Origin of the sequence: Dactylosporangium salmoneum, from assembly GCF_039532525.1 — a bacterium.
GTDB classification, from domain to species: Bacteria; Actinomycetota; Actinomycetes; order Mycobacteriales; family Micromonosporaceae; genus Dactylosporangium; species Dactylosporangium salmoneum.
Genome location: NZ_BAAARV010000124.1, coordinates 1 through 56,631 on the forward strand (window position 1 = coordinate 1; position 56,631 = coordinate 56,631).

Below are 56,631 nucleotides of genomic sequence, written 5' to 3' on the forward strand. Positions count from 1 at the left end.
CCGCGCCCGCGCTGCCCGCGCCCGCGCTGCCCGCTGCACCGCCCGCGCCGTGCCGCGCCTGGGTCGTGTGCGCTGGGTGTCAGGTGACGCTCAGGTACAGCTGCGTGGCCTTCTCCTCCCTCGTGGCGATGACGGCGTGCTGGCCCGCGGCGGCGACGGTGATCTCCGGGCAGCGGGTGGTGCAGGCGACGGCGCGTTCCTCGGTCGTCGTGCCGTCGCTGGTCGAGACGGTCAGCAGGCGCAGGGCGCCCGAGGGGGCGCGCCACAGCACGTACGCGTGGCCGTCGGCCTCCGTGCCGGCCACGGGCTGGTAGCCGCTGAGGCCCGCCAGGTCCTTGTTCCACGTCGTCGCGCCCGTGCGCGGGTCGACGGCGGTCAGGTGGGCCTGGGCGCCGCCCTGGTCGGCGTAGATGAGGCTCGGCCCGGCGGGCACGGCCAGCGTGCCGGCGGCGTCGTGGCGGGCGCCGACCGTGCCGGTGGTGGCGTCCATGTACGTGACCCGCTGCGGCGTCGCGCCGGTCAGCGTGACGAAGCCGGCGCCCGCGGAGTACACCCGCAGCTCCGTGCCGCCCCGCTGGACCGCGTGCCACGACCACCGCTCCGACCCGGTCGCCGCGGCCAGCCCGACGGCCACGTCGTCGACGCCCTGCGCGCGGCAGCGCAGCGCCACCGCCAGGGTCTCGGCGGTGCCCGCCAGGTCGGTCACGTCGCACGCCGCGCCGTTGCGCACCGGCGCCCAGCGCCACCGTTGCTCGCCGGTGCGTGCGTCGATGCCGAGCAGCTCCCCGGCGCCGACGCCCGATCCGGACAGCACCGCCGTGCGACCCGCGGCGTGCACCGTCGCCATTTTGCCCGACTTGTACCGCTGCGAGAACCTCGCCGCCCCCGTGCCCGCGTCGAGGGCCGTCACCAGTACCCCGTCGTCGGTCCCGAACGCGACCACGACCGCGTCGTCGACCAGCCCCGCGGCCTGACTGGCCAGGTCGGTGCGCAGGTATTGCCAGGCCGGCGTGCCGCTGCCGAGCCACACGGCCCGGATGCCGTCGCCCGCGCGGAGAATCGCCAGGTCACCGTGCACGGCCACGAGCTCGACGCCGGCGAAGGGCAACGGCCACGCCTGGGCCTGCGCCGGGGGAGCCGCGCCGGCCGTGGTCGCGTTGACGAACCGGCCCTCGCGGGCCCAGTCCACCCCGACCGCGCCGGCTAGCAGGAGTACCACTGCCAATCCGCCGACCGCGGACCACGGCCGCCAGTCCGGCCCCGGCAACCGGCCCGCGCCGGTGACCGCGAGCACCACCCAGCCCAGGGTTAGCGTCACCGACCCCGCGACCGTGACCGGGCCGCCGAGGCCGATGCCCGCGCTCGGCTCGACCAGGCGCGCCAGCGCCGTCGCGATCACCGCCGCGGCCACGCCCGCGACCGCCGCCACGGCGGCGATGAGCCGGGCCCGGCGGGGCTCCGTGCGCGCATAGGCCAGGCAGAGCGCGCTCAGCAGCGGCCCCAGGAACGCGATCCCCGCAATGGTGACCAGGTCCGGGTGCCGTCCGTCGGCCAGCGTCCAGGGCAGCGCGAGCCCGGCGATGGTGGCGACCAGCCCGAGCCCGATGACGACGAACCCGGCGGCGCGTGCGAGGAGATTCACGAGGACAGAATGACGGGTGGGTGTGACAGTTTCACTCGGGCCGGGCGGGTTGCCGCTGTCGGTGAGCGGCCGGCGACGAGGAGGCGCCAAAACAGCGCCGGCCCCGAGCTCCTTGCGGAGTGGGGCCGGCGGCGGTGGTGCTGGGTGCGACTCAGGCGCTGAGGCGCTTCGCGAGGTTCTGGTCGAGCGCGTTCATGAACTCGTCCGTCGTCAGCCACGGGGCGTCGCGGGAGATCAGGAGGGCCAGGTCCTTGGTCATCTGGCCGCCCTCGACGGTGTCGATGCAGACCTGCTCCAGGGTGTTGGCGAAGCTGGTCACCTCGGGGGTGCCGTCAACCTTGCCGCGGTGGGCGAGGCCCCGGGTCCAGGCGAAGATGGACGCGATCGGGTTGGTCGACGTCTTCTCGCCCTTCTGCCACTGGCGGTAGTGCCGGGTCACCGTGCCGTGGGCGGCCTCGGCCTCGACCGTCTTGCCGTCCGGGGTCATCAGCACGCTGGTCATCAGGCCGAGCGAGCCGAAGCCCTGGGCCACGGTGTCCGACTGCACGTCGCCGTCGTAGTTCTTGGCGGCCCAGACGAAGCCACCCTCCCACTTCAGGGCGGCGGCGACCATGTCGTCGATGAGGCGGTGCTCGTAGGTGATGCCGGCCTGCGCGAACTCGTCCTTGAACTCGGCCTCGAAGACCTCGGCGAAGAGGTCCTTGAAGCGGCCGTCGTACGCCTTCAGGATCGTGTTCTTGGTCGACAGGTACACCGGGTAGCCCCGGTCCAGGCCGTAGCGGAACGACGCCCGGGCGAAGTCGCGGATCGAGTCGTCGTAGTTGTACATGCCCATGGCCACGCCGCCGCCGGGGAAGTTGGCGACCTCGAACTCCATGGGGGCGCCGCCGTCGGCGGGCGTGTAGGTCACGGTGACCTTGCCCGGGCCCGGGACGACGAAGTCGGTGGCCTTGTACTGGTCGCCGTGGGCGTGACGGCCGATGATGATCGGCTTGGTCCAGCCGGGGACGAGCCGCGGCACGTTCGACATGATGATCGGCTCGCGGAAGACCACGCCGCCGAGGATGTTGCGGATCGTGCCGTTCGGGGAGCGCCACATCTTCTTGAGCGAGAACTCCTCGACGCGGGCCTCGTCGGGGGTGATCGTGGCGCACTTGACCCCGACGCCGTACTGCTTGATGGCGTTCGCGGCGTCCACGGTGACCTGGTCGTCGGTCTGGTCGCGGTACTCGATCGACAGGTCGTAGTACTTGAGGTCGACGTCGAGGTACGGCAGGATCAGCTGCTCGCGGATCTGCTTCCAGATGATCCGGGTCATCTCGTCGCCGTCGAGCTCGACGACAGGGTTGTTTACCTTGATCTTCGCCATCGGCCGGGCGCTCCTCTCGCGCTGCCTCCCGCGGTCTCCGCCGCCGTGGGCAGTCCTCGCTGATTCCAGCACTCTTCGCCACGCGTCGCCGGCAGGGTTCCGGTTCCGCTAGCAGTACGAGCGTACTGCATGGTTTGGGCGCCTCACCCCGCGGCCCTCACCCCGACCAAAAATCGTGATATGTCCGACACGCCGCGACCTACGCCGTCCACTCGGCCCCGGCGGGGGTGTCGCGGACAGTCACCCCCGCCGAGGCCAGCACATCCCGCAGCGCGTCACTCAGGGCCCAGTCCTTCGCGGAGCGGGCCGACGTGCGCAGGCCGACCAGCGCGGCGACCAGCGGCGTGAAGCGGTCCGGCCCCGCGAAGGAGCCCAGCCGCACGAGCATCCGGCGCAGCGACGCCCGCGCCTGCTCCCGCTCGTCCGACACGTCCGTGTCCGCGACCCAGTCCTGCAGCGCCTGCTCCAGGTCGAGCGCCGCGGCCACGCACCCGTCCGCCTCCCGCGCCTCGTAACAGGCGTCGAACCGGGCTATGACGGACAGCGTCAGTGCGGAAAGCGAGGTGGGTGGGAGAGCCTCGGCCGCCGCGGTGACCTCGGGGGCGGCGGCGACGGCGTCGAAGGAGCCCGCGGCGAGGGCCGAGAACGGCAGCGTCGTGCCGGCCGGCCACCACTGCGACCGGCCGCCCCGGCGCAGGGTCAGGCCGCCGTTGCCGACCACCCGGACCGAGCGGGTGGCGAGGTCGAAGAGGCCGGCCGTGTGCTCGTCGATGCCGATGATGAACGCCTCGGCCGGCAGTGCGGGCTCCAGGGCCGACAGGCGCCGCTCGCCGAGGTAGCAGAAGCGAGTGTCGTGGTGGCCGCCCTCGGCGTTGTCGTAGTGCGGCACGAGCACCGCCGGCAGCCCGGTCGCCCGGTGGAAGAGGTCGAGGCCGGGCACCCAGTGCGGCTCGATGCCGGCCTTGTAGATCTCGTACACCGGGATCGTGTGCGACCCGAGCGTCAGCGCCGCGGCACTGGCGAAGCAGACCACCCTTCCGGCGCCGAGGACTTCGGTCAGTACCGCCGGGAATTCCGTGTCCGTCCACTGCCGCAGCGCATAGGTCGGGCTGCCCGGGCCCGCGAACAGCCAGCCCGCCTCGCGCAGGGCGGCCAGCGCGCGCTCCCTCGGCAGGCCGGGCTCGGGGACGGTGCGCCAGCCGACCACGGAGAGCCGGCGGCCGGTGCTGTCGGCGAAGTACTTGACGGCCTTGGCCGAGATGTCGTCCGCGTTCTCCTGGAACCCGTAGGGCGTGTCCAGCAGTACCGCCGGAAGATCCCCGCAGCGCTGGAGGATCTCGCGGTGCGGCTTGACCATCGTGGGGGCGGTCTCCCCGGAGCCCATGATCACCAGGAGGCCGGTCATGCGAGGCTCAGCAGATCGGCCGCGATGGACGCGGGGTGCTGGGCGTGCAGGTCGTGGTCGCCGTCGGGGTACGGACGGATCTTGACGTCCCGCAGGCCGGCGAGGTTGGGCGTCCTGGTCCCGGCAGGAATGGCCAGCACGGGGACGTCGATCTGGCCGAAGTACCGCTGCGGCGGATCGTCCCACATGCTGCGCACGATCCGCATGTGCTGCGGGATGGGCAGCCGGCGGGAGAGGGAGTCGTCCGGCCCGACGGCCAGGTTGAAGATCGTCGCCTCAACGGCCCAGGGCTCCCAGTCGGGGTGGGCCGAGCGCAGCCGCTCCCGCAGGCGGGCCGCGCTCATGCCGGTCACGTCCGGCGGGCGGAGCATCGCCGCGCAGGTCTCCCAGTCGGGGAACTGCGCGGCGAGGTCGATCCACCCGCCGTCGACCAGGCCCAGCGCGCGCACCCGCTCGGGGTGCCGGGCGGCCAGCTGGACCACGACGTTGCCGCCCCACGACTGACCGGCCACGATCGCCGGCGGGAGGCCCAGCCCGGCGAGGTCGTCGGCGGCGGTCGCGGTGTCGTGGCCGTCGGCGGCGCCGGGCGACTCGCCGTGCGAGCGCAGGTCGACGGCGTACGCCGGATGGCCCGCCGCGACCAGGTGCCCGGCGACGCCGTCCCACAGCCGCGCGTTCGACGACAACCCGTGCACGAGCAGGAAGGGCACTCCCGCGAGGCCGTCCCCGTGCACGCGAACGTGAAGCCTCATGGAGACGAGCCTAGATCCCGCGGCCCCTCCGGTGGAGGGCCCCGAGCACGCTTTCGACCCTGACCACGCCGGTCACGGCGGCCAGCGCGATCGCGGCGCGCGGCTCGCGCCAGTTGGAGCGCATGGCGGCCTTGGTCCAGCGCCAGGCGTCGCGGCGGTTGCCGGTCGCCGCCGACCAGCACGCGAGCTGGCCGTAGACGCGGCCGGCGCCCGTGGTGGAGGCGGCGATCTCCGGGTGCCGGGCCATCATCCAGCGCAGGGAGGCCATCTTGGTGGCGTACTCGTACGCGAACAGCGACGAACGCCCCCACAGCACCCGCACGAGCGGCTCGTCGACGTGCACGATCTCGCCCCGCTTGGCCGCCCGCAGCAGCAGGTCCCAGTCCTCGTTCTGGCTGCCCGGGGCGTCCTCGGCGACCAGGCCCATCGCGTCGCGGGCGAAGGCGGCCCGGCGCATCAGGAACGTCGAGGAGTGCAGCATCGACATCCGCGAACGGACCAGGTCGTCGAGGCCCACCAGCGACGCCCCGGCCAGCCGCGGGGTGAGCCGGTCGCCGAACTCGACCTCGATCGCCGACGTGCAGAACTCCGCCTGCGGGCGCTGCTGCAGCGCGTGCACCTGGCGGCGCAGCTTGGTCGGCAGCCACACGTCGTCGTCGTCGCAGAAGGCGACCAGGTCGGTGTCCAGCGCCACGATGCCGGTGTTGCGCGCCCCGGCGAGGCCCGGCTTGCGCAGGTTGGGCAGCACGTCCAGCGGGCGGTCGCCGCCCCGGCACAGGCCCGCGTCGGTCTCGTGCTGGTCGAAGACCACGATGGTGCGCACCGGGCCGGGATAGTCCTGGGCGACGATCCCGGCCACCGCGCGGCGCAGCAACTCGGGCCGGTTGCGGGTCGGCACGATCACGCCGACGCTCGGCCAGTGTCCGGCCGTGCTCATCGGGCGCCCCGATATCCGTAGGCGCCGAGCAGGGGCGCGGTTAGCGCGCTCACGACCCGCCGCTGCCCTCCGGGCAGGGCCGTGCGCCAGGCGTCGTCGCGGCGCAGGGGTACCGGCCCGACGGTGAAGCGCATGGGGTTGCCGGCGGCGCTGTGGCACGGGCCCAGCTCGGCCACGCCGTCGCGGATGAAGCCCATGTCGCCGGGGTCGATGCCGACGAACTCGGATAGCTCGCGCAGAACGGCGGACGGGTCCTCCAGCAGCGACTCGTATCGCACCCGAGTGACCGGCACGCCGCACTTGTGCAGCGCCGAGAACGCGACGTTGTGGGCGTTCCACAGCAGGGCCGAGTGCCCGGGGGAGTACCGCGTCATCTCCTCCGCGTTGTCCGTCTCCGGCCGCGTGACCTTCTTCGTCCACGAGTACGCCACCCCGCGGCTGTCCCGCACCACGTGCGCCACCCGCAGGTCGAGCCCCGGCGCGAAGCGCAGGCAGTAGGCCAGCGCCGCGTGCTTGGAGGAGTCGACCAGCACCTCGGCGCCGGAGACGACCGCGGCGGCCTCGTAGAGCCGGGCGTACCAGTCGGCGTACTCCTCGACCAGCAGCCGATGGGCCGGGCTCATCCGCACGCTGGCCAGCCGCGGGATGTGCCGGGTCCGCTCGACCGCGTGGCGCAGCGCGAGCACCCGCCACACGTCGACGTGGTGCCAGCCGCCGAACGCCTTCTCGCCGACCTCCCGCCAGAAGCCGCACTCGGAGAAGTGCTCGCCGCAGGCGCAGCGCTCGTCACCGGCCACGTCGCGCTCCCACAGGTGCACGACCTCCCCGAGCGGGCACACGCCGGGCAGCTCCCCCAACAGGCGTTCGAGCAGCGTGGTGCCGCTGCGCCCGAGCCCACCGAGGAACAGAACGCGTACCAAAGCGTCCTCCTTGGTCGTTTTGGTAGATATGCCAGTTTCGCTGGCATCTGGTGGGTCTAACGAGGAATTGCGGACGAACGATGCTGCGCAGCTACACGCACACCCGGCGGGTCCCCGTCGGCGACCTTGCCGTCGACCCGCTCACCGAGGGCGAGGTCGTCGCCCGGGTCCTCGCCGCCCTCGACGAGGGCCGCGGCGGCTGGATCGTCACGCCGAACGTCGACATCCTTCGGCAGGTGGCCCGCGACGCCGCCCTGCGCGCGACGCTCGGCGGCGCCGACCTGGTCGTCGCCGACGGCGCCCCGCTGATCTGGGCCGCCCGGCTGGCCGGCCGCGCGCTACCGGCCCGGGTCCCCGGCTCCGACCTGATCTGGTCGCTCTCCCGTGGCCTGGCGCACCGGCGCGGCCGCGTCTTCGTGCTCGGCGGCGCCCCGTCCACCGACGGCGAGCCGGATGGCGCCCACCGCGCCGCCGCGCGCCTGGCCGACGCCTTTCCCGGGCTGCGCATCGCCGGCGCGCACTGCCCACCGTTCGGCTTCGACCGCAGCCCCCGGGCGCTTCGCTCCGTCTGCGCGAGGGTCATCAAGGCTCAACCGCAGATGGTGTACGTCGGGATCGGCTTCCCCCGCCAAGAGCACCTGATCGCGCGACTGCGCGACCACCTGCCCGGCACCTGGTTCCTCGGCTGCGGCGCCGCGGTGAACTTCGTGGCCGGCGACATCCGCCGCGCCCGGCCGGCGCTGCAGAGGGCCGGCCTGGAGTGGCTGGACCGCCTGGCCCGCGAGCCGCGCCGCCTGGCCCGGCGCTACCTGCGCGAGGACGCCCCCTTCGCCGCCGCCCTGCTCGCCCGCTCCCTGCACCACCGCCTGACCCACCGCCCGGCCCACCGCGCCTGATCCGCCGCTCGCGGACCGTCCGCTCAAGGCCGTGTGGCCCATCAAGCGGCGCGGCTGGCCGGGTCGAGCGGCGATGGCGGATCATCGAGCGCGCCAAGCCGCTCAAGGCCGTGTCGCCCCAGCTGGCGGCACGCTCGAGCCCGTGCGGCGCCCCAGCCCAGCGGCCTGCGGCGGCCAGGCTTCCCGCGCTCGGCCCGGCGGCCCGCGGCGGCCAGGCTTCCCGCGCTCGGCCCGGCGGCCTGCGGCGGCCAGGCTTCCCGCGCTCGGCCCGGCGGCCCGCGGCGGCCAGGCTTCCCGCGCTCGGCCCGGCGGCCCGCGGCGGCCGGGCTACCTGCGCTCGGCCCGGTGCACGGCCTCGATGTAGTCCAGCGCCGCCGTACGCAGCGCGTCCTCCGCGTCCAACCCTTCCGCCCGCCCCCGCGCGACCAGCGCAAAGAGCTCCCCGCCGAGCGTTTCAGGCCCCGGATTCGGTACCTCGAGACCCGCCCGCTCCACCCGCTCCACCCGCTGCAGCAGCTTGGCGGCCAGCGCCAGCGCGGGCTGCGACAGCGCGACCCCGTCCACCGCCGAGCCGCGCGCCTTCTCCGCTTTCTTGATCTGCTCCCAGTTGGCGATGATCTCCTCGATCCCACCCACCTCGGCGTCGGCGAACACGTGCGGATTGCGCCGGATCAGCTTCGCCACCAGGTCGCCGGCCACGTCGTCGACGCTGAAGCCGGAGGTCTCCTCGGCGAGCCGGGCGTGCAGCACCACCTGGAGCAGCACGTCCCCGAGTTCCTCCCGCACCGCCTCGGCGTCATCGTCCCGGATGGCGTCGTAGAGCTCGTACGCCTCCTCGAGCAGGAAGTGCGCCAGGGTCGCGTGCGTCTGCGCCCGCTTCCAGGGGTCCCCGGCCTCGGGGTGCATGAGCCGGTCCATGACGGTCACGACGTCGAGCAGCCGCGCCCCCGCCGGGTCCCACGACCCGTAGAGCAGCTCCAGCTCGGCCAGTCCCGGCTCGCGGGCCAGGCGCAGCCCCAGCTCCCGGGCCAGCTGCTCGTCGCCGTCGGGCCCGGCCAGCCAGACCACCGTCCCGTGCGCCGCGATCGCCGCGACGAGCGCGTCGACGTCGTGCGCACCGACCGTGACCGAGGCCCCCGCCGCCCGCAGCGCCGCCACCTGCTCGGACTCGTCCGCGGTGAGCACCGGGTGCGCCCGCACGAGATCCCAGGCCTGCGCCGTGAGCACCCCGGCGGGCAGCCGGGGCGAGGTCACCAACAACACAACCCGCCCGCTCACGCCGTCACCTCCGCTGCGCTGCGGTGCCGACGTGCCTGGCTGTGCCCATGGTGAGCGGCCACTCCGCTGCGCTCCGTACCGCTCACGCCGCCACCTCCGCTGCGCTGCGGTGCCGACGTGCCTGGCTGTGCCCATGGTGAGCGGCCACTCCGCTGCGCTCCGTACCGCTCACGCCGCCACCTCCGGAAACGCGAGGTCGACCTCAACGCCCTGGCCGATGAAGACCGGGAACACTGGCTCGTACCGCGGATTGACCACCACATCGCCGCCGTGGATCGCCTCGGCGAAGTGCTTCTGCGCCTCGAACACCGGCCCGATCTCGATGTGCCGCCGCGCCTCGGCGACCGTGACGTCGACGTCGGCCGCCGTCAGCGCGTCGACCAGCCGCTGCGCCTCCTCGTTGGTGAGCGGCCGGGCCATCTCGACGTTGGCCGCCGCGCTCACGAGCGAGAAGCACTGGGCCCACAGCCGCACGTATTCGCTGTTCTCCGGCAGCCTGAAGTACACCGCGAACATCGCCGGATCGGGCGGCGCGACCTCCAGCTTGCGCTGGGCGGCCAAGCGCCTGCCGGCATCACCGCAGATGAACAGCGACACGACCTGGCTGGGGCTGCTGCCGGGGGCCGAGCGCACGATCCGATCGACCTGGTCCACGGTGACCTTCCGGTCCCCGAGGTAGACCGCGACGCTCGGCTCGGCCCGGCAACCCGCGAGCCCGGCCGCCGCCAGGACCGCGACCACGGCCGCGACCACGCGCCTCACGGCTTGGCCGCCACGGTCTTCGGGGCCGGGTCGCCGAGGACCGTGCTCAGCAGCTCCGCGGCCCACTCGAGCAGCTGGGTGTCGCGCATCGGCTCGCCGCCCACCCGCCGGGTCGAGGGGCGCGGCAGGGAGACGGTGTCGGCGGCGGACTTGTACACGGACTCGGGGTAGAGGCGCTTGAGGCGCATCTGCTTGGAGTCCGGCAGCTGCAGCGGCCCGAAGCGGACGTGCTTGCCCTGCAGGGAGACGTCGGTCAGGCCGTGGGTGCGGGCCAGGAACCGGAAGCGGGCCACCGCCACCAGGTTGGCCACCGGGAGCGGGGGCTCGCCGTAGCGGTCGCGCATCTCGGCGACGATCTCGTCCAGCGCCGCGCTGTCCTTGGCGCCGGCGATCTTGCGGTAGATCTCCAGGCGGAGGCGCTCGGCGGAGATGTACTCCAGCGGGAGGTGGGCGTCGACGGGCAGGTCGATCTTGACGTCCTGCTCCTCTTCCTCGGGGCGCTCGCCTTTGAACTGCGCGACGGCCTCGCCGACCATGCGCACGTAGAGGTCGAAGCCCACGCCCTCGATGTGCCCGGACTGCTCGCCGCCCAGCAGGTTGCCGGCGCCGCGGATCTCCAGGTCCTTCATCGCCACGTACATGCCGGCGCCGAGCTCCGTGTGCTGGGCGATGGTGGCCAGCCGCTCGTGGGCGTGCTCGGTCAGCGGCTTGTCCGGCGGGTAGAGGAAGTAGGCGTAGGCGCGCTCGCGGCCGCGGCCCACCCGGCCCCGGATCTGGTGCAGCTGGGCCAGGCCGAGCAGGTCGGCGCGCTCGACGATCAGGGTGTTGGCGTTGGGAATGTCGATGCCGCTCTCCACGATCGTGGTGCAGACCAGGACGTCGTACTCCTTCTCCCAGAACCCCACCATGATCTTCTCGAGGGCGTCTTCGGTCATCTGACCGTGCGCGACCGCGATGCGCGCCTCGGGCACCAGCTCGCGCAGCCGGCGGGCCGCCCGCTCGATCGACTCGACCCGGTTGTGCAGGTAGAAGACCTGACCGTCGCGCAGCAGCTCGCGGTGGATGGCCGCGGCCACCTGCCTGTCGTCCTGGGCGCCGACGAAGGTGAGCACCGGGTGGCGCTCCTCCGGCGGGGTGGCGATGGTCGACATCTCGCGGATGCCGGTGATGGCCATCTCCAGGGTGCGGGGGATCGGCGTGGCCGACATGGTCAGCACGTCGACCGAGGCTCGCAGCTGCTTGAGGAACTCCTTGTGCTCGACGCCGAAGCGCTGCTCCTCGTCGACGATGACCAGGCCCAGCTGTTTGAACCGGGTCGACTGCTGTAGCAGCCGGTGGGTGCCGATGACGATGTCGACGGTGCCTTCGGTGGCCTTCTCGAGGGTCAGCTTCGTCTCCGTCGGGGTCTGGAAGCGCGAGAGCTGGCGCACCTCGACCGGGAACTGCGAGACCCGCTCGGAGAAGGTGTTGAAGTGCTGCTGGGCCAGCAGCGTGGTCGGCACCAGCACGGCCACCTGCTTGCCGTCCTGCACCGCCTTGAAGGCGGCCCGCACCGCGATCTCGGTCTTGCCGTAGCCGACGTCGCCGCAGATCAGCCGGTCCATCGGGACCGACTTCTCCATGTCGATCTTGACCTCCTCGATCGCGGCCAGCTGGTCGGGGGTCTCCTGGTAGGGGAAGGCGTCCTCCAGCTCACGCTGCCACGGGGTGTCGGGGCCGAAGGCGTGGCCCTGGGAGTTCTGCCGCACGGCGTAGAGCTGGATGAGCTGCGCGGCGATCTCGCGGACCGCCTTGCGGGCCCGGGACTTCGCCTTCTGCCACTCGGAGCCGCCCATCTTGTGCAGCGTCGGGGCCTCGCCGCCGACGTAGCGGGAGAGCTGGTCGAGCTGGTCGGTCGGCACGAACAACCGGTCGCCGGGCTGGCCGCGCTTGGACGCCGCGTATTCGATCACCAGGTATTCGCGGTCGGCGCCGTTGACGGTGCGCTGCACCATCTCGACGTAGCGGCCGATGCCGTGCTGCTCGTGCACCACGAAGTCCCCGGTGCGCAGCTCCAGCGGGTCGATCTGGTTGCGCCGCCGGCTCGGCATCTTGCGCATGTCCTTGGTCGACGCGCCGCGACCGCCGGAGATGTCGGTGTTGGTGACGACCGCGAGCCGGGCCGCTTCGTCGAGGAAGCCCAGCTCCAGCGAGCCGGTGGTGATGACGATGACGCCGGGCGCCGGCGGCTGCTCCAGCGACTCGCTCAGGGCCACCCCGAGGTCGGCCCCGCGCAGCACCTCGGCCGCCCGCTGGGCCGGCCCGGTGCCCTCGAAGACCAGCGCGACCCGCCAGCCCTCGCCGGTGAGCCGCTTGAGGTCGTCGACGACCCGGGCAGTCTCCCCGTGATAAAGCGGGGCGGCCTGCGCCGCCAGCGCGATCGTGACGGCATCATCGGATACCGGCGTAACAAGATCCTCGCCGAGGCGCCAAGGCTCATCAAGAACGGGAGAAGTCTCCGCGGCCGCGAACGGGCTCAGCGACCACCACGGCTGGCCGAGCGAGGCGGCCGCCGCCCGGACGTCGCCCAGGTGGCGGAAGGCCGCCGCGCCGAGGTCGATGGGGGCCTTGCCGCCGACCGCGGCCGCCGCCCAGCTCGCCTCCAGGAACTCCTCGCTGGTGCGGACCAGGTCGTGGGCCCGGGTGCGGATCCGCTCCGGGTCGCACAGCAGCACGTGGGTGCCCGCCGGCATGGTGTGCAGCACCAGCTCCAGGGCCTCGGAGCCGCCCAGCAGCGCCGGGGCGAGCGACTCCATGCCCTCCACCGGGATGCCGCCGGCCAGCTTGTCGAGCATTTCGGCCAGCTGCGGGTGGTCGGTGGACAGTGCCGCCGCCCGGGCCTTCACCTCGTCGGTGAGCAGCAGCTCGCGGCAGGGCGGGGCCCAGAGCCGCTCGACCTTCTCGATCGTGCGCTGGTCGGCCACCGCGAACGAGCGGATCTCCTCGACCTCGTCGCCCCAGAACTCCACCCGCAGCGGGTGCTCCTCGGTCGGCGGGAACACGTCGAGGATGCCGCCGCGGACCGCGAACTCGCCGCGCTTGGTGACCAGGTCGACCCGGGCGTAGGCGAGCTCGCCCAGGCGGGTGGTCAGCGCGTCGAGGTCGGCCGCGCCGCCTGGCCGCAGCTCGATCGGCTCCAGGTCACCCAGGCCCTTGAGCTGCGGCTGCAGGACCGAGCGGACCGGCGCGACGACCACCCGGGGCCGGGGCGCCGCCTCGGTCGGGTGGGCCAGCCGGCGAAGCACCGCCAGGCGCCGCCCGACGGTGTCGGAGCGGGGGGAGAGGCGCTCGTGCGGCAGCGTCTCCCACGACGGGTAGACCGCCACCAGGTCCGGATCGAGCAGGCAGCCCAGGGCCGCGGCCAGGTCCTCGGCCTCGCGGCCGGTGGCGGTCACGGCGAGCACCGGGCGCTCGGCGGCCACGACGGCGGTCACCACCGCGCGCAGGGAGGGCGGCCCGGTCAGGTCGACCTGGTCGGAGTGCCCGGCGCGGGCGAGGTCACGCACGCGGGCGAGGGCGGGATCGTCGAGAGCGGCGGCAGTGATACCGGCGAGCTTCATGGTGAAATGCACCCATCTGCACGGCAAACAGCCCCGGCACCCAGACGGGCGGGGGGTGGTCGATGCGCATCCAGACTATCGGGCGGGTATGACGAAACCTCGGGGGGCAATGCCGGGTGAGATCCTGAGACCTGACTCACCGCAAGGTCACGGAGCGCACCCGCAGCGGATACGATGCCCTGAATTGGACAGCGCTGTCCCCCCAGGCCGAGCCGAGCCAACTTGGAGGGGACACAACATGTCCGCTGGGACCTCGGAAGAGTCGACCGCCGACGCCGCCCTGCGTGCCGACATCCGCAGGCTAGGGTCGCTGCTCGGCCAGAGCCTCGTGCGCCAGGACGGCCAGCAGCTGCTGGACCTCGTGGAGGAGGTCCGCGCGCTGGTCCGCACCGACCCGGAGGCCGCCGCCGAGCGCCTGCACGGCCTCGACGTGGTCACGGGCACGCAGCTGGCCCGGGCCTTCTCGACGTACTTCCACCTCGCCAACATCACCGAGCAGGTGCACCGCGCCCGGGAGCTGCGCCGCATCCGCGTGCGCGAGGGCGGCTGGCTCGAGCGGGCGGCCAAGCTGATCGCCGACCGCGGCGTCGGGGTCCGCGAGATCGGCTCCATCGCCTCCAAGCTCGCCGTCCGCCCGGTCTTCACGGCCCACCCCACCGAGGCCGCGCGCCGCTCGATCCTGACCAAGCTGCGGGCCGTCGGCGACGAGCTGGACGCCGAGGCCGTGGCCACCGCGCTGGACGGCTCGGCCGAGCCGGACAAGAGCCGCACCGCGCGCACCGACCGCCGCCTGGCCGAGCTGCTCGACCTGCTCTGGCAGACCGACGAGCTGCGCCTGGAGCGGCCGGAGCCCAGCGACGAGGCGCGCAACGCCGTGTACTACCTCGCCGACCTGGCCGACGGCGCCGCCCCGCAGGTGCTGGACGACCTCTACGAGACGCTGCGCGACCTGGGCGTACAGCTGGCCCCCACCGCCCGCCCGCTGACCTTCGGCTCGTGGATCGGTGGCGACCGCGACGGCAACCCGTTCGTGACGCCGGCGGTGACCCGGGACGTGCTGCTCATCCAGCACGAGTACGGCATCCGCATGGCCGAGGGCGTGATCGACGCCCTGATCGACGAGATCTCGGTCTCCAAGCGCCTGCGCGGCGTCTCGCTGGACCTCTCCGCGAGCCTCGCCGCCGACCTGGACAACCTGCCGGAACTGCCGCCCCGCTACCGCCGGGTCAACATGGAGGAGTCCTACCGGCTCAAGCTGCGCTGCATCCGGCTCAAGCTCGGCCACACCCGGACCCGCCTGGCCACCGGCACGCCGCACAAGCCCGGCCGCGACTACCTCGGCACCGGCGAGCTGATCGCCGACCTCGAGCTGATGCGCGCCTCGCTGGCCCGCAACGGCGGCCAGCTGGCCGCGACCGGCAAGCTGGCCTCGGCGATCCGCACGCTGTCCGCCTTCGGCCTGCAGCTGGCCACGCTGGACGTGCGCGAGCACGCCGACGCCCACCACGAGGTGCTCTCCCAGCTGTACCGCCGGGTCGGCGAGGTCGACTACGCCCAGCTGGACCGCGACGGGCGCCGCCAGCTGCTCGTCGACGAGCTCAACGGCCGCCGGCCGCTGGCCACCCGCGACACCGGGCTGAGCGACAGCGCGCGCAAGACGTTCGACGTGTTCGCGGCCATCCGCGAGGTGCAGGAGCGCTTCGGTCCCGAGGTCATCGAGACGTACATCATCTCGATGACCCAGGGCATCGACGACGTCCTGGCCGCGGTCGTGCTCGCCCGCGAGTGGGGCCTGGTCGAGGTCAGCGCCGGGGCCGGCTTCGGCGGGGCCTCGATGGAGTCCGCGCGCGCCCGGGTCGGCTTCGCCCCGCTGCTGGAGCAGGCCCGCGAGCTGGAGATGGCCGGCGAGATCCTGGACGAGCTGCTGTCGATCCCGGTGTACCGGGCCATCGTGCGCGCCCGCGGCGACGTGCAGGAGGTCATGCTCGGCTACTCCGACTCCAACAAGGACGCCGGCATCACCACCTCCCAGTGGATGATCCACAAGGCCCAGCGCCAGCTGCGCGACGTCGCGGCCCGCCACGGCGTGCGGCTGCGGCTGTTCCACGGCCGCGGCGGCACCGTCGGGCGCGGCGGCGGCCCCACCCACGAGGCGATCCTGGCCCAGCCGTGGGGCACGCTGGACGGCGCGATCAAGGTGACCGAGCAGGGCGAGGTCATCTCCGACAAGTACACGCTGCCGGCCCTGGCCCGGGAGAACCTCGAGCTGACCCTGGCCGCCGTGTTGCAGAGCGCGCTGCTGCACACCGAGCCGCGGCAGCCCGCCGAGGCCCTGGCCCGCTGGGACTCGGCCATGGAGACGGTGTCCTCGGCGGCGTTCGCCACCTACCGGTCGCTGGTCGAGAACCCCGATCTTCCGGCGTACTTCTGGGCCGCCACCCCCACCGAGCTGCTCGGCGCCCTCAACATCGGCTCGCGCCCGGCCAAGCGGCCGAACGCCGACGCCGGCCTGTCCGGGCTGCGGGCCATCCCGTGGGTGTTCGGCTGGACCCAGTCGCGCCAGATCGTGCCCGGCTGGTTCGGCGTGGGCAGCGGCCTCAAGGCGGCCCGCGAGGCCGGCCTCGGCGACGTGCTGCGCGAGATGCACAAGAAGTGGCACTTCTTCGCCACGTTCCTGTCCAACGTCGAGATGATGCTGCAGAAGACCGACCTGGAGATCGCGTCGCGGTACGTCGAGACGCTGGTCCCCGAGCCGCTGCAGCCGATCTTCGACGTGATCAGCGAGGAGTACCGCCAGACGCTGGCCGAGGTGCTCGCGATCACCGGCGAGGACCGGCCGCTGGACCACCAGCCGGTGCTGCAGCGCACGCTGGAGGTGCGCGACACCTACCTGCAGCCGCTGCACCACCTGCAGGTGACGCTGCTGGACCAGTACCGCGCCAGCAAGAGCGCCGACAACGGCGCCTGGCCCGGCGGACGGCGATCCTCGCCCGACCCGGCCCTGGAGCGGGCTCTGCTGACGACCATCAATGGCATCGCGGCGGGCATGCGCAACACCGGATGAGCGCTGTGGCAGGCTTGCGGGCGTGTCATTGAACGGCTGGGCAGTCGATGGATGGGCGTTGCCGGACGACGTGCTGCGGGACGCGCCCACGTATACGCCGAAACCCTCCGAGCTCGCGGACCTGGAGCTGCTGTTATCGGGGGCGTACGCGCCCCTGACCGGCTTCCTGGGCTCGGCGGACCTCATCGCGCTGCGCCGCACCGGCCGGCTGGCCGACGGCACGGCCTGGCCGGTGCCGGTCACGCTCGAGGTGCCCCGGTCGCTGGCCGAGCAGCTCGACGTGACCTACCCGATACGCCGGGTGCTCATCCTGGCCGACCTGGAGGGCGCGCCGGTGGCGGCCCTGGAGGTCACCGAGCTGTACCCGGCCCGCAAGACCACGCTCGGCGTGGCGGGCCGGGTCCGCCGGCTCGGCGATGGCGGGCACGGGGCCTTCCGGCGCATGCGCCGGACCCCGGCGGAGGTGCGCGGCGCGTTGCCGTCCGGGCGCGTCCTCGGCGTGATCGCCGACCGCCCGCTGCACCGCCCGCAGCTCGCCCAGATCGCCCGGGCCGCCCGCACGCTGGCCGCGCACCTGGTCGTGCTCGTGCCGGTGGACGGGCCGGGCCCCGACGGGCTCGCCCCGGAGGCGCTGGTGCGCTGCGTGCTGGCCGCCCGCGACCGCATGCCGGCCTCGACGATCGTCGCCCTGCCGCTGCCCAAGCACGACGGCGACGACATCCGCGACGCGATGCTGCGCACCCGGGTGGCCGCCTCCTACGGGGTCACGCACCTGCTGGCCTCCAGCGAGTCCATGCTCTCCGGCGGCGGGCTGCGCGTGCTGGTGCCGCGGGAGCTGGCCTACGACGGCCGCGACGGCCAGTGGCGGTCGCTGGACGACATCCCGCCCCGGCACCGGCGCCTGCCGCTGACCGTGGCGGAGATCGAGGACCACCTCGACCGCGGCACGATCCTGCCCGAGTGGCACACGCCGCCGGCCGTCGCCCGCGAGCTGACCCGGGCCCGGCCGCCCCGCCGCCAGCGCGGCCTCGTGGTCTTCTTCACCGGCCTGTCCGGCTCCGGCAAGTCGACCATGGCCACCGGCCTGGCCGACGCGCTGCAGGAGACCGGCGAGCGCACCGTGACCCTCCTCGACGGCGACATCGTGCGCCGCCACCTCTCGGCCGGCCTGGGCTTCTCGGCCGAGGACCGGGACACCAACATCCGCCGCATCGGCTGGGTGGCGGCCGAGGTGGGCCGGCACGGCGGGGTGGCCATCTGCTGCCCCATCGCCCCCTACCGCGACGCCCGCGCCGCGGCCCGCCAGTTCGCCCACAACGCCGGCGCCGGCTTCGTGCTCGTGCACGTGGCCACCCCGCTGGAGGAGTGCGAGCGGCGCGACCGCAAGGGCCTCTACGCGAAGGCCCGCGCCGGGCTCATCAAGGGCATGACCGGCATCGACGACCCCTACGAGGAGCCGCAGGACGCCGAGTTGACCATCAACACGACCGACCTGTCGCAGGGCGAGGCCGTGACGCGGGTCCTTCGGTATCTCGGCAGCAACGGCTGGCTGGATCCGCGCCCCATACCCTGACACGGGTGAACGGGGGCCTATGTCCCATTACGTCCGCGCGACCCTCGGCGTTAGAGGCTGGAGAACCTGACGCCGAAGGGGCCGCCGCTTCATGGACGCCAATCGCCTGCACTCCGCCGAACCCGACTCCCCAGGTGTCGATCTGCTCGGCATGGCCCGGCGCCACTGGTGGCTGGTGCTCGCGCTCGTGCTGGCCGGGCTGGCCGGCGCCGTGCAGTTCACGACCACGCAGACGAAGGTGTACGAGTCGTCGACCTCGGTCCTCGTCTCGCCGATCGGCAACGGCCAGGACGCCAACTCCACCAACGGGCGCACCAAGGGCGACATCAACCTCGACAACGAGGCCCAGCTGGTCACCTCGACCACCGTCGCCACCGACGCCGCCGCGCTCATGCGCTCGACCACGCCGCCGGACACGCTCGCGGCCCAGGTGCGGGTGGAGGTACCGCCGAACACCACCTTCCTGCTGATCACGTTCTCCGCCGACACGGCCCAGCAGGCCCAGGCCGGCTCGCACGCGTTCGCCGAGGCCTACCTGCGCAACCGCGAGGAGTCGGCCAAGGCGGACGTGGCCGGCCGGATCGCGATCCTCAACGACAAGATCAACCAGCTCAACGCCGGGCTCACCCAGATCAACAACAAGCTGGCCTCGCTCAAGCAGAACGACCCCAACCGGCCCAACCTGGAGAGCCAGCGCAGCACCTCCACGGCGCAGATCAACACCCTGGCCGGCCAGCTCAACCAGCTGCTCACCGCGACCGTCAGCGCCGGCAAGATCACCCGCGACGCCGACCTGCCCCGGTCCCCGGTCAAGCCCAACCGGCTGCTGAACCTGGCCAGCGGCGCGATGGCCGGGCTGCTGCTCGGCGTCGGCGCGGCCATGCTGCGCGAGCGGCTCGACCAGCGCGTGCGCCGCCCGTCCGACCTGCCCCGCCGGGTCGACGTGGCCGTGCTCGCCGGCGTGCCGGGGCGGGTCAAGCCGCGCCTCGACGACGTCTTCGCCCCCTTCGGCGCCGGCGGGCGGATCTTCAACCGGCTCCGCAACGAGGTGCTCGCGAGCATCCCGGCCCCGGCCGGCGGCGACGCCCGCGTGGCGCTGGCCGGCCAGGTCGTGGTCGTCGCCGGGGCCAGCCGCGGCGCCGCCTCGACCGTCGTCGCGGCCAACCTGGCCGCCGCCTTCGCCCGCACCGGCGCCGAGACCGTGCTCGTCTGCGCCCACCTCCCCGACAGCCTGGTCGACACCGCCTCGGTGCACCGCATGCTCGGCGTGCGGGCCGTGCCGGGCCTGTCCGACGTGCTGGCCGGCCGGTTCTCGCTCAGCAGCGCCACCCAGCGCGCGCCCCGGCACCCCAACCTCAGCGTCGTCACCACCGGCGGCACCGCCAGCGCCGGCGGGCTGCTGCAGTCGCAGGCGCTGCGCGACACCCTGGCCACCCTGCGGGAGCGGGCCGCCTACGTGGTGGTCGAGGCGCCCTCCACGGCCACCAGCGCCGACGCGCAGAGCCTGGCCGCGCTGGCCGACGCGGCGATCGTCGCGGTCGAGCTGCGCCGCACCCGCAACACCGAGATCGCCGACGCCGCCGACCAGCTGCGCCGGGTCGGCACCCCGCTGCTCGGCGCCGTGGTGCTGCCGCGCCTGGCCGCCCCGCGCGGCGGCGACGAGCGCGAGGCCGCGGCGACCTCCGCGCAGGTGCCGGCCGATGACATGACCGCGGTACTGGAGAAGCTCCCGCCGAAGGAGCCGGAGGTGAAGAAGAAGGAGGAGGAGCCGGTCGTCAAGCGGATCCGGACCTCCCCTGCCGTGCCGACGTCTCCAGCCCCGGCCGTGGCGCCCGCACAGCCGCCGGCCCAGCCGCCGAAGCGGCAGACGCGGACCATCTCGGTCACCCGCATCCAGGCCGAGGCGCCCAGCGAGAACGGCGCTGACAAGCGCCGATGACAACCCTCGCGAGTCACCCCTCCGTCGAAGCGGCGCCCCCGCGGCGGCCGGTCCATCGCCTCCGGGCCTGGCCGCTCACCGGGATCCTGCTGCTGTACCCCCTGTGGTGGGCCCTCGGTCTCGGCGTGCTCATCTTCTTCCTGGCCGCCGTGCCCATGCTGTGGGCCCTGGTCCGCCACCGCGCGGCCGGGCACGTGGTCAAGCTGCCGCCGGGGTTCGTGCTCTGGCTGATGTTCCTCGCGGTGGTCGCCTTCGGGCTGTTCACGCTCGGCGCCGACCCGGCCGGCACGGTCCCGGGCACGGCGCAGAGCCGCCTGGTGCCCTTCGCGTTCCGCCTCGGCGGCTACACCGCGCTGACCGTCCTGCTGGTCTACGCGGGCAACATCGAGCGGCGGGTGCTCACCCAGGAGCGGCTCGTGCGGCTGCTCGGCTGGCTGTTCGTCATCACCGTGGCCGGCGGGCTGCTCGGCATGGCCGCGCCCCGCTTCGAGTTCACCGCGCCGTTCGAGCTGCTGCTGCCCGGGCACATGCGCCACGACGCCTTCGTGCAGTCGATGGTGCACCCGACCGCGGCGCAGGTGATGAACCTGCTCGGCGGGGAGGCGCCGCGGCCGGGGGCCCCGTGGGGGTACACCAACACCTGGGGCAACAACGTGTGCCTGCTCGCCGGCTGGCTGGCGGTCGCTGCCTTCGCCTTCACGCGCCGGCGCTGGGTCAAGGTCTTCGCCGTCGCGACGCTGCTGGTGTCGCTGGTGCCGATCGTGTACTCCCTCAACCGCGGGCTGTGGATCGGCCTCGCCGCGATGGCCGTCTACGTGGCCGTGCGGCTGGCCCTGCGCGGGAAGTTCGCCGCGCTCGGCCTGATCGCCGTGGCCGCCGTGACGGTGGCCGTGGCGCTCGCGGTGACGCCGCTGGGCGACGTGGTCAACGCGCGGGTGGAGCACGGCAAGTCCAACGGCGTGCGCATGTACACCACCCAGAAGGCCATCGACGGCATGTGGGAGTCGCCGTTCATCGGCTTCGGCTCCACCCGCAACACCATCGGCGGGCGCAACTCGATCGCGGTCGGGGAGAGCGCGAACTGCGCGCGCTGCGGCAACTTCACCATCGGTGGTGGCGGCCAGCTGTGGCAGCTGCTCTACGCACACGGGCTGCTCGGCACGGCGACGTACCTCGGCTTCTTCCTGTTCGGCCTGTGGCGGTTCCGGCGGGACGCCACCCCGATGGGGCTGGCCGGCGGGGCCGCGCTCGTGTCCAGCTTCACGGCGATGCTCTGGTACAACTCGCTCGTCACCCCGCTGGCACTGACGTTCCTGGCCTACGCCGTCCTGTGGCGCAACCAGCAGAGGGGAATCAGCCAGTCATGAGCCCGATCAAGACCGCGCCCGCCGAGCTGCGGGCCGACGACGAGCAGCTGCGGGCCCAGTACGTCGAGGAGGTCCTCGCCCTGCTGTACCCCGGCTCCGGGGACCAGCCGGTGGAGTACCTCGTCATCCCCAACGCCCGCAAGCCGCGCCTGCTCGTGCCGGCCGACGACCGGCGGGTGGCCGCGGCCGCGGTGCGCCGCTACGCCGAGCCGCAGTCCCGGCTGGCCCGGCTCAAGCGCGACGCCGTCGTCACCGCACTGCGCACCGGCCTGTCCGGCCTGCTGCTGCGCGACCGGCTGCGGCTGCACCCCGCCGCCGACACCATCGACGCGTACCTCGCCCGCGCCCTCGGCACCGGACTGCGCCTGAGCGTCCACATCGGACCCGCCCGGGCCAACCGCAAGCCGGTGCTGCAGCTGCTCGACGCGGCCGGCAACACGCTGGCCTTCGCCAAGCTCGGCACCTCGGCCCTGACCCGCACGCTGGTGCGGGCCGAGGCCGACGCGCTGGCCGCGGTCGGTTCGGCCGGGCTCAGCGCCGTGCAGGTGCCCTCGGTGCTGCACGCCGGGCAGTGGGGCGAGCACGAGGTGCTGGTCCAGTCGGCGCTGCCGGTCTGGCTGCCGCGGGCCCCGCTGACCGCGCCGCGGCTGTCCGCCGCGATGCTCGAGGTGGCCCGCTGCTGCGGCACGGGCCGCGGGACGCTGGGCGGCAGCGGCTACTGGGCCCGGCTGCGGGCCCGGCTGGCCGCCGTCGCCGACCACGCCGAGGGCGCGGCCCTGCGCACCGCGGCCGACCGGGTGGCCCGCGTGGCCGGCGACGTCGAGCTGCAGTTCGGGTCCTGGCACGGGGACTGGTCGCCGTGGAACATGGCGAGCCTCGCCGGCGCGGTGCTGGTCTGGGACTGGGAGCGGTTCACCCCGGGCGTGCCGATCGGCTTCGACGCCCTGCACCACGCCCTGCAACTGGGCATCGGCCGCTCGCCCTCGGCCGGCCAGGCGGTCAACGAGCTCGTCGCGGCCGCCCCCGACCTGCTGCTGCCCTTCGGGGTGGTGCACCGCCAGGCGGTCGGAGTGACCGCGCTGCTGTACCTCATCGACCTGGCCACCCGGTACGTCACCGACCGGCAGGCGGAGGCCGGCGCCCGGCTGGGCGTGCTCGGCAGCTGGCTGCTGCCCGTCCTCGTCGCGCGAGTGGAGGCGCTGTAACCCATGGCAGTGCAGGTGCCCGAGACGATGAAGCGCATCGTCCACTTCGGATCCCGTAACTACGGTCAGCTCACCGCGAGCCGGCGGATGCTGCCCTCGTTCCTCATCTGCGGCGGGCAGCGGTGCGGCACCACGTCGCTCTACCGCGCCCTGGCCGCGCACCCCGCCGTCATCAAGGCGGTGCTGCACAAGGGCGTGCACTACTTCGACGTCGGCTACCACCACGGGCTGCGCTGGTACCGCGGCCACTTCCCCCTGCAGCGGCGGGCCGAGCGGGTCCGCGCCGAGTTCGGGGTGCCCGCGCAGACGTTCGAGTCCAGCCCGTACTACATGTACCACCCGCACGCCCTGGCCCGCATCGCCGCCGACCTGCCCGGCGTGCGGCTCGTGGTGCTGGTCCGCGACCCCGTCGAGCGGGCCTACTCCCAGCACGCCCACGAGGTCGCCCGCGGCTTCGAGCCCGAGGTCGACTTCGGCCGCGCCCTGGAGCTGGAGGAGGCCCGGCTGGAGGGCCAGCGGGACCGGCTGCTGGCCGACCCGCACGCCTACAGCTTCGCCCACCAGCACCACGCCTACCGGGCCCGCGGCGAGTACATCGAGTACCTCGAGCCGATGGCCCGGCTGCTCGGCCGCGACCGGGTGCACGTGGTGGACAGCTCCGAGTTCTTCACCAACCCGGAGCCGGTCTACGACGCCGTCGTGGACTTCCTCGGCCTGCCGCACGTGAACTCCTACCCGCCCTTCGAGCGGCACAACGCGCGGCCCCGCAACCGCCTCGACGACTCGATCGCCTCGCGGCTGGCCGAGCACTACGCCCCCTACGACGAGCGGCTCGCCGCCTGGCTGGGCTACCGGCCCTCCTGGATGACTTCGTGACCACGACGCTGGAGCGGCCCGCGGTCGAGTCGCCCGGCGGAATGCTGCGCGGTGCGGCCCGCGGCGGGATCGCCAACCTGATCGGCACGGCCTGCACCGGCGTGGCCGGGGTCGGGGTGACGTGGCTCGCGGCGCGGGCCCTCGACCCGCACGCGGCGGGCGCCTTCTTCGCGGCCACGGCCACCTTCGGCCTCGGCGTCACCGTGGCCAAGCTCGGCCTGCAGACGTCCCTGGTCTACTGGCCGGCCCGGATGCGCGCGGTCGGCGACCTGTCCCGGTTCGCCGAGTGCCTGCGGGTGGCGCTGCTGCCGGTGGCCCTCGTCTGCGCGTTCCTCGCGGCCGGGCTCTTCGTCGCGCCGGAGCTGGTGCCGGGGCGGCCCGACCTGACCCGGGCGCTGGCGCTGTTCCTGCCCGCGGCGGCGTTCACCGACGTGCTGCTGTCGACCACCCGTGGCCTGCGCGCGATGCGGCCCTCCGTGCTGCTGGACCGCGTCATGCGCCCGGCCGCGCAGCTCGCGCTCCTCGCGCTGGTGTGGGCCGCGGGCTGGGGCGAGCAGGTCTTCGCCGCCCTGTGGGCGCTGCCCTACGTGCCGACGGCGCTGCTGGCGGGGTATGCCCTCAGGTCCCTGAAAAGCCGATTGAACGTTGAGAAAACGGACACGTCCGACTTCACGCCGAGGCGCTTCTGGGGCTTCACCGCCCCACGAGCCGTGGCCAGCTTCGCGCAGATGGCGCTGCAGCGGATCGACGTGCTCATGGTCGCGTCGCTGGCCGGACTGGCCCCTGCCGCCATGTACGCGGTAGCCGGCCGGTTCGTCATCCTCGGCCAGTTCGTCAACCAGGGCGTCTCCCAGTCCGTCCAGCCCCGCCTGGCCGAGCGGCTCGCGGTGCGCGACACCGCCGGGGCCAACCTGCTGTACCGCCAGTCCACCGCCTGGGTGGTGCTGTGCTGCTGGCCGATGTACCTCCTCGTCTTCACCTACGCCCCGCTCTACCTCAGCGTCTTCGGCGAGCACTACGCCGGCGGCGTGGGCGTGGTGCGGGTGCTGGCCGCGGCGATGCTGGTCGCGACCGCCTGCGGGATGGTCGACATCGTGCTCGCCATGGCCGGGCGCACCTGGTGGAACCTCTTCAACGTCGCGCTGGCGCTGCTCGTCATGCTCGGCGTCGACGCGCTGCTGATCCCCCGCAGCGGCGCGTTCGGTGCATCCATCGGCCTCGCGGCCGCGGTCCTCGTGAACAACCTTGTCCCGCTCGCCCAGGTGGTACGCGGGCTCGGGCTGCATCCCTTCGGCCGGGCGACCCTGCTCGCCTGCGCCATGGCGACCGCCTGCTTCGCGGTGCCCCAGCTGCTGCTGTGGCCGCTGCATCCCGGGCTGCTCGTCCAGATCGCCGCCACCGGGGCGGGCGCCGCCGTGTACTGCTACGCGGCGGTGCGGTTCAGAGAAGTACTCGTGCACGGCAAAAGATGACGCACTGAGCGCATGGGGGGAACGAAATTGAGGACTGACTACGCGGAGGTCTTCCAGTCGGAGGCGGCGGTCGACAAGTACGAGCGGGTCGTGTACGCGCCGGAGACCTACGCCACGGCGGTCAGCGGGCGGCAGCGGGCGTTCCTGCGCCGGCTGGTGCGGCGCGAGTTCACCGCCCGGCGGCCGATCCAGCACGACTTCGCCTGCGGGACCGGGCGGGCGATCAAGCTGCTGCACGGCGTGGTGCGGGCGGCGCACGGGTACGACTCCTCGGAGCAGATGCTGGCCAAGGCCCGGGAGGCCGGCGTCTACGCCAAGCTGCACCAGGTGGGCGAGGACGGGCCGGTGCCGGAGCCGGCCACCGTGGAGGGCCCGGCCCTCGTGACGGTCTTCCGGTTGCTGCTCAACGCCCCGAAGGACGTGCGCGACCGGGCGATCGCCTTCGCCGCCCGCATCCTGCCGGAGGCGGACTCGGGGCTGCTGGTCGTGGAGAACCACGGCAACCGCTCGTCGCTTCGCCACCTGCGGCACCGGCAGCACCGCGGCAACCAGTGGTTCGCCGAGCTGCAGCACGCCGAGGTCGAGCAGCTGCTGGCCCGGCACGGCTTCGAGGTCATCGACCGGCGCGGCTTCGCGGTGTTCCCGGCCGGGGCGTATCGGCGTGAGTGGCTGCGCCCGATGGCCCGGCGGGCGGACGACCTCGCCACTCGCTCGCGCCGTCTCTCCGGGGTCGCCACCGACGTTCTCTATGTAGCAAGGCGCATCCCGAAATAGCTTTTGGGGAGTAGTGCATGAAGCGGATCGTGTTGACGGTCGCCTTGGTGGTCGCGGTCGTCGCGGCCGCCGGGGCGGTCACCTGGACGGTGTTGCAGAGCGGCCATCGCGCCGTGCCGCCGACCGCGACCCCGTCGTCCATCGTGGACAGTGGGGCGCCGCCGTCCATCGCCACGTCCGGCGGGCCGTTCGCGGCGGGCCCCGTGACGCCGCCGAAGCACGGCTCGTACCTCGGCGCGTGGGTCCGCCCGGAGCGCCTCACCGAGTCGGGCCGGGTCACCGCGATGACCGACTGGGAGCACTCGCTGGGCCGCAAGATGGCGATCGTCAACACGTACCGCCGCTTCGACGAGAACTTCATCAACGACTCCGACCGCCAGTTCGTGGCCCGCGGCAGCACGCTGATGCTGTCGTGGGCCGGCGGCGACACCCGCCTGATCACCATGGGCCGCTACGACGACCTGATCCGGCAGCGGGCCCGGGAGCTCAAGGCATTCGGCCATCCGGTGCTGCTGCGGTACCGCTGGGAGATGGACCGCCCGAACCTGCGCGCCCAGATGTGGTCGGGGGCGGACTACATCGCGGCGTGGAAGTACGTGCGCAATATCTTCCAGCAGGAGGGCGCCACCAACGCCTCCTGGGTGTGGTGCCCGACGGCCGAGGGCTTCCGGGGCGGCTACGCGGCCGACTTCTACCCCGGCGACGACGCCGTCGACTGGACCTGCGTCGACGTGTACGCCGGCCCGAAGTACGGCAGCATCGGCGACCTCATGCGGCCGTTCCTCGAGTTCTGCGCCGAGCACCCGAGCAAGCCGGTGATGGTCGGCGAGTTCGGCATCGCCCGCAGCTGGGGCACCCAGCAGCGGGCGTCCTGGCTCGCCGACGCCTCCCGGACGTTCAAGGCCAATTCGCAGATCAGGGCCGTGCTGTACTTCGAGTCGGACCCCCTCGACAACAAGGGCCCGACGAACCAGTTCCTGGTCTCCGACGACCCGGTCGTGTTCGGCACGTTCCGCTCCTCGCTGGCGCAGGACGCCTACTACAAGCCGATGGCCTCACTGAAGCCGTAGGCCTCGGCCCTGCCGCTCGGCCGCCGCCATCACCTGCTCCCAGCGCCCGGCGTCGAAGACGTTGCCGCCGATCGCGTCCATGGCCTCGTCGTCGGGCTCGATGAGCGTGACCGTCGGGTCGGTCAGCGCCTCGCGCTGCATCAGCGGCATGCGCGGGGCCAGGACGTACACGGTGTCGTGCCCGGCGGCCAGGTCGGCGTTGGTGCGCGAGCGCACGCCCCCGTCCATGTACCGCGACCCGTCGACCGGGATCGGCGGGAAAATGCACGGGACGGCGCAGCTGGCCGTCACGGCGGGCACCAGCGGTACACCTGAATCGGCATCCCAGGCCACGGGCTCCCCGGTCGCGGCGTCCACCGCGGTGACCACCAGCGGCCGGGGCCACCCCTCGACCGGCAGGCGGCGCGCGAACGCCTCGAGCCACGGCTCCGGCGGCCCGACCTCGGCCTCCAGCGCGAGCGCCCCGATCCGCCGCCGCATCTCCGCGGGATCCAGGGTCTCGTCCTGCAGCAGCCCGAACGCGATGGGCCCGCGGTCCCAGTCGGCCTTCAGCGGAGGGTCGCCGGGCCCGAGCGGCGCCTCGATGGCGGCGGCGACCCGCGGGTCGCGGAAGGCCGCGACGAGCGCGCCGGTCATCGCGCCGGCCGAGGTGCCGAGAATCAGGTCGGCCTGCCCGAGGTCGACGCCTTGGTCAGCGAGCCCGACGAGGATGCCGAGTTGCCAGGCGACGCCGGTGATCCCGCCGGCGCCGAGGACGAGCGCGGAGCTTTCCATTCATCCTGCTTAACACGCGCCGCCGTCAACGCCAGCCCGGCGCCGACCAGCAGGACCCCGCACACCTTGAGCGCATCGGGCGCCGCCCGGTCCACGAGGGCGGTCGTGACCAGTGCGAACACCGGGACCAGGGCCAGGTAGACCCCGGCGCGGTCCACGCCCAGCTTCGCCACGCCGGTGTACCAGAACACGAACGCGACCACGGTCAGGACCAGCCCGAGAAAGGCGATGGCGGCGGCCTCCCCGCCCGACGGCACCCGTGGCCGCTCCCCGGTCAGGGGAAGGGCCAGGAGCAGCATCGGTACGGCGAGAGCCGTGCTCCACGCCGACACCCGCACGGCGCCGAGGCGGGGCAGCAGGGGCGCCGCGAGCAGCGAGAACGCGGCCTCGCAGCACAGCACCCCGACCGCCGCCAGCAGCCCTGCGGCGTCGTGCTCGCCCTGGTTGTGCTGCACGAGCACCGCGCCGCCGACGACCACCGCCGCGGCCAGCGGCAGCCGCTGCTCGGGCCGGCGGCGCTCCTGCAGCGGCCCGAGCAGCGCCAGCAGCAGCGGGCTGACCCCGACGATGGTGCCGATGACCGCGGGGTCGGCGTGCCGCAGCGCGAAGAGCAGCAGGACGTTGAACAGCACCAGCCCGGTCGCCGCGACCAGCCCCAGCCGCACCAGCTCTCGCCCGGACGGGTGAATCCGGGGCTTCTGCCGCCGCGCGAGCGCGAACAGGGCGACGGCGGCGAGGCAGTAGCGAAGGGCCTGGCCGGTGAGGATCGGATAGTCGACGATCGACCGGCTCACGGTGAAGGAGCAACCGAGAATCGCGCAGGTCAGCACGCAGTAGAGGGCATAGCGCCGGGTCATGCTCAGCAACTTACGAGCGGCAGTGGTCCACGCTACAGTGCCACCGGGAGCTGCTTTTAGGGGGCCACCTTGTCGGTTTGGGAGGCATTGGTCGAGCTCGACCGGACCCGGCCGCGCGTCGGCGACCAGCTCGTCGGCGCGCTTCGCGAGGCCATCACCCGCGGCCGCCTCGCGCCCGGCACCCGGCTGCCCTCCACCCGCGACCTGGCCGCCGACCTGGGGGTGTCCCGCGGCCTGGTGGTCGGCGCCTACGAGCAGCTCACCGCCGAGGGCCGCCTGGTGAGCCGCCGCGGCTCCGGCACGGTCGTGGCCGAGGTGGCCGCGGCCCTGCCCCGCCAGCGCGGCGAGGCCACGGCGCGCCCGGCCACCGTCGCACCCCTGCGCCCCGGCGTGCCCGACCTGGGCGCCTTCCCGCGCACGGCCTGGCGCCGCGCCTACGAGACGGCCCTGACCAGCGCCCTGGACGCCGACTTCGACTACGGCGACGCGACCGGGGTGCCACGCCTGCGCACCGAGCTGGCGGGTTACCTCGGCCGGGTGCGGGCCGCGCTGGTCGCGCCGGACGGCCTGATCGTCACCGCCGGCGTCACCCAGGGCCTGGCGCTGCTGGCCCGCGTGCTGCTGGCCCGGGGCACCCGCCGGATCGCCCTGGAGGACCCCGGCCCGGCCGCGGTGCGCGAGCACCTGCTGCGGCTGGGCCTGGACGTGGTGCCGGTCCCGGTGGACGCCGACGGCCTGGACGTCAGGGCCCTGTCCCGCAGCCGCGCCCGGGCCGTGGTCCTGACCCCCGCCCACCAGTTCCCGACCGGCGTGGTCCTGGCGCCCGGCCGCCGCGCCGAGGTGATCGCCTGGGCGCGGCGCGTGGACGGCCTGGTGGTGGAGGACGACTACGACGCCGAGTACCGCTACGACCGCGAGCCGGTCGCCTGCCTGCAGGGCCTGGCCCCCGACCGGGTCGCCCTGGTCGGCTCGGTGAGCAAGGTCCTGGCCCCCGGCCTGCGCCTGGGCTGGCTCGCCGCCCCGCCGACCTGGGAGCCCGACCTGTGCGCGGCCAAGCACGACGCGGACAACGGCGGCCCGGCGCTGCAGCAGCTGGCCTTCGCGGAGTTCCTGGCCGGCGGCGGCTACGACCGCCACCTGCGCCGCGCCCGCCGCCTGCATCGCGAGCGCCGCGACGCCGTGGTCGCGGCCCTGCGCCGCCACCTGCCGCGCGCCCGGATCGGCGGCATCGCCGCGGGCCTGCACCTGGTGATCGAGCTCCCGCCGGGCGTGGACGACCTGGCGCTGGCCGAGCGGGCCACGGCCGCCGGCCTGGGTCCCCTGGCCCTCTCGACGCTGCGCATGCGCCCCGGCGGCCCCTGCGGCCTGGTCCTGGGCTACGCCGCGCACACGCCGCACGAGCTCACGACGGCCGTGCGCACCCTGGCGTCCCTGGTCTGACGGGCGGCCGGCCGCGGAGGTGAGGGTGGTAACCGCGGGGGAGCGCGGCACTCGGAGGCGCAGGCGATAACGTCGAGGGATGTCGCAGGACTTCGTGCCACTGGCCGAGCACATCGCCGACGCGCTGCTCGAGTGTGCGCCCGGGCTCGCCGCCGGAGCGGGTGATCACCGGTTCGACGACCGGCTGCCGGACTACTCCCCCGAGGGGGTGGCGGCGGACGTCGACATGCTGCGCGACGCCTCCGCCGCGCTCACCCAGGTCGACGTCGACGAGCTCGACGTCCAGGACCAGATCGACCACGCCGTGCTGCTCGCCCGGGTCGAGCGGATGCTGTTCGAGCGGACCGAGATTCGCGAGCACGAGTGGAACCCGCTCGTGCACAACCCCGGCACGCTGCTGCACGGGCTGATCTCGCGGCCCTTCGCGCCGGCCGAGGAGCGGCTGGTCTCGATCGCGGCCCGGCTGTCCAAGGTTCCCGATGCGCTGGCGACCGCGCGGGAGGTGCTGGCCGACTCGCCGCGGGTGCACGTCGAGACCGCCATCGGACAGTTCGCCGGCACGGCGCGGCTGGTCCGCGAGGAGCTCGGGGAGCTGTTCAAGGAGGCGCCCGGCCTGGCCGAGGTCGTGGCGCCGGCGCAGGAGCGGGCGGCGGCCGAGCTGGACGCGTTCGGCGAGTGGCTGCGCGGACGGCTGGACAAGGCCGACCGGGACCCGCGGCTCGGGCGGCGGCTGTGGGAGGCCCGGCTGTGGCACACGCTGGACACCGAGCTGCCGGCGCGGACCGTGCTCGAGCGGGCCGAGGCCAACCTCGAGCGGGTGAGCGCGGAGCTGGAGGAGCTGTCCGGCCGGCCCGCCCGGGAGGCGCTGGCCATGGCGGCGCAGGACGTGCCGGACAACGACACGATCGTCGAGCTGGCCAAGGTGTCGCTGGACGAGGCCACGGCCTTCGTGCGCGAGCACGACCTGGTGTCGCTCATCGACGACCCGCTGGTGATCATGGAGATGCCGGAGTTCGCGCGCGGGGTGGCGGTGGCCTACTGCGACCCGCCCGGCCTGCTGGAGAAGGCCGAGCTGCCGACGTTCTTCTGCATCTCGCCCACCCCGTCGGACTGGCCGCAGGAGCGGGTGGCGTCGTTCTACCGCGAGTACAACAGCCACATGGTGCGCGACCTGACCGTGCACGAGGCGACGCCGGGGCACTTCCTGCAGCTCGCCCACGCAAGGCGGTTCCGCGGGCGCACGCGGGCCCGGGCGATCGGGTGGTCGGGGCCGTTCGTGGAGGGCTGGGCGGTCTACGCCGAGGAGCTCATGGCCGAGCGTGGGTTCGGTGGGCTCCCGGTACGCCTGCAGCAGCTCAAGATGCAGCTGCGGATGAGTATCAACGCGATCATCGACCAGCGGGTGCACTGCGACGGGATGACCGAGGAGGAGGCGATGGCGCTCATGATGGAGCGCGGCTTCCAGGAGGAGGGCGAGGCGGCCGGCAAGTGGCGGCGGGCGCTGCTGAGCTCGACGCAGCTCTCGACGTACTTCGTGGGCTACACCGAGGTCCGGCAGATCGCCGATGAACGCCCGGCGAACGTCACGCTCCGCGACTGGCACGACCGGATGCTGGCCCACGGCTCGCCGCCCCCGCGCCACCTGCGCACGCTGCTGGATCTTTAGCCCGGGGCTAGCAAGATCCGCTCGGGCGATAGGCTCTGGGGTGCCGCACCGTGGCGGCCGACCAAACTTTTTTCTGCAAGGAGTGACACGACAGTGGCCACTATCGAAGCAATCGGCGCGCGGGAGATCCTCGACTCGCGGGGCAACCCGACGGTTGAGGTCGAGGTCGTCCTCGACGACGGCACCATGGCCCGGGCGGCGGTGCCCTCGGGCGCCTCCACCGGCGCCTTCGAGGCCAACGAGCTGCGCGACGGCGACAGCAAGCGTTACCTGGGCAAGGGCGTCGAGAAGGCGGTCGAGAACGTCAACGAGCGCATCGCCGAGGCCGTGCGCGGCTTCGACGCGACCGAGCAGCGCCTGGTCGACCAGGCCATGCTCGACCTCGACGGCACCCCGGAGAAGTCCGGGCTGGGCGCCAACGCGATCCTCGGCGTCTCGCTCGCGGTGGCCAAGGCCGCCGCGGACTCGGCCGGGCTGAGCCTGTTCAAGTACCTGGGCGGGCCCAACGCCCACGTGCTGCCGGTGCCGATGATGAACATCCTCAACGGCGGCGCGCACGCGGACTCCAACGTGGACGTCCAGGAGTTCATGATCGCGCCGATCGGCGCCCCGACCTTCCGCGAGGCGCTGCGCACCGGCGCCGAGGTGTACCACACGCTCAAGTCGGTGCTGAAGAAGAAGGGCCTGGCCACCGGCCTCGGCGACGAGGGCGGCTTCGCCCCGAGCCTGCCGAGCAACGCGGCCGCGCTCGACCTGATCGCCGAGGCCGTGGAGAAGGCCGGCTACTCGCTGGGCAGCGACGTCGTGCTCGCGCTCGACGTGGCCGCGACCGAGTTCTTCAAGGACGGCGCCTACGCCTTCGAGGGCGGCAGCAAGTCCTCCGACGAGATGATCGCGTACTACACGCAGCTCGTGGACTCCTACCCGATCGTGTCCATCGAGGACCCGCTGTCGGAGGAGGACTGGGACGGCTGGAAGGCGATGACCGACGCGCTCGGCTCGCGCATCCAGATCGTCGGCGACGACCTGTTCGTCACCAACCCGCAGCGCATCGCCCGCGGCATCGCCACCCAGACCGCCAACGCGGTGCTGGTGAAGGTGAACCAGATCGGCTCGCTCACCGAGACGCTCGACGCCGTCGACCTGGCCCACCGGGCCGGGTTCCGCACGATGATGAGCCACCGCTCGGGCGAGACCGAGGACACCACGATCGCCGACCTGGCCGTCGCCCTGGGCACCGGCCAGATCAAGACCGGCGCGCCGGCCCGTTCCGAGCGGGTGGCGAAGTACAACCAGCTGCTGCGCATCGAGGACGAGCTCGACGACGCGGCGCGCTACGCCGGGCGCGGGGCCTTCCCGCGGTACCGTTAACCGTTTTTGATCCCCTGCGGCCCGGGCAAACGCTCGGGCCGCAGGGGCGCAAACCTTGGGGGAGGGCATGCAGCAGCGCTCTAGGCCGGGTCGTCCGGGCGGAAGGGGTTCCGCACCGCGCGGTCGCGCCGGGGCAGGCCGCGCGCCCTCCCGTCCCACGGTGGCCCGCCGCGTGGTGTCCACCGGCGGCGCCGCCATGCGCACCCGCGCTCCCCAGCCGCGCCGCTTCACCAGCCGGGCCGTCGTGCTCGGGCTGGTCCTGCTGGTGCTCCTGCTCGCCTACGCCTATCCGGTTCGGGTCTACCTCGCCCAGCAGGCCGAGATCGAGGCGATGGAGGCGAGCCAGCAGAAGCAGGCCGTGAAGGTCGCCGACATGCAGGCCCGGGCCAAGAAGTGGGACGACCCGGAGTACGTGATCTCCCAGGCCAGGCAGCGGCTGCACATGGTCCTGCCCGGCGAGAAGCCCTACGTGGTGGTCGACCCGGCCAACAGGCCGGAGACCGACCCCGCGGAGCTGCCGGGCGCCCCGAAGCCGCCCCGGCCCTGGTACGGCAAGTTGTGGTCGAGCGTCGAGGCGGCGGACAAGCAGTGAGTGACGAGTTCCCGAAGGCCACCGACGAGGACCTGGCGGTGGTCGCGGCCCAGCTCGGCCGCACCCCCAGGGGCACCCGCGCGGTCGCCCACCGCTGCCCCTGTGGCTTGCCGGATGTCGTGGAGACCACCCCGCGGCTGCCCGACGGCACGCCCTTCCCGACGCTGTTCTACCTGACCTGCCCCCGCGCGGTGAGCGAGTGCAGCCGCCTCGAGTCCAGCGGCCTCATGCGCGAGATGGGCGCCCGGCTGGCCGAGGACCCGGAGCTGGCCGCGCAGTACCTGGCCGCCCACGAGGACTACCTGCGCCGGCGCGAGGCGGTCGGGCACGTCGACGAGATCGACGGCGTGTCGGCCGGCGGCATGCCGACCCGGGTCAAGTGCCTGCACGTCCACCTCGGCCACGCGCTGGCCGTCGGTCCCGGCGTCAACCCGTTCGGCGACGAGACCCTGGCCAAGGCCGGCGAGTGGTGGAAGAACGGCCCGTGCGTCTCACTCGATGCTGGTGACGACTGACCGCAGGATCTCCCAGCCCTCGGCCTCGTCCTGGGTGCCGGTGTGCGGGCGGCGGAAACGGCGCACCTCGACCGCGATGTCGGCCAGCGCCCACCGCAGCTGGAAGAGCATGATCGTGGACGGGCGGACCAGCACGCCGGTCGCCTCGGCGTAGGCGGCGAAGATCGACCCGTCGCCCGGCTCGATCAGCCACAGGTCGCGCTCCGGCGGCGAGAGCAGCACGGTGTCCCAGTCGATGAGCCGCCACCCGGTCGGGGTGCGCATCGTGTTGCCCGAGTGCGGCTCGCCGTGGGTGAGCACGGCCCGCACCGGCTCGCCGCGGCTCTGCAGGACCAGCTCGTCGTAGCGGGCCAGCACCCGCTCCAGCGGCCGGCGGTGCTCGGCAAGCAGGTCGGCGGCGGGCACCGAGTAGGGGCCGCAGTCGGCGCCGGGGCGGCGCAGGGCGGCCTCGACCTCGTCGCGGTGCGGCACCGCGAAGTCGTCCACCCGGGCGTGCCGGCGCGCGACCGGCGGCGCGGTGTGCAGCCGGAGGATCATGTCCAACGTCGCCTGCCGGTGTGCCGGCCCGGCGAACGCGTTCCACTCGAAGCTCCCGCCCTCGACGAACGGATAGACGGCGATCGTGAACGGCCCGCTGCGCAGGGTGGCCGTCCCGGCCAGGGTGGGCACGGGGGCGACCACGAACGTGTGGCCGGTGGCGTAGAGGTCGGCCGCGACGCGCAGCGAAGCGTCCAGCTTGGCGGGGTCGGCCGGCTCGTCGACGTTGACGAACCACCGGGAGCCCGAGGTGTCCAGGAGCTCCCAGTGGTGACTGCCGAAACCGACGGGACGGTACGTCAGCGACTTGACCGGGATGCCCCAGTCCTTCGCGAACATCGCCCCGAGCGCGTCCTCGGAAAGCCCAGCGGGTGGCGTCAACACTCCGACAAGGTACGTCAATGCAACAACGTCTACGGGGTCAGCAGGGCGAGCCGTTCACCGAGCAGCTCGTGGGCTGGGCCGCGTCTCCCTTGGCCTCGAAGCCCATCCTGATCGCCCCGCCCGCCTCGAGATAGGTGTTGTACGCCTGGGACCGCATGATCAGCCGGCCCGGCAACACCTGCGTCGTAGCTCCCCAGGTCGAGGTGACGTCGACGGTCTTGGGCAGGTCGAGCTGCACCATCCAGCCCATCAGCGGCTGGCTGCCCAGGTTGGTCACGGTCACCTCGGCGTTGAAGCCGTCCTTCCACTTGCTGCGCACCGCGTAGGCCGCCTTCACGGTGCCGGGCTTGGCCGTCGCCGGGTCGCTCGGTGCCGCACTCTTCGGCGGCGGCCCGCTGGCGCGCGCCACCGGGCTTATCGGATTGGGCGAATTGCTGCCCTTGGTCAGGTACAGGACCGTCATCGTGCCGGCCACCACCGTCATCACCGCAGCGGTGATCATCAGCACCCGGTCGCGTGTCAGATGCCACATCCGCGCGCCACTACCCTTACGACCATGGAGGTAACCGTTCGGCGGGCGCGAACCGCCGACGTGCGGGGGATCCGGCGGCTCGTGGCGATGTACGTCGCCGACCGCCGGCTGCTGTCCAAGCCCACCGTGGCGCTCTACGAGGCGGTCCAGGAGTTCTGGGTCGCCCAGCGCGACAGCGACGGCGCCATCGTCGGCTGTGGCGCCCTGCACGTCATGTGGGAGGACCTCGCCGAGGTGCGCACGGTCGCGGTCGACCCGCTGCTGCGCGGCCACAAGATCGGCCACCGGATCGTCGCCGAGCTGCTCGACGCGGCGCGCGAGATCGGAGTGCGCCGGGTCTTCGTGCTGACCTTCGAGACGAGGTTCTTCTCCTCGTTCGGCTTCGTGCCGATCGACGGCACGCCGGTCACCCACCCGGTGTACGAGGAGCTGCTGCGCTCCTACGACGAGGGCGTGGCCGAGTTCCTCGACCTGGAGCGGGTCAAGCCGAACACCCTCGGCAACCACCGGATGCTGTTGCATTTGTAGGCTGGCGACCGTGAAGCGAGTGGCGGCGATCGACTGCGGCACCAACTCCGTGCGGCTCCTCATCTCGGACATCTCCGATGATTCCGGGATGAGTGACGTGACGCGCCAGATGCGCATCGTCCGGCTGGGGGAGGGCGTCGACCAGACCGGCCGGCTGGCCCCGGCGGCGATCGAGCGGACCCGCGTCGCCCTCGCGGAGTACGCCAAGGACATCGCCGAGGCCGGCGTCGACGCGGCCCGCATGGTGGCCACCAGCGCCTCCCGCGACGCCGAGAACGCCGCCGACTTCCGGGCCATGGTGTTCGACACCCTGGGCTTCGTGCCCGAGGTGATCACCGGCGACGAGGAGGCCCGGCTGTCCTTCGCCGGCGCCGTGCGCGGCCTCACCGCCGAGGCGCCCTTCCTGGTGGTGGACATCGGCGGCGGCTCGACCGAGTTCGTGGTCGGCTCCGCGGAGGTCGACGCCGCGATCAGCGTCGACATCGGGTGCGTGCGGATGACCGAGCGGCACCTGCGGGCCGACCCGCCGACGCCGGATCAGGTGGCGGCGGCCGAGGCGGACATCACCGCGGCCGTGGACATGGCCCTCGCCGCCGTGGACGGCACCCGGGCGCGGACGCTGGTCGGGCTGGCCGGATCGGTGACGACGGTGGCCGCGCTGGCGTTGGGGCTGCCGGAGTACGACCCGAAGCGCATCCACCGCTCGACGATCACCGCCGCCGACGTCGCCAAGGTGACGGCCGGCCTGCTTGCCGAGAGTGCCGCGAAGCGCCTCGAGCACCCGGTCATGCACCCCGGGCGCGCGGACGTCATCGGCGCGGGCGCGCTGATCCTGCGGATCATCGTGGAGCGCTCCGGCGCCGATTCGGTCATCGCCTCCGAGTCGGACATTCTCGACGGAATCGCACTTTCCCTGGCCTGACCGGCACCTGTCGGATTCACGTCAGAGCAGGTCAGCCCGTCCGGCGGACCTCCGCGCGGGACTGCTCCCGCGGCTCGGCGTCGTCGCGCGACCACCACCACCCGTACGTGAGCACACCGTCGCTCGGCATAGTGATGATGATCTTTGCGGGCAGCGCGCCCTCGTAGGCGTTGAACACCCCGGGCTCACTCTGCACGAATCGGGTCACACCGGGCAGTTCCAGGCAGGTGACGTGCAGTTCGAGCCGTCCGGCCTCACTCGCCGTGAGGATGGTGTGCTCGACGTGTTGCAGTCCCTTGCTGTCGCTGACCGCCTCGTAGTCGAGGGTGATCGCGTTCCCGCGCACCACGGAGGTCACCTTGATGCGGGCGACGAAGGGGCCGGACTCCAGTCCGTCGCCGCGTCCGCGATACACGCCGGGGCCCGCGGCGAGTCGTTTCAAGAGATCGGTCACGGCGCACACCGTAATACGAGCACGCACAGTGGTGCGCATATTGGCGCTCTACCGCTATCGTGAGCCGGTTCCATGGGTCGGGAGAGTCGGTTTTCCAAGCTCAACCGCCTTTTGGCCCGTTAGGGTGATCTTTGCGGCATACCCCCGGAAGGAAACAGATGTCTGACCAGTACCCGCCGCCCGGCAGCTACCCGCCTCCCGGTGGCGGGGGTTACGGCGGTGACCAGCCCCCGTACGGCCAGCCGTCGGGCGCCCCCTACGGCCAGCCGACGTCGGGCAACCCCTACGGCCAGCCGACGTCGGGCAACCCCTACGACCAGCAGCCGGCGTACGGTGCCCCGATGGGTGCGCCCGGTGTGCCGTTCGGCGCCCCGCCGCCGCCCCCGAAGAAGAGCAGTGCCGGCAAGATCATCCTGATCATCCTCGGCGTCATCGTCGTGCTGGCCCTCGTCTGCTGCGGCGGCATGTTCTTCTTCGCGAAGGACTCGTGGAACAAGATCGTCGACAGCGTGAACAGCGACCCGTCCAACGCCAAGGTCGGCGACTGCCTGGCCGGCGACTCGATCACGGACTCGGCCTCCAAGAGCGTCAGCGTCAAGATCGTCAAGTGCGACGACGCGACCGCGAAGTACAAGGTCGTGGGCATCAAGAACGGCGTGGCCCAGGCTGAGGCGCTCAAGGACGAGGCGACCGTCTGCAACGACTTCTCGGACGCCAAGTACGTGCTGTGGCAGGGCACCAACGAGGCGAGTGGCGACGCCCTCTGCCTCGACGACGCCAAGTAGGTCCCAGCAATAAGCTCCGGGCGGTCCGCCTCTGCGAGGCGGGCCGCCCTTTTGCATGTCCGGGTGTTCCGCGCTTGATACTACTGTGCATTGCACACTACTCTGCTTGGCGTGGACACCACCCAGCTGCTGAAGGGGGTGCTCGACCTCGCCGTCCTGGCGGTACTGCGGGACGAGGACGGCTACGGGTACGACATCCTCCGGAGACTGCGCTCGGCCGGCCTCGACGACGTCGGCGACGCCTCGGTCTACGGCACCCTCCGCCGGCTCTTCCAGGCCGGCGCGCTCACCACCTACGTGGTCCCGAGCGAGTCGGGACCGCACCGCAAGTACTACGCGCTCAACGCCGCCGGCCGGGCCCAGCTCGACGCGTCCGGCAAGGTGTGGCGCGGCTTCGCGCAGACGATGAACGGCCTGGTCGGAGAGCAGACGGCATGAAGACGACGGTGGAGATCGACTACTACCTCGAGCGGGTCGCGGCGGCGCTGTCCGACCTGCCGCCCGACGTGCGCGACGACATCATGGAGGACCTGCCGGCCCACTTCGCCGAGGTCCTCGAGGAGCAGGGCGGCTCCCTCGTCGAGCGCCTCGGCCCGCCGGCCGACTACGCCGCCGAGTTGCGGGCCGCCGCCGGCCTGAGCGACCAGCGCCGCGGCTTCGTCCTGCCCCGGGTCGACCTGAGCCGGCTGCACCGGCTCGACGAGCGCGCGGGCAAGATCCTGGGCTACGAGAAGTCCACGGACTTCCTGCGGCTGCTGCGCCCGGCCTGGTGGATCGCCCGGGGCGTGGGCCTGGTCGCGCTGGTCTTCGCGCTGGACATCCTGCCGGCCGACCGCTTCGACGACCCGCTCGGCTGGGTGCTCGTGGCGGCCGCCGCGGTGCTCTCGATCCGCCTCGGCGTCACCGGCCGCCCCCACCTGCCGCGCCCGGTCCTCTGGGGCCTGGCCTTCCTGGCCGCGGTCGGCTTCCTGGGCATCGCCGTGCGGGGCGACACGGTCTACTCGCCGGGGGCCTACTACGACGTCTCCAACCCGTACACCTCCGTCACCGACGTCTACCCGATCGACCAGGACGGCAAGCCCCTGGAGGGCGTCACGCTGCTGGACCAGAACGGCAACCCGATCGTGCTGGGCGACCCCTGGCGCTGCGCGGCGAACGGCCAGGAGCCGCCGCAGACCCCGACCTATCCGATGTGCGTGCGGCCCTCCGTGCGGTCGCAGACCAGCGCGCCGCCCTCCCCGTCGGCGTCGGCTCAGCCGTCGCCCTCGGTCGCGCCGTCGGCGTCCGTCGCGCCATCGGCATCGGTCGCGCCGTCTGCGTCGGCGTCCGGCTAACGTTCGACGGGTGGGAGACGCCCTCGACCGGCTCGACGCCGAGATCACCGTGTGCCGCCGCTGCCCCCGCCTGGTGGCGTGGCGGGAGGAGGTCGCGGCGACCAAGCGGGCGGCATTCCGCGACGAGGAGTACTGGGGGCGCCCGGTGCCCGGCTTCGGCCCGCACCGGGCGCCCATCGCCATCCTCGGGCTGGCCCCGGCCGCCCACGGCGGCAACCGCACCGGCCGGATCTTCACCGGCGACCGCTCCGGTGACGTGCTCTTCGCCGCCCTGCACCGGGCCGGCCTGGCCAGCCAGCCGACCAGCACGTCCCGCGACGACGGTCTCACGCTGCGCGGCGTCCGGATCTTCTCCGCGGTGCGCTGCGCCCCGCCGGACAACAAGCCCACCCCGGTCGAGCGCGACAACTGCGCCCCCTTCCTGCACCGCGAGATGCGCGAGCTCGTCCCCGACCTGCGGGTCGTGGTGGCGCTCGGCGCGTTCGCGTGGGCCGCCTTCTGGCCCGCACTGCGGGCCGTCTACGGTGTAGCACCGGCGCGGAAGGTGCCTTTCGGTCACGGCACGTTGTGGCGGGCCGACGACGCCCCCGCGTTGCTCGGTTGTTACCACGTGAGCCAGCAGAACACCTTTACCGGTCGGCTCACGCCAGGAATGCTGGACGAGGTTTTCGCCCGGGCGAAGGAGCTCGCCGGGCTTTCGTAGAGCGACGGGATGCCAGTGAGGGCCACGGACCGCACCTTCAACCGCTGGTTGCCGGTGCTGGGCGTCGTGGCCGTGCTCGCCGTCGGGGCGGCCGCCGCCGCGATGTCCTCGCCCGAGATCACCAACGTGCCGATGCCCGACCAGAACACGCCCGGGCCGACGCCGACCAGCGCGCCGACGAGCCAGATCGACCTGTTCACCGAGCCGCCGCCCGCCGACGCCGGGGACTCCTTCGCGCTGCCGTCCTGGGTCACGTACGGCGCGGCTGCCCTCTGCGCCGTGCTGATCGCGGTCCTGGTCGGCACCCTGGTCTACTACCTGGTCCGCAACCGCGTCCCGAAGCAGAAGCCGCGGCTCTTCGTCGAGCCCGAGCAGCCCAAGCCCATGACCGCGGCCGCGGGCGAGGAGGTCATGGCCGCCGTCGAGGCCGGCCTGGTCGAGCTCACCGACACCGACGCCGACCCGCGCAAGGCGGTCATCGCGTGCTGGGTGCGCCTGGAGCGCGCCGCCGCGGCCGCCGGCACGCCCCGCCTGGTCGGCGACAGCCCGACCGAGCTGGTCACCCGCCTGCTCTCGGCCCACCAGGTGAGCCGCCCGACGCTGGAGGGGTTCGCCGACGTGTACCGCGAGGCCCGCTACGCCACCCACCCCGTCGGCGAGCGGTCGCGGCACGACGCGATCGCCGCCCTGCGCCAGATCCGCGCCGAGCTGTCCGGCGTCGGCCGGGCGATGCAGGGGGGTGTCCCCGGTGCCTCGTGAGGAACAGGTGGTCGGCCTCGACGAGCTGTTCGACACCGGGCGCTCGGCCCCGCGGCCCGACGCCCGACCGGCCCGCCGGCCGTCGCGGCCCTTCGACACCCGCTGGTGGATCCGCCGGCTCTTCATCGCCGTCGCCCTGACCTCGGTCGGGTGCGGGGTGCTGTACGTGGCCGGCTACTCCGTGTCGTACCCCCTCGTGCTCCTGTCGATCGTGGCCATCCAGGTCATGCGGGAGGCGCTCGCGCAGGTGCACGCCGACCTGCTGCCGCCCGCGGTGACCGGCGCCGGGCTGCGGCCGGTGCACCCGCCGAAGGAAGGCGCGGCGGCGCGCGACGACCGGCCGACCCGCCGCGAGCTGCGCGACGCCGTCCCCGCCGGCGACGGCATCCTGCTGGCCGTGGCCAAGTGGAACGACCGCCTCGTGTGGGGCGAGCGCGACCCCGGCCGGTTCGCCGCACTGGTCGTACCGCGCTTCACCGACCTCGTCGATGCCCGGCTGCGCGAGCGGCACGGCATCACCCTGGCCACGGCCCCCGAGCAGGCCCGCCAGCTGGTCGGCGAGGAGCTCTGGCAACTGCTGCATTACACGCCGTCCCGCGTGCCCAGCCCGCAGGACTTAGCATCGATCGTCGCAAAGGTGGAGGCGCTATGAAGACGCTCGCACCGGCCGAGGTGGGCCGGATCGCCAAGGTGGTCCTGGACCAGGTCGGCACGGTGGTCGTCGGCAAGCGCGACTCCCTCGAGCTGGTCCTGGCCGGCATCCTGGCCGGCGGCCACGTGCTGCTGGAGGACCTGCCGGGCCTGGGCAAGACGCTGACCGCGCGCTCGTTCGCCCAGGCGCTGGGCATCGGCTTCCGGCGGCTGCAGTTCACCCCGGACCTGCTGCCGGCCGACGTCACCGGGTCGTTCCTCTACGACCAGCGCAACCACGAGTTCACGTTCCGGGCCGGCCCGGTCTTCACCAACCTGCTGCTGGCCGACGAGATCAACCGCACGCCGCCGAAGACGCAGTCGGCGCTGCTGGAGGCGATGCAGGAGCGGCAGGTGTCCGTCGAGGGGGCGACCTACCGGCTGGACGCCCCGTTCCACGTGCTCGCCACGGCCAACCCGATCGAGTACGAGGGGACGTACCCGCTCCCGGAGGCCCAGCTCGACCGGTTCCTGCTGCGGGTGTCGTTCGGTTACCCGGAGGCCGACGAGGAGTGGGACGTGCTGCGCCGCCGGATGTCGCGCCGGCAGGAGGAGGCCAACCTCGAGCCGGTCGTCGACTCCGAGACCCTGCTGGCCATGCAGGGGGCGCTCGAGGACGTCATGGTGGAGGACTCCATCGGGCGGTACATCGTCTCGCTCACCGCGGCCACCCGGGTCCACCCGCACGTGCTGGTCGGCGCCTCGCCCCGCGGCTCGCTCGCGCTGCTGCTGCTGTCCCGGGCCTCGGCCGCGCTCAGCGGGCGCGACTATGTGGTGCCGGAGGACGTCAAGGCGGTCGCGGTCCCGGCGCTGGCCCACCGCATCTCGCTGCGGCCGGAGATGTGGCTCAAGCGCATCGACCCGCGTTCGGTGGTGGGCGAGGTGCTCGCCCAGACCCCGGCCCCGGCCAGCGGCGCGATGCCCACGTACGGCGGAAGGCGTGGCTGAGCGGGGCGCACCCCGATCCCACGCCCGGGCGTTCGAGCCGACCCGGGCGCTCGGCCGGGCCGTGCTGGTCGTCGGGGTGCTCGTCTTCGTCGCCGTGCTCATCGGGCGGTACGACCTCGTCGTGCTGGCCACGCCGTTCGCGATCGGCACCGCGATCTCGCTGGTCCGCCGGCCGCGCCGGGTGCCCGTGGTCGAGGTCACCGCGGCCGAGCCGTTCCTCGTCGAGGGCAACGACCTCGGCGTCACCGTCAACCTGGGCAACCCCAACCCGACCGGCTTCGACCTGGTCGTGGTGCGCGCGGTGGTGCCGCGGTGGGTCCGCCTGCGCCACACCGACCGCCCCTACGCGGTCAACGTCGAGGCCGGCACCCTCGCCGGCGTCGACCTGGAGGGCCGGATCCTGCGCTGGGGCCGGCACCCGCTCGGGCCGGTGACCGCGCACGCGATCGCCGCCGACGGGCTGCTCATCAGCCGGCCCGTGCAGACGCCGCCGCTGCCGCTCAAGGCCTACCCGGCGACCGAGCACTTCGACGCGGCCGAGGCGATGCCCCGCGCGGCCGGGCACGTCGGCGGGCACCGCTCCCGGCGCACCGGCGAGGGCGGCGAACTGGCCGGGGTGCGCCGCTTCGGCCCGGGCGACCGGCTGCGGCGCATCGACTGGCGGGTCTCGCTGCGCTCCCGCGAGATCCACGTGGTGAGCACGCTGTCCGACCGCGACGCCGAGGTCGTCGTGCTGCTCGACGCGCTGCACGAGGCCGGGCGCTCCGGCGGCATCGACGGGCGGGCCTCGGTGCTCGACATCACCGTGCGGGCCGCGGCCGGCATCGCCGAGCACTACCTGCACCGGGGCGACCGGGTGGCGCTGCTGCAGTACGGCGGCACCGTGCGCCACCTGCGCGCGGCGAGCGGCCGGCGGCACTACATGACGGCCCTGGAGTTCCTGCTGGATGTGGCGCCCGGCGAGCACGACGACGAGCCCCCGCCGTCGTCGTTCGGCCCGCACATGGTCCAGGCCAACGCGCTGGTGATGGTGCTCACGCCGCTGCTGGACGTGCGGTCGGCGGCCATGCTGGCCAACCTGGCCCGCGCCGGGCGGTTCGTGGTGGCGGTGGACACCCTCGCGGATCCGGTACTGCGGGTGCGCGCCACGGGCAAGTGGGGCGACGTCGCGCAGCGGATGTGGCGGCTGGAGCGCGAGGCGATCATCGGCCAGCTGCGCGAGCACGGGGTGCCCGTGGTGGCCTGGGGCGGCGCGGGCAGCCTCGACGAGGTGCTGCAGGGCGTGGCCCGGGTGGCGGTGGGCCGGACGGTGACCACGTAAATGTTCGAGGAACTGCAGGAATACTTCTTCGGCCGCATCGGCCACGCCCGCGACCTGGTCGAGCGCGCCTCGGCCGGCCCCCTGCTGGTGCGGGCCGGCGTGGCCGTGTTCGCCGTGCTCAGCATGGTGCTCGCCTTCCCCTCCGACGTCCTGCACAACGTCGCCGCCATCGGCATCGCCGGGGTGGTCGCGCTGCTGCCGGCCGCCTTCCCGCGCACCCGGATGGTCGGCCTGGCCGTGTTCGCCTGCGTCTTCGGCTGGCTGATCGGCACGCTGATCTACGGCGAGCCGGTCGCCGTGGTCCGGCTGGTGGCGCTGTCCACGACGCTGTACCTCATGCACTCCCTCGCCGCCCTGGCCGCGGTGCTGCCGTACGACGCCGTGCTCTCCCCGGGCGTGCTGGTCGGCTGGCTGCTGCGGGCCGGTGGCATCGTCGCGGCCAGCGCGGTCGTGAGCGTGGCGCTCCTGCTGGTGGTCAAGCTGGCCATCGGGCCTGTGTTCCTCGTCGCATCGCTGGTCGGCGTCGTGGCGGCCGGCGCGTTGGCCTATCTGATAGCCCGCCGCGCCTGAGCGTTGGCCCGGATGTTCCCGGCCGTTTATCGACGGGCGTCGGTGGCTGTGGCGGCCGTTACAGCCCTGGTAACGCTCATTACATGTCCCCCGCCTGACTGATCAGGCGGGGTTCGCGTGGCTAGCGTTGGTGTCGTGGCTGCGAAGCGAATCCTGATCGTCGGTGCCGGGCACGTCGGGCTCTATGCCGCCCTGCGCCTGTCCAAGAAGCTCAACCTGCACGAGGCTGAGGTCACCGTGGTCGACCCCCAGCCGCACATGACCTACCAGCCGTTCCTGCCCGAGTCGGCGGCCGGCAACATCTCGCCCCGGCACAGCGTGGTCCCGCTGCGCCGCGAGCTCAAGCGGTGCCACGTGCTGTCCGGCACGGTGACGAGCATCGAGCACGCCCGCAAGGTGGCCATCGTCCAGCCGATCATCGGACCGGCCCGCGAGGTGCCGTACGACCACATCGTGGTGGCCCCCGGCTCGGTCTCGCGCACGCTGCCGATCCCGGGCCTGCGCGAGCAGGCGGTCGGCTTCAAGACCATCGGCGAGGCGGTGTTCCTGCGCAACAGCGTGCTGGACCGGCTCGACGTCGCGGCGACCACGACCGACCCGGCCACCCGCCGGCGGGCGCTGGCCTTCGTCTTCGTCGGCGGCGGCTACGCCGGCGTCGAAGCGCTCGCCGAGATGGAGGACATGGTCAAGGGCGCGCTGCGGTACTACCCGGAGATCCCGAAGGACGAGGTCCGCTTCATGCTGGTCGAGGCGGCCAACCGGATCCTGCCCGAGGTCGGTCCCGAGATGGGCGCCTACACCGCGGTCCAGCTGACCCGGCGCGGCATCGACATCCGGCTCGGCACGCGGCTCGACTCGTGCGTCGACGGCCTGGTCAAGCTCTCCGACGGCGAAGCCTTCGAGGCCGACACCATCGTGTGGACCGCAGGCGTCAAGCCGCACCCGATGCTGCAGGACACCGACCTGCCGCTCAGCCCGCGCGGCGCCATCACCTGCAAGCCGACGCTGCAGGTGGTCGACGCCGAGGGCAACGTCGTCGAGGGGGCCTGGAGCGCCGGCGACTGCGCCGCGGTGCCGGACCTCACCTCGCCCGACCCCGCCGCCCTGTGCTCGCCCAGCGCCCAGCACGCGGTGCGCCAGGCCTCGCAGCTGGCCGACAACATCGCCGCCGTGGTGCGCGGGCGCAAGCCGGTCGACTACCGGCACAAGCACGTCGGCTCGGTGGCCGGCCTCGGGCTCTACAAGGGCGCGGCGCGGGTCTACGGGATCAAGGTGCGGGGCCTTCCGGCGTGGTTCATGCACCGGACGTACCACCTGAGCCGCATCCCCACCCTGAACCGCAAGATCCGGGTGCTCGTCGACTGGACCCTCCAGCTGGTGCTGCGCCGCGAGGTCGTCGCGCTCGGCTCGCTGCACGAGCCGCGCGAGGCGTTCACCGAGGTCGCGGTGCCGATCCCGCTGCCCGTCCGTTCGCCGGACGCGCTGGGGCGCAAGGCCGCCTAACCTCTGGCCCGCCACACCCATACGTCGGCGACGCGTTCGCCGGGCCCCAGCAGGGCGTCGAGGGTGCTCTTCAGCGCCTCGGCGCCCGGCTGGCCGTCGGCGAGCACGAAGCAGGAGGCGTGCCAGTAGGCGATGTCCCGGCGCAGGGCCACCCGGTCGGCGTCGGTGAGCGGGGGCGGGTCGCCGTCGTTCACCGCGCGGCGCAGCAGCAGGGCGGTCGGCCGCGGGTAGATGCCCACGGCGGCGCGGCCGTCGCTGCCGTACGGCCCGATGAAGCGGCCCTGCGGCGTGGCGAACGCGACGCCGGTGGCCGCCGCCCAGCGCAGCGCCTGCGGCTCCTGGGCGTCCGGCAGCGGCACGGGCACGATCGTGCCGTCGCGGGGGGCGAAGCCGTGCCAGTACCCCTCGGCGAAAAACCTCGGCACCGGCGGGCGCGACGCCGTCGGCAGCGGCAGCGGCGCCAGCGGCACGAGCGCGGCCACCACGGCCACCGGCACCAGCAGCCCGAGCGTCTCGGTCTGGGTCAGCGCCGCGTGCACCGCCTGCGCCAGCACGAAGGCCAGCAGGGGGATCGCCGCGAGCGCGAAGCGGGTCGGCAGCACCCGATCGACCACCGGCAGGCCGTCCAGCAGCGCGTAGGGCCCGACCCGCGGCCCGAGCGACAGCGCGAGCAGCACCGCCGACGCCACCGTGCACGCGAGCACCGCCGGGCGCCGCCACATCCACACGGTCGCGCCGAGCGCCACGATGAGCACGGGGGCGCCGAAGAAGGCGGTGTACTCCGACGGCCCGCTCGCCAGCGAGGCCGCGCCGTCGCCACCGGCCAGCGACAGCGGCGAGATGGCGGCGAAGCTGCGCACGTCGGCGGAGTAGAACTCGGGCCGGAACGCCCCTCCGCGGGCGGCCTGGGCCCCGAAGAACTGCACCCACAGCGGATAGGCCAGCAGCGCCCCCGCGACGGCGGCGGCGATCCCGAGCCCCGGCAGCGCCTCCCGCGCCCTTGCCAGGCTCCTCGGGCGGGCGGTGGCCGCGTAGGCGAGGCCGAAGAGCACCAGCGTGAACGCGGCGAGGAACAGCACCTCCTCGCCGAGGAAGAACTGCCCGGCCACGAGCGCGCCGAGCAGCACCCCCTTGCGCGGGTTCAGGCGCGTCGCGCACCACACGATCGGAGGGACCAGCCAGGCCGCCGTCATGTGCAGGTGCCCGTTGGACTCGCTCACCATGCCGGGCGCGAAGCCGCAGAAGGCGCCGCCGACGAGGGCGGCCAGGCGGTGCAGGCCGGCGCCGCGGGCCAGCAGCAGGTACCACCCGGTGGCGTTGGCGGTCAGGTTGCACCCGGCCACCACGGCGAAGGTGACCGGCGCGCCCAGCGCCAGCGTCAAGGGCGCGAAGAGGATGCCGACGCCGATGAGCGAGGCGTTGCCGAGCAGGTTCACTCCGTCGGGCGCGTTCAGCGCACCGGTCACGAAGGCGAAGTCACCGCGGTACGCTCGGGTCGCATAGGCGAGGAACCACTCGCTCAGCGCCTGGTCGGCGGGATTGCCGGTGAGCGCCCGAGCCGCCGGCGACGGCCACAGCCCACGGGTCACCAGGGCCCCGGCCAGGGCAAACAGCAAACCCGCGGCGACGTCTATAGTCCATGTGCGCGGTGAGCGCATCGGCGAACCGGTTGATGTTGGATGCTCAACTGGCGCAGTCCCGGCCTCGTCGGTCTGCGGGGCGCTGGTCACCCGGATGACAGTACGGGCCATCCCCTTGTCGGTGTTGATGGTTCGTCGGACGGGCTACCGTGAGACGCGTTTCTACGCCCGGGTGGTGGAACGGCAGACACGGCCGCCTTAAAAGCGGCTGCCGCGAGGCGTGCGGGTTCGAACCCCGCCCCGGGCACGCGTTTTGTGGGCTTTTTTCATCAAACCGTCACGTCTCACTGTATGGTGGCCGTTTCCGGCGCGCCCGTTCGCGGTACCCTGGTCGTACACGTGAATGAGAAGCCCCTGGAGGCCGATCGTGCAGAGTTCCAACCCGGTGCTCACCCGCCTTGGCGAGGCGGCGCGGGCTTCCCGGTATGAGACCGGGTATGCGCCCGGCTATCCGGGCGCCCCCGTCCAGCCCCGCACCATGACCATGGACGACGTCGTCGTCCGCACCATCGCGCTGCTCGCGATCACCGGCGTCGTCGGCGCCGGCGCGTGGGTGCTCCTGCCGGCCAGCAGCCCGGTCACCTACTTCGCCGCGATCATGGCGAGCATCGCCGGCCTGGTCCTCGGCCTGGTCGTCTCCTTCCGGCGGATCACCAGCCCGGCCGTCATCATCCCCTACGCCGCGCTGCAGGGCATCGCGCTCGGCATCATCAGCCGGGCCTTCGAGCACTGGTACTCCGGCATCGTCATCCAGGCCGTGATCGGCACGTTCGGCATCTTCGCCGTCATGGCCGTGCTCTACAAGCTGAAGGTGCTGCGGGCCACGCCCCGGTTCACGAAGATGGTCATCGGCGCCCTGATCGGCGTCGTGGTCCTCAGCTTCGCCAACTGGCTGTTCTACCTGTTCGGGCTCAACATGGGCCTGCGTGACTACGGCACCAGCGGCTCCGTGGGCATGGTCCCGATCATCTTCAGCATCGTGATCATCGTGGTCGGCGCGCTGACCTTCATCCTCGACTTCGACGCGATCGAGCAGGGCATGCGCTACGGGCTGCCGGAGAAGTACGCCTGGTACTGCGCCTTCGGCATCCTGGTCGGCCTGATCTTCCTGTACTACGAGATCCTGCGCCTGCTGAGCTACCTGCGACGCTGATGTCCGACGAAGATCAGCTGGGCGCCGCCGTGCGCAAGCTGGTCGGTCAGGTCTCACACTGGACGCCGCCCCGATGGGCGGCGTTCAGCCTGTCTGGGGCCACTCGGGCCGACCTCATGCACGATCTCATTCAGTGGATGGCGGATCGCTGCGCCGAGGCCGAGGGGCGCCCCGCGCTCCCCGTGCCCCGGCTCGACAACGACCTCGCCCTGCCCGATCAGCTCACCGTGGTCGCGGCCGACCTGCGGCGGTTCGCCCCGCCCGCGGCCCGGGCCGACGCCGTGGCCCGGATCAACGCGCTGCGGGGCGCCTTCACGTGAGGTGGGCGAGCAGGTCCTGACGGGTGAGCACGCCCGCGGGCTTGCCGTCCACCAGCACCACCGCCGCGTCCGCCTTCTCCAGCAGCGCGACGGCCTCGCTCACCGGCTGGCCGCCGCCGATCATCGGCAGCGGCGCCGACATGTGGCGCTCGACCATGTCGTGCAGGTGGGCGTGGCCGGAGAAGAGCGCGTCGAGCAGGTCGCGCTCGGCGATCGAGCCGGCCACCTCGCCGGTGACGACCGGCGGCTCGGCCTTGAGGACGGGCAGCTGGGAGACGCCGTACTCGCGCATGTAGTCGATCGCGTCGCGGACCGTCTCGTTGGGGTGCACGTGCACCATGCCCGGCATCCGGCCGTCCTTGCCGACCAGCACGTCGGCCACCGTCGGGGTCTGCTCCGCGGTGCGCAGGAAGCCGTAGCGGGCCATCCAGTCGTCGTTGAAGATCTTGGAGAGGTACCCCCGGCCGCCGTCCGGCAGCAGGACCACCACGACGTCGTCGGGGCCGGCGTCGCGCGCCACCTTCAGCGCGGCGGCCACGGCCATGCCGCAGGAGCCGCCGACGAGCAGCCCCTCCTCGCGGGCCAGGCGCCGCGTGAGGTCGAAGGAGTCCTTGTCGGAGACCTCGACGATCTCGTCGCAGATGGTGCGGTCGTAGGTGGTGGGCCAGAAGTCCTCGCCGACGCCCTCGACGAGGTAGGGCCGGCCGGTGCCGCCGGAGTAGACCGAGCCCTCGGGGTCGGCCCCGACGATGCTCACCCTGCCCTCGGAGGCCTCCTTGAGGTACTTGCCGGCGCCCGAGATGGTCCCGCCGGTGCCGACGCCCGCCACGAAGTGGGTCACCCGGCCCTCGGTCTGCTCCCAGACCTCCGGCCCCGTCGTCTCGTAGTGGGAGCGCGGGTTGGCCGGGTTGGCGTACTGGTCGGGCTTCCAGGCGCCGGGGATCTCGCGGGCCAGGCGGTCGGAGACGTTGTAGTAGGACCGCGGGTCCTCGGGGGCGACGGCGGTCGGGCAGACGACGACCTCCGCACCGTAGGCGCGCAGCACGTTCTGCTTGTCCTCGCTGACCTTGTCGGGGCAGACGAAGACGCAGCGGTACCCCTTGAGCTGCGCCACCAGCGCCAGCCCGACCCCGGTGTTGCCGGAGGTGGGCTCGACGATCGTGCCGCCCTCCCGCAGCAGGCCGGCCTTCTCGGCCTCCTCGACCATCCGCAGGGCGATGCGGTCCTTCACACTGCCGCCCGGGTTCAGGTATTCGACCTTGGCAAGGACGGTGGCGGAGATGCCGGTCGTGACGTTGCGGAGTCGGACGAGGGGCGTGTTGCCCACCAACTCGACGACGTTGTCGTAGTAGCGCACGCAGCCAAGCCTAACGGGCGTTGGGTTTCTATCGGATCACGTGCCCCGGGATGACGTTGTCGCGCATCTTCTCCCACTCCAGGAAGCGCTCCAGCTCGTCCATGAGGGCGCCGGCGAAGTACCCGGCCACCGCGAGGTCGTCGACCAGGCCGAAGACCAGCAGGAAGGCCTCGGGGACGGCGTCGATGGGGGAGATGATGTAGACGCCGGCGGCGGCGAGCATGGCCAGCCGGGCCCCACCGTCGTACTCCCGCTTCATCGTCGCCTTGATCATTCTTGGCAGCGCGGCCAGCCGCTTGCCGATGCCGGGCGTGTCCGCCTTGAACACCCGTAGCAGCGCCGTCAGTGCCATCCGCCGTCGCAGCGCACTCTCCGCCATGATGACCGCCCTCTCTGTCTTGGCTACGAATGTAACGTCGCCGGTCACGGGGCGCCGAGGTAAAAATGACGACATGGATCTCGATGCGGCACGGGCCGTGATCGCCGAGCAGCACCAGGCCGTGCTGGCCACCCGCCGGGCCGACGGCGGGGTGCAGATGTCGCCGGTGCTGGCCGTCGTCGACGCCGAGGGACGGGTCCTGGTCAGCAGCCGCGTCCCCGCCTACAAGGTGCGCAACCTGCGGCGCGACCCGTGGGCCGCGCTGTGCGTGCTCCCCGACGGCTTCTACGGCCGCTGGGTCCAGGTCGAGGGCGAGGCGACGATCATCGACCCGCCCGAGAGCGTGGAAGGTTTGGTCGACTACTACCGGCGGGCAACCGGAGGAGATCACCCCGACTGGGAGGACTACCGGGCGGCGATGGTGCGGGACCAGCGGGTGCTGATCCGCATCTCGCTCCACAAGGCCGGCCCCGATCGGTCGGGATGAGGACGATCGGGATGCGGACGGATAACGGCAAACGTCCGCAGAGTGGGGGTTAGCCTCGGGTTCGCGAGGACCTTGGGAGCCAAGGGTTCGCGAGGACCTTGGGAGCCAAGGGTTCGCGAGGACCTTGGGAGCCAAGGGTTCGCGAGGACCTACGGCAGGGGAAAGGGCACAGCGGTGGTGATTTTGCAGTCGGAGCGGGCACGGCGGATAGCCGCGGCGGCGGTGGTCGGCGGTGGGGGCGTCGCCGGCGCGGGAGCGTTGTTCTACGGACTGGTCCTCGGCCAGGCCCTCCTGGCCCGCAAGACGATCCCCACGGTGGTCGGCCCGCCGCCCCGCGCGGACGGCGTCTACGGCGCGCACTTCCCCGGCGAGCTCGTCCGCCTGGTCGTGCTGGGCGACTCCTCGGCCGCCGGCTACGGCGCCGAGCGCCCGAGCGAGACCTTCGCCGCCTCCGTCGCGGCGGGCCTGGCCGAGCAGCTGCGGCGCCCGGTGCGGATGCGCTGCCTGGCCGTCGTCGGCGCCGAGTCGAAGGGCCTGGCCCCGCAGGTGGAGGTGGCCCTGCGCCAGCAGCCCGACATCGCCGTCATCTGCATCGGCGGCAACGACGTGACCCACCGGGTGAGCGTCCAGACCGCCGTGGGCCACCTGGTGTCCGCGGTGCGGGCGTTGCGCGCGGCGGGCGTCGAGGTGGTCGTCGGCACTTGCCCCGACCTGGGCACCATCCGCCCGATCCAGCCGCCGCTGCGCTGGCTGGCCCGGCGCTGGAGCCGGCAGATGGCGACCGCCCAGACGATCGCGGTGGTCGAGGCCGGCGGGCGCACGGTGTCGCTCGGCGACCTGCTGGGCGAGCTGTTCTACGCCGAGCCCGACCGCATGTTCAGCTTCGACCGGTTCCACCCCTCCGGCGCCGGCTACCTCGCCGCCGCCCAGGCGATACTTCCGACCGCCGTCGCCGCGCTCACCGAGCCGGCCCCGGCCCCCGCGGCCGGCGTGCCGCTGCGGGCGGGCGAGGGCGTGCGCTCCCTGCCGCAGGCCGCCGTCGAGGCCGCCCAGAGCCCCGGCACCGAGGTCAGCGCGGCCCAGGTGGCCGGGCGCGACCGCGGGCCGGCGGGCCGCTGGGCCCAGCTGCGCCGCCGGGTGTGGCACCGGCTGCCCCAGCCGGCCGACCGCACCCCGGACCGGGCGGCGGAGGCGGCCTGATGTGTCCGCCTGCTCTCGTGCGCCGCTGGCTGCTCCAGCTCGGTCGGGCTCCGGACCGGGCGGCGGAGGTGGCCTGATGTGTCCGCCTGCTCTCGTGCGCCGCTGGCTGCTCCAGCTCGGTCGGGCTCCGGACCGGGCGGCGGAGGCGCCCTGATGCGCCGCCCGCCCTCGTGGTCTCGGCATGGTGTGCCGTGATGTGGTTCTCGACCAGAAGCCGTGGACACCTTCGCCCGTTAGTCTCGGCTTTGGTCCGGTTCTACCCCTGAGCCAAGACACCCGGAACGGAGGTGACGGCGTGAGCATCGTCAAGCGCCTCGCCAAGGTGGCCACCGTGACCGTCATCGCCGGCACCGTCGGCGGGGCCGCGGTGCTGGCCGCCCAGGCGGTCGCCGCCCGCACGCGAAACTACGCCAAGCCCGACATGCGCCTGGCCATGCGCTCGTCCATCGGCGCGGCCGGCAAGCCCCCGATGCGCCTGGTCCTGCTCGGCGACGCGACGGCCCTCGGGGTCGGCGTCGACCGGGTGGCCGACACGGTCGGCGGCCAGCTCGCCGCCCTGCTCGCGGAGGGCTCCGCGGGCCGGCGGGTCGAGCTGTCCAGCGTCGCCGTGGCCGGCTCCCGCTCCGCCGACCTCGCCACCCAGGTCGCCCGCGCGCTGGTCGGCCCGGTGCCCGACGTGGCCCTGGTGCTGGTCGGCACCAACGACGTGACCCACCTCGGACGGGCCGCCGAGGCCGCCGAGCACCTGGGCGCGGCCTGCCGCCGGCTGCACGACGCCGGCATCCCGGTGGTTGTCGGCACCTGCCCCGACTTCGGCGCGCTGCGGGCCTTCGCCCCGCCCCTGCGCCAGCTGCTCGGCCTGCGCAGCCGGCGGGTGGCCCGCCAGCAGGCCGCGGCGGCGGGTGCGGCCGGCGCGGTGGTGGTCGACCTGGGCGCCCGCACCGGCGCGGTGTTCCGGGCGGACGAGGGCACGCTGTGCCACGACGGGTTCCACCCCTCCGCCGACGGGTACCGCGTCTGGGCCCACGCCCTGCTCCCCGCCGTCGAGGAGGCCGCCGCCCTGCGCCGCGGGGTGTGATCGCCCAGCGCGGTGTGACATTCTGCTCCCGCCGTCGAGCAGGCTGCCGCCCTGCGCCGCGGGGTGTGACCGCCCGGCGCGGTGTGACATTCTGCTGGTGTGACCGCCCGGCGTGGTGTGCCATTCTGCTCCCGCCGTCGAGGAGGCTGCCGCCCTGCGCTGCGGGGTGTGACCGCCCGGCGCGGTGTGACATTTCTGCACTCGTTGTGACAACTCTTGTCGCCGTGCGCGGAGTGGGGCGCGGTTACCTCCCGGTAGCATTTAGATCATGCCGGAAGCTGTCATCGTTGCCACCGCCCGGTCCCCGATCGGCCGTGCCGTCAAGGGATCGCTGCGCGACCTCCGCCCCGACGATCTCGCCGCCACCATCGTCCGCGCCGCGCTGGACAAGGTGCCGCAGCTGGACCCCCGGGAGATCGAAGACCTCTACCTGGGTTGCGGCCTGCCCGGCGGCGAGCAGGGCTTCAACATGGCCCGCGTGGTGAGCACGCTGCTGGGCTTCGACCACCTGCCGGGCGCCACCACCACCCGCTACTGCGCCTCGTCGCTGCAGACCACCCGCATGGCCTTCCACGCCATCAAGGCCGGCGAGGGTGACGTCTTCATCTCGGCCGGCGTCGAGTGCGTCTCCCGCTACGCCCGCGGCAACTCCGACACCCTGCCCCCCGACGCCCAGGCCCTGGTCGGCGGCCCGTGGCAGAACCCGGCCTTCGCCGGCGCCTACGCCCGCACCACGAAGCGCTCCGAGGGCGGCGCCGAGGCCTGGCGCGACCCGCGCGAGGACGGCGAGCTCCCGGACATCTACATCGCCATGGGCCAGACCGCCGAGAACCTGGCCGAGGTCGAGGGCGTGACCCGCCAGGACATGGACGAGTTCGGCGTACGGTCCCAGAACCTCGCCGAGGAGGCCATCCGCAACGGCTTCTGGGCCCGCGAGATCACCCCGGTGACGACCCCGACCGGCGAGGTCGTCTCGGCCGACGACGGCCCCCGCCCGGGCGTGACCTACGAGGCCGTGGCCGGTCTGAAGCCGGTCTTCCGCCCCGACGGCCGGGTGACCGCCGGCAACTGCTGCCCGCTGAACGACGGCGCCGCCGCGGTGGTCGTCATGAGCGACACCAAGGCCCGCGAGCTGGGCATCACCCCGCTGGCCCGGATCGTCTCCACGGGCGTGACCGCCATGTCGCCGGAGATCATGGGCATCGGCCCGGTGGAGGCCAGCCGCAGCGCATTGAGGCGCGCCGGCATGACCATCGACGACGTGGACCTGGTCGAGATCAACGAGGCTTTCGCCGCGCAGGTCATCCCGTCGTACCGCAACCTGGGCATCCCCCTGGACAAGCTCAACGTGAACGGCGGCGCCATCGCGGTCGGCCACCCCTTCGGCATGACCGGCGCGCGCATCACCGGCACCCTGATCAACTCCCTGAACTGGCACGACAAGTCCATCGGTCTCGAGACGATGTGCGTGGGCGGTGGCCAGGGCATGGCGATGATCCTGGAGCGCCTCTCCTGACGTCCGGGCGTGGCGCCTCGCCCGAGGGAGGCGCCACGCCGGTCCAAAGCTGGCCGGTCCGAGGCGGGCCGGTCCAGACGGTCGGCTTGGAGCCGGTCGGTGCGAGGTCGGTCAGTCCGTGAACGGGACGGGCTGGCCGGTCCGAAGCCGGCCCAGTCCCAAGCTGGCCCAGTCCCAAGCTGGCCCAGTCCCAAGCTGGCCCAGTCCCAAGCTGGCCCAGTCCCAAGCTGGCCTGGTCCGAGGCTGGCCTGGTCCGAAGCTGGCCCAGTCCCAGAGCTGGCCGGTCCGTGAACCGGACGGGCTGGCCGGTCCCGAGCTGGCTGGTCCCGAAGCCGGCCTGGTCTCAAGCTGGCCCGGTCCGGAGCTGGCGGTCCGTGAACCGGACGGGACGGCAGGAACCCGCCGCAGCCGCAAAAAACGACATGTCGGGCGCCCCACGTCATGACTTATCGGATATATGCCCTGTCAGGGGATAAATCCGATAAGTCGTGGCGCGGAGCGCCCGACTTATCGAAAATGCCCGACTCGCCGAAAGAGGACCGCCGTCACTCCAAGGGCGCCGGGATCGCCACCACATCGACGAGCGCGCCCTTGCGCAGCACCGTGATGGCCAGCCGCGCCCCGATCGCCGGCCCCAGCATCAGCCGCAGGACGTCCTGCACGCCCGTGATGGGCCGGCCACCCGCGGCCAGCATCACGTCCCCCACGTAGAGGCCCGCCTGCCCCGCCGGGCTCTCCGGCACCACCTCGGCCAGCCGCAGACCCTTCGACTGGCCCAGGCGGGCGGCCAGGGGCTGGGGGAGGGGTACCGTCGCGCCGGCCACGCCCAGCCAGGCCCGCCGCACCCGGCCCGTGGACATGAGCTCCGACATGATGAGCCGGGTCGTGCCGTTGATCGGGACGGCCAGCCCCAGCCCGATGCCGGCGACCGCGGTGTTGATCCCGACGACCCGGGACGCCGAGTCGGCCAGCGCGCCGCCGGAGTTGCCGGGGTTGAGCGCCGCGTCGGTCTGGATGACGTCGTCGATCAGGCGGGAGTGGCGGCCGTCGCGGACCGGCAAGGAGCGGCCCAGGGCGCTGACCACGCCGGCGGTGACCGAGCCGGCCAGGCCCAGGGGGTTGCCCACGGCCACGACCAGCTGGCCGATGCGCAGGTCGTCGGCGTTGCCCAGGGTCGCGGGCGGGACGCCGGGCTCGCGGATGCGCAGCACGGCCAGGTCGGCCAGGGGGTCGGCGCCGACCACGTCGAAGCGGGTCTGGGTGCCGTCGGTGAACTCGGCGACGCCGCCGTCGGCGTCGGCGCCGGCCACCACGTGGGCGGAGGTCAGGACGAAGCCGTCCTGGGTGTAGACGACGGCCGAGCCGGCGCCCTCGCCGCGGCGGCTGCGCACGGTCAGGCTGGCCACGCTCGGCAGC

Annotated in this window: 51 protein-coding genes and 1 tRNA gene (1 of these 52 only partly in view); 34 read left to right on the forward strand and 18 right to left on the reverse strand. The window is 73.1% G+C overall.

The features are described 5' to 3' along the window. Positions 1-79 precede the first annotated feature (79 nt). From ABD352_RS52085 to ABD352_RS52110, 6 genes are all read right to left on the reverse strand, one after another. Positions 80-1,642, reverse strand: coding sequence for a PQQ-binding-like beta-propeller repeat protein (locus ABD352_RS52085; protein WP_344620116.1), 1,563 nt, complete (start codon positions 1,640-1,642; stop codon positions 80-82). A 151-nt stretch (positions 1,643-1,793) separates the two neighbouring features. Then, on the reverse strand, positions 1,794-3,011 hold the full coding sequence (locus ABD352_RS52090; protein WP_344620117.1) for an NADP-dependent isocitrate dehydrogenase: 1,218 nt from the start codon (positions 3,009-3,011) through the stop codon (positions 1,794-1,796). A 199-nt stretch (positions 3,012-3,210) separates the two neighbouring features. After that, positions 3,211-4,416 (reverse strand): CysS/YqeB C-terminal domain-containing protein, encoded by a 1,206-nt coding sequence (locus tag ABD352_RS52095; protein ID WP_344620118.1) that lies wholly within the window; start codon positions 4,414-4,416, stop codon positions 3,211-3,213. Beyond that, entirely contained in the window at positions 4,413-5,168 is a 756-nt protein-coding gene (locus tag ABD352_RS52100) for an alpha/beta fold hydrolase (protein WP_344620119.1), read from the reverse strand. Before ABD352_RS52100 ends, ABD352_RS52095 begins: the two co-directional genes overlap by 4 nt. A gap of 10 nt (positions 5,169-5,178) precedes the next feature. Beyond that, entirely contained in the window at positions 5,179-6,105 is a 927-nt protein-coding gene (locus tag ABD352_RS52105; RefSeq protein ID WP_344620120.1) for a glycosyltransferase family 2 protein, read from the reverse strand. Further along, positions 6,102-7,025 (reverse strand): sulfotransferase, encoded by a 924-nt coding sequence (locus ABD352_RS52110; RefSeq protein WP_344620121.1) that lies wholly within the window; start codon positions 7,023-7,025, stop codon positions 6,102-6,104. The genes ABD352_RS52105 and ABD352_RS52110 overlap by 4 nt, the downstream gene beginning before the upstream one ends. A gap of 80 nt (positions 7,026-7,105) precedes the next feature. Here ABD352_RS52110 and ABD352_RS52115 point away from each other — a divergent pair, with 80 nt between their 5' ends. Beyond that, complete coding sequence (locus tag ABD352_RS52115; protein ID WP_344620122.1) at positions 7,106-7,921, forward strand: WecB/TagA/CpsF family glycosyltransferase; 816 nt, start codon at positions 7,106-7,108, stop codon at positions 7,919-7,921. Between the two features lie 327 nt (positions 7,922-8,248). Here the strand turns inward: ABD352_RS52115 and ABD352_RS52120 are convergent, their stop codons facing one another. The 3 genes from ABD352_RS52120 to mfd all read right to left on the reverse strand — a co-directional run bounded on the left by ABD352_RS52120 (position 8,249) and on the right by mfd (position 13,560). Then, positions 8,249-9,199 carry a nucleoside triphosphate pyrophosphohydrolase gene (locus ABD352_RS52120; RefSeq protein ID WP_344620123.1) on the reverse strand — a complete coding sequence of 317 codons (951 nt, stop codon included), beginning with the start codon at positions 9,197-9,199 and terminating at the stop codon, positions 8,249-8,251. Between the two features lie 168 nt (positions 9,200-9,367). Next, positions 9,368-9,961: a hypothetical protein gene (locus ABD352_RS52125; RefSeq protein WP_344620124.1), complete on the reverse strand. Its 594-nt coding sequence runs from the start codon at positions 9,959-9,961 to the stop codon at positions 9,368-9,370. Continuing rightward, positions 9,958-13,560: a transcription-repair coupling factor gene (mfd, locus tag ABD352_RS52130; RefSeq protein ID WP_344620125.1), complete on the reverse strand. Its 3,603-nt coding sequence runs from the start codon at positions 13,558-13,560 to the stop codon at positions 9,958-9,960. Before mfd ends, ABD352_RS52125 begins: the two co-directional genes overlap by 4 nt. Before the next feature lie 238 nt (positions 13,561-13,798). Between mfd and ppc the strand changes: the two genes are divergently transcribed. The 9 genes from ppc (at position 13,799) to ABD352_RS52175 (ending at position 26,900) form a co-directional block, all read left to right on the forward strand. Then, entirely contained in the window at positions 13,799-16,624 is a 2,826-nt protein-coding gene (ppc, locus tag ABD352_RS52135; RefSeq protein ID WP_344620126.1) for a phosphoenolpyruvate carboxylase, read from the forward strand. A 28-nt stretch (positions 16,625-16,652) separates the two neighbouring features. Continuing rightward, the gene (gene cysC, locus ABD352_RS52140; protein WP_425553973.1) at positions 16,653-18,197 is read left to right on the forward strand and encodes an adenylyl-sulfate kinase; all 1,545 of its coding nucleotides are present in this window, start codon (positions 16,653-16,655) and stop codon (positions 18,195-18,197) included. A gap of 91 nt (positions 18,198-18,288) precedes the next feature. Continuing rightward, positions 18,289-20,136 (forward strand): Wzz/FepE/Etk N-terminal domain-containing protein, encoded by a 1,848-nt coding sequence (locus tag ABD352_RS52145; protein ID WP_344620128.1) that lies wholly within the window; start codon positions 18,289-18,291, stop codon positions 20,134-20,136. After that, entirely contained in the window at positions 20,133-21,503 is a 1,371-nt protein-coding gene (locus tag ABD352_RS52150) for an O-antigen ligase family protein (protein WP_344620129.1), read from the forward strand. Before ABD352_RS52145 ends, ABD352_RS52150 begins: the two co-directional genes overlap by 4 nt. After that, positions 21,500-22,708, forward strand: coding sequence for a hypothetical protein (locus ABD352_RS52155; protein ID WP_344620130.1), 1,209 nt, complete (start codon positions 21,500-21,502; stop codon positions 22,706-22,708). The genes ABD352_RS52150 and ABD352_RS52155 overlap by 4 nt, the downstream gene beginning before the upstream one ends. A gap of 3 nt (positions 22,709-22,711) precedes the next feature. Then, positions 22,712-23,584, forward strand: coding sequence for a sulfotransferase domain-containing protein (locus ABD352_RS52160; RefSeq protein WP_344620131.1), 873 nt, complete (start codon positions 22,712-22,714; stop codon positions 23,582-23,584). Continuing rightward, positions 23,581-25,056, forward strand: coding sequence for a lipopolysaccharide biosynthesis protein (locus ABD352_RS52165; RefSeq protein ID WP_344620132.1), 1,476 nt, complete (start codon positions 23,581-23,583; stop codon positions 25,054-25,056). The genes ABD352_RS52160 and ABD352_RS52165 overlap by 4 nt, the downstream gene beginning before the upstream one ends. Before the next feature lie 27 nt (positions 25,057-25,083). Then, positions 25,084-25,830 carry a class I SAM-dependent methyltransferase gene (locus tag ABD352_RS52170; RefSeq protein WP_344620133.1) on the forward strand — a complete coding sequence of 249 codons (747 nt, stop codon included), beginning with the start codon at positions 25,084-25,086 and terminating at the stop codon, positions 25,828-25,830. A gap of 17 nt (positions 25,831-25,847) precedes the next feature. Further along, positions 25,848-26,900 (forward strand): glycoside hydrolase family 26 protein, encoded by a 1,053-nt coding sequence (locus tag ABD352_RS52175; RefSeq protein ID WP_344620134.1) that lies wholly within the window; start codon positions 25,848-25,850, stop codon positions 26,898-26,900. Here the strand turns inward: ABD352_RS52175 and ABD352_RS52180 are convergent. Continuing rightward, complete coding sequence (locus ABD352_RS52180) at positions 26,886-27,674, reverse strand: patatin-like phospholipase family protein (RefSeq protein WP_344620135.1); 789 nt, start codon at positions 27,672-27,674, stop codon at positions 26,886-26,888. The two genes, ABD352_RS52175 and ABD352_RS52180, sit on opposite strands and share 15 nt — an antisense overlap. Next, complete coding sequence (locus ABD352_RS52185) at positions 27,560-28,531, reverse strand: DMT family transporter (protein ID WP_344620136.1); 972 nt, start codon at positions 28,529-28,531, stop codon at positions 27,560-27,562. The genes ABD352_RS52180 and ABD352_RS52185 overlap by 115 nt, the downstream gene beginning before the upstream one ends. A 69-nt stretch (positions 28,532-28,600) precedes the next feature. On the opposite strand from ABD352_RS52185, the gene pdxR reads away from it, so the two are divergent. The 5 genes from pdxR to ABD352_RS52210 all read left to right on the forward strand — a co-directional run bounded on the left by pdxR (position 28,601) and on the right by ABD352_RS52210 (position 34,115). Further along, positions 28,601-29,971, forward strand: coding sequence for a MocR-like pyridoxine biosynthesis transcription factor PdxR (gene pdxR, locus ABD352_RS52190; protein WP_344620137.1), 1,371 nt, complete (start codon positions 28,601-28,603; stop codon positions 29,969-29,971). A 79-nt stretch (positions 29,972-30,050) separates the two neighbouring features. Next, complete coding sequence (locus ABD352_RS52195; RefSeq protein ID WP_344620138.1) at positions 30,051-31,637, forward strand: DUF885 domain-containing protein; 1,587 nt, start codon at positions 30,051-30,053, stop codon at positions 31,635-31,637. 93 nt (positions 31,638-31,730) lie between these two features. Then, positions 31,731-33,008 (forward strand): phosphopyruvate hydratase, encoded by a 1,278-nt coding sequence (eno, locus tag ABD352_RS52200; protein WP_344620139.1) that lies wholly within the window; start codon positions 31,731-31,733, stop codon positions 33,006-33,008. A gap of 160 nt (positions 33,009-33,168) precedes the next feature. Then, the gene (locus ABD352_RS52205; RefSeq protein ID WP_344620140.1) at positions 33,169-33,600 is read left to right on the forward strand and encodes an FtsB family cell division protein; all 432 of its coding nucleotides are present in this window, start codon (positions 33,169-33,171) and stop codon (positions 33,598-33,600) included. After that, entirely contained in the window at positions 33,597-34,115 is a 519-nt protein-coding gene (locus ABD352_RS52210; RefSeq protein WP_344620141.1) for a DUF501 domain-containing protein, read from the forward strand. The genes ABD352_RS52205 and ABD352_RS52210 overlap by 4 nt, the downstream gene beginning before the upstream one ends. On the opposite strand, the gene ABD352_RS52215 is transcribed toward ABD352_RS52210, so the two are convergent. Both ABD352_RS52215 and ABD352_RS52220 read right to left on the reverse strand, forming a co-directional pair. Beyond that, complete coding sequence (locus tag ABD352_RS52215) at positions 34,092-35,036, reverse strand: phosphotransferase (RefSeq protein ID WP_344620142.1); 945 nt, start codon at positions 35,034-35,036, stop codon at positions 34,092-34,094. The two genes, ABD352_RS52210 and ABD352_RS52215, sit on opposite strands and share 24 nt — an antisense overlap. Before the next feature lie 37 nt (positions 35,037-35,073). Next, positions 35,074-35,538 carry a cellulose binding domain-containing protein gene (locus ABD352_RS52220; protein WP_344620227.1) on the reverse strand — a complete coding sequence of 155 codons (465 nt, stop codon included), beginning with the start codon at positions 35,536-35,538 and terminating at the stop codon, positions 35,074-35,076. 54 nt (positions 35,539-35,592) lie between these two features. Between ABD352_RS52220 and ABD352_RS52225 the strand changes: the two genes are divergently transcribed. Both ABD352_RS52225 and ABD352_RS52230 read left to right on the forward strand, forming a co-directional pair. After that, the gene (locus ABD352_RS52225) at positions 35,593-36,096 is read left to right on the forward strand and encodes an amino-acid N-acetyltransferase (RefSeq protein WP_344620143.1); all 504 of its coding nucleotides are present in this window, start codon (positions 35,593-35,595) and stop codon (positions 36,094-36,096) included. Between the two features lie 19 nt (positions 36,097-36,115). Then, positions 36,116-37,018 carry a Ppx/GppA phosphatase family protein gene (locus tag ABD352_RS52230; protein WP_344620228.1) on the forward strand — a complete coding sequence of 301 codons (903 nt, stop codon included), beginning with the start codon at positions 36,116-36,118 and terminating at the stop codon, positions 37,016-37,018. Between the two features lie 31 nt (positions 37,019-37,049). Here the strand turns inward: ABD352_RS52230 and ABD352_RS52235 are convergent, their stop codons facing one another. After that, a complete protein-coding gene (locus ABD352_RS52235) occupies positions 37,050-37,472 on the reverse strand; it encodes a hypothetical protein (protein ID WP_344620144.1) in 423 nt (140 codons plus the stop codon). A 158-nt stretch (positions 37,473-37,630) separates the two neighbouring features. Here ABD352_RS52235 and ABD352_RS52240 point away from each other — a divergent pair, with 158 nt between their 5' ends. From ABD352_RS52240 to ABD352_RS52285, 10 genes are all read left to right on the forward strand, one after another. Then, the gene (locus ABD352_RS52240; RefSeq protein ID WP_344620145.1) at positions 37,631-38,257 is read left to right on the forward strand and encodes an LppU/SCO3897 family protein; all 627 of its coding nucleotides are present in this window, start codon (positions 37,631-37,633) and stop codon (positions 38,255-38,257) included. Between the two features lie 111 nt (positions 38,258-38,368). Beyond that, positions 38,369-38,695 carry a PadR family transcriptional regulator gene (locus ABD352_RS52245; protein ID WP_344620146.1) on the forward strand — a complete coding sequence of 109 codons (327 nt, stop codon included), beginning with the start codon at positions 38,369-38,371 and terminating at the stop codon, positions 38,693-38,695. Further along, positions 38,692-39,591: a DUF1700 domain-containing protein gene (locus tag ABD352_RS52250; RefSeq protein ID WP_344620147.1), complete on the forward strand. Its 900-nt coding sequence runs from the start codon at positions 38,692-38,694 to the stop codon at positions 39,589-39,591. Before ABD352_RS52245 ends, ABD352_RS52250 begins: the two co-directional genes overlap by 4 nt. Next, positions 39,572-40,294, forward strand: a complete 723-nt coding sequence (locus ABD352_RS52255) for a uracil-DNA glycosylase (RefSeq protein ID WP_425553974.1) — start codon at positions 39,572-39,574, stop codon at positions 40,292-40,294. The genes ABD352_RS52250 and ABD352_RS52255 overlap by 20 nt, the downstream gene beginning before the upstream one ends. Positions 40,295-40,303: 9 nt before the next feature. Next, the gene (locus ABD352_RS52260) at positions 40,304-41,053 is read left to right on the forward strand and encodes a DUF4129 domain-containing protein (RefSeq protein ID WP_344620149.1); all 750 of its coding nucleotides are present in this window, start codon (positions 40,304-40,306) and stop codon (positions 41,051-41,053) included. Then, on the forward strand, positions 41,043-41,705 hold the full coding sequence (locus ABD352_RS52265; RefSeq protein ID WP_344620150.1) for a hypothetical protein: 663 nt from the start codon (positions 41,043-41,045) through the stop codon (positions 41,703-41,705). Before ABD352_RS52260 ends, ABD352_RS52265 begins: the two co-directional genes overlap by 11 nt. Further along, the gene (locus ABD352_RS52270; RefSeq protein ID WP_344620151.1) at positions 41,702-42,691 is read left to right on the forward strand and encodes an AAA family ATPase; all 990 of its coding nucleotides are present in this window, start codon (positions 41,702-41,704) and stop codon (positions 42,689-42,691) included. The genes ABD352_RS52265 and ABD352_RS52270 overlap by 4 nt, the downstream gene beginning before the upstream one ends. Then, a complete protein-coding gene (locus ABD352_RS52275; RefSeq protein ID WP_344620152.1) occupies positions 42,684-44,012 on the forward strand; it encodes a DUF58 domain-containing protein in 1,329 nt (442 codons plus the stop codon). Before ABD352_RS52270 ends, ABD352_RS52275 begins: the two co-directional genes overlap by 8 nt. Further along, positions 44,013-44,582: a hypothetical protein gene (locus ABD352_RS52280; RefSeq protein WP_344620153.1), complete on the forward strand. Its 570-nt coding sequence runs from the start codon at positions 44,013-44,015 to the stop codon at positions 44,580-44,582. It abuts the gene before it with no gap. Positions 44,583-44,717: 135 nt separating this feature from the next. Then, a complete protein-coding gene (locus tag ABD352_RS52285; protein WP_344620154.1) occupies positions 44,718-46,085 on the forward strand; it encodes an NAD(P)/FAD-dependent oxidoreductase in 1,368 nt (455 codons plus the stop codon). Here ABD352_RS52285 and ABD352_RS52290 read toward each other — a convergent pair. Then, a complete protein-coding gene (locus ABD352_RS52290) occupies positions 46,082-47,674 on the reverse strand; it encodes a hypothetical protein (RefSeq protein WP_344620155.1) in 1,593 nt (530 codons plus the stop codon). The genes ABD352_RS52285 and ABD352_RS52290 overlap by 4 nt on opposite strands. A gap of 217 nt (positions 47,675-47,891) precedes the next feature. Here ABD352_RS52290 and ABD352_RS52295 point away from each other — a divergent pair. The 3 genes from ABD352_RS52295 to ABD352_RS52305 all read left to right on the forward strand — a co-directional run bounded on the left by ABD352_RS52295 (position 47,892) and on the right by ABD352_RS52305 (position 49,198). Then, positions 47,892-47,972: transfer RNA gene (locus ABD352_RS52295), tRNA-Leu, on the forward strand. A gap of 120 nt (positions 47,973-48,092) precedes the next feature. Beyond that, entirely contained in the window at positions 48,093-48,878 is a 786-nt protein-coding gene (locus ABD352_RS52300; protein ID WP_344620156.1) for a Bax inhibitor-1/YccA family protein, read from the forward strand. Continuing rightward, complete coding sequence (locus tag ABD352_RS52305) at positions 48,878-49,198, forward strand: hypothetical protein (protein WP_344620157.1); 321 nt, start codon at positions 48,878-48,880, stop codon at positions 49,196-49,198. Before ABD352_RS52300 ends, ABD352_RS52305 begins: the two co-directional genes overlap by 1 nt. Here the strand turns inward: ABD352_RS52305 and ABD352_RS52310 are convergent. Continuing rightward, positions 49,191-50,555 (reverse strand): cystathionine beta-synthase, encoded by a 1,365-nt coding sequence (locus ABD352_RS52310; RefSeq protein ID WP_344620158.1) that lies wholly within the window; start codon positions 50,553-50,555, stop codon positions 49,191-49,193. The two genes, ABD352_RS52305 and ABD352_RS52310, sit on opposite strands and share 8 nt — an antisense overlap. Before the next feature lie 28 nt (positions 50,556-50,583). Then, positions 50,584-50,934 carry a YkvA family protein gene (locus ABD352_RS52315; protein ID WP_344620159.1) on the reverse strand — a complete coding sequence of 117 codons (351 nt, stop codon included), beginning with the start codon at positions 50,932-50,934 and terminating at the stop codon, positions 50,584-50,586. 73 nt (positions 50,935-51,007) lie between these two features. Here ABD352_RS52315 and ABD352_RS52320 point away from each other — a divergent pair, with 73 nt between their 5' ends. The 4 genes from ABD352_RS52320 to ABD352_RS52335 all read left to right on the forward strand — a co-directional run bounded on the left by ABD352_RS52320 (position 51,008) and on the right by ABD352_RS52335 (position 55,215). Beyond that, the gene (locus tag ABD352_RS52320) at positions 51,008-51,421 is read left to right on the forward strand and encodes a PPOX class F420-dependent oxidoreductase (protein ID WP_344620160.1); all 414 of its coding nucleotides are present in this window, start codon (positions 51,008-51,010) and stop codon (positions 51,419-51,421) included. 174 nt (positions 51,422-51,595) lie between these two features. Next, positions 51,596-52,621 (forward strand): SGNH/GDSL hydrolase family protein, encoded by a 1,026-nt coding sequence (locus tag ABD352_RS52325; protein WP_344620161.1) that lies wholly within the window; start codon positions 51,596-51,598, stop codon positions 52,619-52,621. Positions 52,622-52,916: 295 nt separating this feature from the next. Beyond that, a complete protein-coding gene (locus ABD352_RS52330; protein ID WP_344620162.1) occupies positions 52,917-53,699 on the forward strand; it encodes an SGNH/GDSL hydrolase family protein in 783 nt (260 codons plus the stop codon). 268 nt (positions 53,700-53,967) lie between these two features. Next, entirely contained in the window at positions 53,968-55,215 is a 1,248-nt protein-coding gene (locus tag ABD352_RS52335) for an acetyl-CoA C-acetyltransferase (RefSeq protein ID WP_344620163.1), read from the forward strand. A gap of 545 nt (positions 55,216-55,760) precedes the next feature. Here ABD352_RS52335 and ABD352_RS52340 read toward each other — a convergent pair. Next, on the reverse strand, positions 55,761-56,631 hold the 3' portion of the coding sequence (locus ABD352_RS52340; RefSeq protein ID WP_344620164.1) for a S1C family serine protease. The gene runs 65 nt beyond the window's last position; 871 of the gene's 936 nt are visible here — the last part of the coding sequence; the start codon falls outside the window, past its right edge — the gene reads right to left on this strand; it ends in the stop codon at positions 55,761-55,763.

What these genes read in the sequence shown, in the direction of transcription:
- ABD352_RS52220 (WP_344620227.1), bottom strand. Translation starts at nt 35,538, where the DNA reads ATGATCACCGCTGCGGTGATGACGGTGGTGGCCGGCACGATGACGGTC.
- ABD352_RS52260 (WP_344620149.1), top strand. Translation starts at nt 40,304, where the DNA reads ATGCCAGTGAGGGCCACGGACCGCACCTTCAACCGCTGGTTGCCGGTG.
- ABD352_RS52180 (WP_344620135.1), bottom strand. Translation starts at nt 27,674, where the DNA reads ATGGAAAGCTCCGCGCTCGTCCTCGGCGCCGGCGGGATCACCGGCGTC.
- ABD352_RS52155 (WP_344620130.1), top strand. Translation starts at nt 21,500, where the DNA reads ATGAGCCCGATCAAGACCGCGCCCGCCGAGCTGCGGGCCGACGACGAG.
- ABD352_RS52320 (WP_344620160.1), top strand. Translation starts at nt 51,008, where the DNA reads ATGGATCTCGATGCGGCACGGGCCGTGATCGCCGAGCAGCACCAGGCC.
- ABD352_RS52335 (WP_344620163.1), top strand. Translation starts at nt 53,968, where the DNA reads ATGCCGGAAGCTGTCATCGTTGCCACCGCCCGGTCCCCGATCGGCCGT.
- ABD352_RS52305 (WP_344620157.1), top strand. Translation starts at nt 48,878, where the DNA reads ATGTCCGACGAAGATCAGCTGGGCGCCGCCGTGCGCAAGCTGGTCGGT.
- ABD352_RS52315 (WP_344620159.1), bottom strand. Translation starts at nt 50,934, where the DNA reads ATGGCGGAGAGTGCGCTGCGACGGCGGATGGCACTGACGGCGCTGCTA.
- ABD352_RS52270 (WP_344620151.1), top strand. Translation starts at nt 41,702, where the DNA reads ATGAAGACGCTCGCACCGGCCGAGGTGGGCCGGATCGCCAAGGTGGTC.
- ABD352_RS52175 (WP_344620134.1), top strand. Translation starts at nt 25,848, where the DNA reads ATGAAGCGGATCGTGTTGACGGTCGCCTTGGTGGTCGCGGTCGTCGCG.
- ABD352_RS52095 (WP_344620118.1), bottom strand. Translation starts at nt 4,416, where the DNA reads ATGACCGGCCTCCTGGTGATCATGGGCTCCGGGGAGACCGCCCCCACG.
- ABD352_RS52115 (WP_344620122.1), top strand. Translation starts at nt 7,106, where the DNA reads ATGCTGCGCAGCTACACGCACACCCGGCGGGTCCCCGTCGGCGACCTT.
- ABD352_RS52100 (WP_344620119.1), bottom strand. Translation starts at nt 5,168, where the DNA reads ATGAGGCTTCACGTTCGCGTGCACGGGGACGGCCTCGCGGGAGTGCCC.
- ABD352_RS52150 (WP_344620129.1), top strand. Translation starts at nt 20,133, where the DNA reads ATGACAACCCTCGCGAGTCACCCCTCCGTCGAAGCGGCGCCCCCGCGG.
- ABD352_RS52225 (WP_344620143.1), top strand. Translation starts at nt 35,593, where the DNA reads ATGGAGGTAACCGTTCGGCGGGCGCGAACCGCCGACGTGCGGGGGATC.
- ABD352_RS52195 (WP_344620138.1), top strand. Translation starts at nt 30,051, where the DNA reads ATGTCGCAGGACTTCGTGCCACTGGCCGAGCACATCGCCGACGCGCTG.
- ABD352_RS52160 (WP_344620131.1), top strand. Translation starts at nt 22,712, where the DNA reads ATGGCAGTGCAGGTGCCCGAGACGATGAAGCGCATCGTCCACTTCGGA.
- ABD352_RS52090 (WP_344620117.1), bottom strand. Translation starts at nt 3,011, where the DNA reads ATGGCGAAGATCAAGGTAAACAACCCTGTCGTCGAGCTCGACGGCGAC.
- ABD352_RS52280 (WP_344620153.1), top strand. Translation starts at nt 44,013, where the DNA reads ATGTTCGAGGAACTGCAGGAATACTTCTTCGGCCGCATCGGCCACGCC.
- ABD352_RS52240 (WP_344620145.1), top strand. Translation starts at nt 37,631, where the DNA reads ATGTCTGACCAGTACCCGCCGCCCGGCAGCTACCCGCCTCCCGGTGGC.
- ABD352_RS52105 (WP_344620120.1), bottom strand. Translation starts at nt 6,105, where the DNA reads ATGAGCACGGCCGGACACTGGCCGAGCGTCGGCGTGATCGTGCCGACC.
- ABD352_RS52250 (WP_344620147.1), top strand. Translation starts at nt 38,692, where the DNA reads ATGAAGACGACGGTGGAGATCGACTACTACCTCGAGCGGGTCGCGGCG.
- ABD352_RS52145 (WP_344620128.1), top strand. Translation starts at nt 18,289, where the DNA reads ATGGACGCCAATCGCCTGCACTCCGCCGAACCCGACTCCCCAGGTGTC.
- ppc (WP_344620126.1), top strand. Translation starts at nt 13,799, where the DNA reads ATGTCCGCTGGGACCTCGGAAGAGTCGACCGCCGACGCCGCCCTGCGT.
- ABD352_RS52185 (WP_344620136.1), bottom strand. Translation starts at nt 28,531, where the DNA reads ATGACCCGGCGCTATGCCCTCTACTGCGTGCTGACCTGCGCGATTCTC.
- mfd (WP_344620125.1), bottom strand. Translation starts at nt 13,560, where the DNA reads ATGAAGCTCGCCGGTATCACTGCCGCCGCTCTCGACGATCCCGCCCTC.